Source organism: Mycobacterium sp. 23, from assembly GCF_048287075.1.
GTDB lineage: Bacteria > Actinomycetota > Actinomycetes > Mycobacteriales > Mycobacteriaceae > Mycobacterium > Mycobacterium gordonae_B.
This window is the reverse complement of sequence record NZ_JBLVUX010000005.1, coordinates 3812909-3869663: the sequence shown is the minus strand read 5'-3', so window position 1 is coordinate 3869663 and position 56755 is coordinate 3812909. Positions and strand designations below refer to the sequence as shown.

The 56755-nt window shown below is 66.8% G+C and carries 53 protein-coding genes, 1 tRNA gene and 1 pseudogene (2 of these 55 cut by a window edge); 25 read left to right on the top strand and 30 right to left on the bottom strand.

The genetic code is table 11. The features are described from left to right. On the top strand, positions 1-160 hold the 3' portion of the coding sequence (locus ACNQS7_RS19120) for a DUF427 domain-containing protein (RefSeq protein ID WP_418013771.1). The gene continues 1109 nt to the left of window position 1, outside the view; only the last 160 of its 1269 coding nucleotides appear in the window; the start codon falls outside the window, past its left edge; its stop codon occupies positions 158-160. Positions 161-163: 3 nt separating this feature from the next. Here ACNQS7_RS19120 and ACNQS7_RS19115 read toward each other — a convergent pair whose 3' ends face one another. Together ACNQS7_RS19115 and ACNQS7_RS19110 are read right to left on the bottom strand one after the other, a co-directional pair. After that, the gene (locus ACNQS7_RS19115) at positions 164-775 is read right to left on the bottom strand and encodes a TetR/AcrR family transcriptional regulator (protein ID WP_418013770.1); all 612 of its coding nucleotides are present in this window, start codon (positions 773-775) and stop codon (positions 164-166) included. A gap of 70 nt (positions 776-845) precedes the next feature. Further along, entirely contained in the window at positions 846-2336 is a 1491-nt protein-coding gene (locus tag ACNQS7_RS19110; RefSeq protein WP_418013769.1) for an aldehyde dehydrogenase family protein, read from the bottom strand. A gap of 99 nt (positions 2337-2435) precedes the next feature. Here ACNQS7_RS19110 and ACNQS7_RS19105 point away from each other — a divergent pair, with 99 nt between their 5' ends. The 3 genes from ACNQS7_RS19105 to ACNQS7_RS19095 all read left to right on the top strand — a co-directional run bounded on the left by ACNQS7_RS19105 (position 2436) and on the right by ACNQS7_RS19095 (position 4797). Continuing rightward, on the top strand, positions 2436-3209 hold the full coding sequence (locus tag ACNQS7_RS19105; protein ID WP_418013768.1) for an SDR family NAD(P)-dependent oxidoreductase: 774 nt from the start codon (positions 2436-2438) through the stop codon (positions 3207-3209). A gap of 119 nt (positions 3210-3328) precedes the next feature. Further along, the gene (locus ACNQS7_RS19100) at positions 3329-3622 is read left to right on the top strand and encodes a Zn-ribbon domain-containing OB-fold protein (RefSeq protein WP_418013767.1); all 294 of its coding nucleotides are present in this window, start codon (positions 3329-3331) and stop codon (positions 3620-3622) included. Positions 3623-3633: 11 nt separating this feature from the next. Beyond that, a complete protein-coding gene (locus ACNQS7_RS19095) occupies positions 3634-4797 on the top strand; it encodes a thiolase family protein (protein ID WP_418013766.1) in 1164 nt (387 codons plus the stop codon). Positions 4798-4819: 22 nt separating this feature from the next. Here the strand turns inward: ACNQS7_RS19095 and ACNQS7_RS19090 are convergent, their stop codons facing one another. Then, the gene (locus ACNQS7_RS19090; RefSeq protein ID WP_418013765.1) at positions 4820-5605 is read right to left on the bottom strand and encodes an SDR family NAD(P)-dependent oxidoreductase; all 786 of its coding nucleotides are present in this window, start codon (positions 5603-5605) and stop codon (positions 4820-4822) included. A gap of 85 nt (positions 5606-5690) precedes the next feature. On the opposite strand from ACNQS7_RS19090, the gene fdh reads away from it, so the two are divergent. Genes fdh through nrfD form a run of 3 tightly spaced genes read left to right on the top strand, consistent with a single transcriptional unit; the run spans position 5691 to position 11004 of the window. Further along, positions 5691-8981, top strand: a complete 3291-nt coding sequence (gene fdh / locus ACNQS7_RS19085; RefSeq protein WP_418013764.1) for a formate dehydrogenase — start codon at positions 5691-5693, stop codon at positions 8979-8981. Continuing rightward, positions 8981-9943, top strand: a complete 963-nt coding sequence (locus ACNQS7_RS19080) for a 4Fe-4S dicluster domain-containing protein (protein WP_055575923.1) — start codon at positions 8981-8983, stop codon at positions 9941-9943. The genes fdh and ACNQS7_RS19080 overlap by 1 nt, the downstream gene beginning before the upstream one ends. Further along, positions 9940-11004 (top strand): NrfD/PsrC family molybdoenzyme membrane anchor subunit, encoded by a 1065-nt coding sequence (gene nrfD / locus ACNQS7_RS19075; protein ID WP_418013763.1) that lies wholly within the window; start codon positions 9940-9942, stop codon positions 11002-11004. Before ACNQS7_RS19080 ends, nrfD begins: the two co-directional genes overlap by 4 nt. A 7-nt stretch (positions 11005-11011) precedes the next feature. Here nrfD and selD read toward each other — a convergent pair whose 3' ends face one another. Further along, positions 11012-11983, bottom strand: a complete 972-nt coding sequence (selD, locus tag ACNQS7_RS19070) for a selenide, water dikinase SelD (protein WP_418013762.1) — start codon at positions 11981-11983, stop codon at positions 11012-11014. A 583-nt stretch (positions 11984-12566) separates the two neighbouring features. Between selD and ACNQS7_RS19065 the strand changes: the two genes are divergently transcribed. The 3 genes from ACNQS7_RS19065 to selB all read left to right on the top strand — a co-directional run bounded on the left by ACNQS7_RS19065 (position 12567) and on the right by selB (position 15793). Then, a tRNA-Sec gene (locus ACNQS7_RS19065) sits at positions 12567-12660 on the top strand. Between the two features lie 38 nt (positions 12661-12698). After that, entirely contained in the window at positions 12699-14006 is a 1308-nt protein-coding gene (gene selA, locus ACNQS7_RS19060; RefSeq protein WP_418013761.1) for an L-seryl-tRNA(Sec) selenium transferase, read from the top strand. An 11-nt stretch (positions 14007-14017) separates the two neighbouring features. Beyond that, on the top strand, positions 14018-15793 hold the full coding sequence (selB, locus tag ACNQS7_RS19055; protein WP_418013760.1) for a selenocysteine-specific translation elongation factor: 1776 nt from the start codon (positions 14018-14020) through the stop codon (positions 15791-15793). Here selB and ACNQS7_RS19050 read toward each other — a convergent pair. Genes ACNQS7_RS19050 through ACNQS7_RS19040 form a run of 3 tightly spaced genes read right to left on the bottom strand, consistent with a single transcriptional unit; the run spans position 15772 to position 17480 of the window. Continuing rightward, positions 15772-16545, bottom strand: a complete 774-nt coding sequence (locus tag ACNQS7_RS19050) for an SDR family NAD(P)-dependent oxidoreductase (RefSeq protein ID WP_418013759.1) — start codon at positions 16543-16545, stop codon at positions 15772-15774. The genes selB and ACNQS7_RS19050 overlap by 22 nt on opposite strands. Then, positions 16512-16637, bottom strand: a complete 126-nt coding sequence (locus ACNQS7_RS19045; protein WP_418013758.1) for a hypothetical protein — start codon at positions 16635-16637, stop codon at positions 16512-16514. Before ACNQS7_RS19045 ends, ACNQS7_RS19050 begins: the two co-directional genes overlap by 34 nt. Positions 16638-16655: 18 nt before the next feature. After that, positions 16656-17480, bottom strand: a complete 825-nt coding sequence (locus tag ACNQS7_RS19040) for an SDR family NAD(P)-dependent oxidoreductase (protein ID WP_418013757.1) — start codon at positions 17478-17480, stop codon at positions 16656-16658. 47 nt (positions 17481-17527) lie between these two features. On the opposite strand from ACNQS7_RS19040, the gene ACNQS7_RS19035 reads away from it, so the two are divergent. Together ACNQS7_RS19035 and ACNQS7_RS19030 are read left to right on the top strand one after the other, a co-directional pair. Beyond that, the gene (locus ACNQS7_RS19035) at positions 17528-18106 is read left to right on the top strand and encodes a TetR family transcriptional regulator (RefSeq protein ID WP_418013756.1); all 579 of its coding nucleotides are present in this window, start codon (positions 17528-17530) and stop codon (positions 18104-18106) included. Positions 18107-18155: 49 nt separating this feature from the next. Next, positions 18156-19412 carry an adenylate/guanylate cyclase domain-containing protein gene (locus ACNQS7_RS19030; RefSeq protein WP_418013755.1) on the top strand — a complete coding sequence of 419 codons (1257 nt, stop codon included), beginning with the start codon at positions 18156-18158 and terminating at the stop codon, positions 19410-19412. On the opposite strand, the gene ACNQS7_RS19025 is transcribed toward ACNQS7_RS19030, so the two are convergent. Then, on the bottom strand, positions 19409-20434 hold the full coding sequence (locus ACNQS7_RS19025) for a phosphotransferase family protein (RefSeq protein WP_418013754.1): 1026 nt from the start codon (positions 20432-20434) through the stop codon (positions 19409-19411). The genes ACNQS7_RS19030 and ACNQS7_RS19025 overlap by 4 nt on opposite strands. Then, positions 20431-21645 carry an acyl-CoA dehydrogenase family protein gene (locus tag ACNQS7_RS19020; protein WP_418013753.1) on the bottom strand — a complete coding sequence of 405 codons (1215 nt, stop codon included), beginning with the start codon at positions 21643-21645 and terminating at the stop codon, positions 20431-20433. The genes ACNQS7_RS19025 and ACNQS7_RS19020 overlap by 4 nt, the downstream gene beginning before the upstream one ends. A gap of 79 nt (positions 21646-21724) precedes the next feature. Here ACNQS7_RS19020 and ACNQS7_RS19015 point away from each other — a divergent pair, with 79 nt between their 5' ends. Further along, on the top strand, positions 21725-22831 hold the full coding sequence (locus ACNQS7_RS19015; protein ID WP_418013751.1) for an NDMA-dependent alcohol dehydrogenase: 1107 nt from the start codon (positions 21725-21727) through the stop codon (positions 22829-22831). Here the strand turns inward: ACNQS7_RS19015 and dmpG are convergent. The 3 genes from dmpG to ACNQS7_RS19000 are packed head-to-tail and all read right to left on the bottom strand — an operon-like array spanning position 22825 to position 25540. Beyond that, on the bottom strand, positions 22825-23838 hold the full coding sequence (dmpG, locus tag ACNQS7_RS19010) for a 4-hydroxy-2-oxovalerate aldolase (RefSeq protein WP_418013750.1): 1014 nt from the start codon (positions 23836-23838) through the stop codon (positions 22825-22827). The two genes, ACNQS7_RS19015 and dmpG, sit on opposite strands and share 7 nt — an antisense overlap. Then, the gene (locus ACNQS7_RS19005; RefSeq protein WP_418016059.1) at positions 23835-24758 is read right to left on the bottom strand and encodes an acetaldehyde dehydrogenase (acetylating); all 924 of its coding nucleotides are present in this window, start codon (positions 24756-24758) and stop codon (positions 23835-23837) included. The genes dmpG and ACNQS7_RS19005 overlap by 4 nt, the downstream gene beginning before the upstream one ends. A gap of 32 nt (positions 24759-24790) precedes the next feature. Continuing rightward, positions 24791-25540 (bottom strand): 2-keto-4-pentenoate hydratase, encoded by a 750-nt coding sequence (locus tag ACNQS7_RS19000; protein WP_418013749.1) that lies wholly within the window; start codon positions 25538-25540, stop codon positions 24791-24793. Positions 25541-25640: 100 nt separating this feature from the next. Between ACNQS7_RS19000 and ACNQS7_RS18995 the strand changes: the two genes are divergently transcribed. Genes ACNQS7_RS18995 through ACNQS7_RS18985 form a run of 3 tightly spaced genes read left to right on the top strand, consistent with a single transcriptional unit; the run spans position 25641 to position 29054 of the window. Next, positions 25641-27212 (top strand): bifunctional 3-(3-hydroxy-phenyl)propionate/3-hydroxycinnamic acid hydroxylase, encoded by a 1572-nt coding sequence (locus ACNQS7_RS18995; RefSeq protein ID WP_418013748.1) that lies wholly within the window; start codon positions 25641-25643, stop codon positions 27210-27212. Continuing rightward, complete coding sequence (locus ACNQS7_RS18990) at positions 27209-28075, top strand: alpha/beta fold hydrolase (protein WP_418013747.1); 867 nt, start codon at positions 27209-27211, stop codon at positions 28073-28075. Before ACNQS7_RS18995 ends, ACNQS7_RS18990 begins: the two co-directional genes overlap by 4 nt. Then, positions 28068-29054, top strand: a complete 987-nt coding sequence (locus ACNQS7_RS18985) for a VOC family protein (protein ID WP_418013746.1) — start codon at positions 28068-28070, stop codon at positions 29052-29054. The genes ACNQS7_RS18990 and ACNQS7_RS18985 overlap by 8 nt, the downstream gene beginning before the upstream one ends. A 2-nt stretch (positions 29055-29056) precedes the next feature. On the opposite strand, the gene ACNQS7_RS18980 is transcribed toward ACNQS7_RS18985, so the two are convergent. From ACNQS7_RS18980 to ACNQS7_RS18970, 3 genes are all read right to left on the bottom strand, one after another. Beyond that, the gene (locus ACNQS7_RS18980; RefSeq protein WP_418013745.1) at positions 29057-31294 is read right to left on the bottom strand and encodes an NADP-dependent isocitrate dehydrogenase; all 2238 of its coding nucleotides are present in this window, start codon (positions 31292-31294) and stop codon (positions 29057-29059) included. 85 nt (positions 31295-31379) lie between these two features. After that, complete coding sequence (locus ACNQS7_RS18975; RefSeq protein ID WP_418013744.1) at positions 31380-32399, bottom strand: NAD(P)H-dependent flavin oxidoreductase; 1020 nt, start codon at positions 32397-32399, stop codon at positions 31380-31382. A 5-nt stretch (positions 32400-32404) separates the two neighbouring features. Then, entirely contained in the window at positions 32405-32968 is a 564-nt protein-coding gene (locus tag ACNQS7_RS18970) for a TetR/AcrR family transcriptional regulator (RefSeq protein ID WP_418013743.1), read from the bottom strand. A 181-nt stretch (positions 32969-33149) separates the two neighbouring features. Between ACNQS7_RS18970 and ACNQS7_RS18965 the strand changes: the two genes are divergently transcribed. After that, positions 33150-34049, top strand: a complete 900-nt coding sequence (locus tag ACNQS7_RS18965; RefSeq protein ID WP_418013742.1) for an SDR family NAD(P)-dependent oxidoreductase — start codon at positions 33150-33152, stop codon at positions 34047-34049. A gap of 146 nt (positions 34050-34195) precedes the next feature. After that, on the top strand, positions 34196-35008 hold the full coding sequence (locus tag ACNQS7_RS18960) for an alpha/beta fold hydrolase (protein WP_418013741.1): 813 nt from the start codon (positions 34196-34198) through the stop codon (positions 35006-35008). A 34-nt stretch (positions 35009-35042) separates the two neighbouring features. Here ACNQS7_RS18960 and ACNQS7_RS18955 read toward each other — a convergent pair whose 3' ends face one another. From ACNQS7_RS18955 to ACNQS7_RS18920, 8 genes are all read right to left on the bottom strand, one after another. Then, the gene (locus tag ACNQS7_RS18955) at positions 35043-35825 is read right to left on the bottom strand and encodes a DivIVA domain-containing protein (RefSeq protein ID WP_418013740.1); all 783 of its coding nucleotides are present in this window, start codon (positions 35823-35825) and stop codon (positions 35043-35045) included. Continuing rightward, positions 35822-36622 carry a hypothetical protein gene (locus ACNQS7_RS18950; protein WP_418013739.1) on the bottom strand — a complete coding sequence of 267 codons (801 nt, stop codon included), beginning with the start codon at positions 36620-36622 and terminating at the stop codon, positions 35822-35824. The genes ACNQS7_RS18955 and ACNQS7_RS18950 overlap by 4 nt, the downstream gene beginning before the upstream one ends. Positions 36623-37217: 595 nt before the next feature. After that, entirely contained in the window at positions 37218-38816 is a 1599-nt protein-coding gene (locus ACNQS7_RS18945; protein ID WP_418013738.1) for an FAD-binding protein, read from the bottom strand. Then, positions 38809-39585, bottom strand: a complete 777-nt coding sequence (locus ACNQS7_RS18940; RefSeq protein WP_418013737.1) for a PP2C family protein-serine/threonine phosphatase — start codon at positions 39583-39585, stop codon at positions 38809-38811. The genes ACNQS7_RS18945 and ACNQS7_RS18940 overlap by 8 nt, the downstream gene beginning before the upstream one ends. After that, on the bottom strand, positions 39582-40937 hold the full coding sequence (locus ACNQS7_RS18935; protein ID WP_418013736.1) for an aromatic ring-hydroxylating oxygenase subunit alpha: 1356 nt from the start codon (positions 40935-40937) through the stop codon (positions 39582-39584). The genes ACNQS7_RS18940 and ACNQS7_RS18935 overlap by 4 nt, the downstream gene beginning before the upstream one ends. A gap of 9 nt (positions 40938-40946) precedes the next feature. Continuing rightward, positions 40947-42707: an N-acyl-D-amino-acid deacylase family protein gene (locus ACNQS7_RS18930; RefSeq protein WP_418013735.1), complete on the bottom strand. Its 1761-nt coding sequence runs from the start codon at positions 42705-42707 to the stop codon at positions 40947-40949. Positions 42708-42823: 116 nt separating this feature from the next. After that, the gene (locus tag ACNQS7_RS18925) at positions 42824-43255 is read right to left on the bottom strand and encodes an ATP-binding protein (protein WP_418013734.1); all 432 of its coding nucleotides are present in this window, start codon (positions 43253-43255) and stop codon (positions 42824-42826) included. A gap of 48 nt (positions 43256-43303) precedes the next feature. Continuing rightward, complete coding sequence (locus ACNQS7_RS18920; protein ID WP_418013733.1) at positions 43304-43681, bottom strand: STAS domain-containing protein; 378 nt, start codon at positions 43679-43681, stop codon at positions 43304-43306. Between the two features lie 292 nt (positions 43682-43973). Here ACNQS7_RS18920 and ACNQS7_RS18915 point away from each other — a divergent pair, with 292 nt between their 5' ends. The 4 genes from ACNQS7_RS18915 (at position 43974) to ACNQS7_RS18900 (ending at position 47774) form a co-directional block, all read left to right on the top strand. Next, on the top strand, positions 43974-45023 hold the full coding sequence (locus tag ACNQS7_RS18915; protein WP_418013732.1) for an ABC transporter permease: 1050 nt from the start codon (positions 43974-43976) through the stop codon (positions 45021-45023). A 3-nt stretch (positions 45024-45026) separates the two neighbouring features. Next, positions 45027-46019 carry an ATP-binding cassette domain-containing protein gene (locus tag ACNQS7_RS18910; protein WP_418013731.1) on the top strand — a complete coding sequence of 331 codons (993 nt, stop codon included), beginning with the start codon at positions 45027-45029 and terminating at the stop codon, positions 46017-46019. A gap of 94 nt (positions 46020-46113) precedes the next feature. After that, positions 46114-47196, top strand: a complete 1083-nt coding sequence (locus tag ACNQS7_RS18905) for a catalase family peroxidase (protein ID WP_418013730.1) — start codon at positions 46114-46116, stop codon at positions 47194-47196. After that, positions 47196-47774, top strand: a complete 579-nt coding sequence (locus tag ACNQS7_RS18900; RefSeq protein ID WP_418013729.1) for a cytochrome b — start codon at positions 47196-47198, stop codon at positions 47772-47774. Before ACNQS7_RS18905 ends, ACNQS7_RS18900 begins: the two co-directional genes overlap by 1 nt. On the opposite strand, the gene ACNQS7_RS18895 is transcribed toward ACNQS7_RS18900, so the two are convergent. Next, complete coding sequence (locus ACNQS7_RS18895; protein ID WP_418013728.1) at positions 47755-48696, bottom strand: alpha/beta hydrolase family esterase; 942 nt, start codon at positions 48694-48696, stop codon at positions 47755-47757. The genes ACNQS7_RS18900 and ACNQS7_RS18895 overlap by 20 nt on opposite strands. Before the next feature lie 76 nt (positions 48697-48772). On the opposite strand from ACNQS7_RS18895, the gene ACNQS7_RS18890 reads away from it, so the two are divergent. Beyond that, positions 48773-49228 (top strand): MarR family winged helix-turn-helix transcriptional regulator, encoded by a 456-nt coding sequence (locus ACNQS7_RS18890; protein WP_418016058.1) that lies wholly within the window; start codon positions 48773-48775, stop codon positions 49226-49228. Here the strand turns inward: ACNQS7_RS18890 and ACNQS7_RS18885 are convergent. From ACNQS7_RS18885 to ACNQS7_RS18865, 5 genes and pseudogenes are all read right to left on the bottom strand, one after another. Then, a complete protein-coding gene (locus ACNQS7_RS18885; RefSeq protein ID WP_418013727.1) occupies positions 49110-50525 on the bottom strand; it encodes an acyltransferase family protein in 1416 nt (471 codons plus the stop codon). The two genes, ACNQS7_RS18890 and ACNQS7_RS18885, sit on opposite strands and share 119 nt — an antisense overlap. A 78-nt stretch (positions 50526-50603) precedes the next feature. Further along, positions 50604-51671 (bottom strand): annotated as a pseudogene (locus ACNQS7_RS18880) (PE family protein); the annotation flags it as partial. A 16-nt stretch (positions 51672-51687) separates the two neighbouring features. Continuing rightward, positions 51688-52068: a hypothetical protein gene (locus ACNQS7_RS18875; RefSeq protein WP_418013726.1), complete on the bottom strand. Its 381-nt coding sequence runs from the start codon at positions 52066-52068 to the stop codon at positions 51688-51690. 97 nt (positions 52069-52165) lie between these two features. Beyond that, positions 52166-53338, bottom strand: coding sequence for a sulfotransferase family protein (locus ACNQS7_RS18870; protein WP_418013725.1), 1173 nt, complete (start codon positions 53336-53338; stop codon positions 52166-52168). Next, positions 53335-54408 (bottom strand): DUF1214 domain-containing protein, encoded by a 1074-nt coding sequence (locus ACNQS7_RS18865; protein WP_418013724.1) that lies wholly within the window; start codon positions 54406-54408, stop codon positions 53335-53337. The genes ACNQS7_RS18870 and ACNQS7_RS18865 overlap by 4 nt, the downstream gene beginning before the upstream one ends. A 17-nt stretch (positions 54409-54425) precedes the next feature. Between ACNQS7_RS18865 and ACNQS7_RS18860 the strand changes: the two genes are divergently transcribed. Continuing rightward, positions 54426-55028, top strand: coding sequence for a TetR family transcriptional regulator (locus ACNQS7_RS18860; protein ID WP_418013723.1), 603 nt, complete (start codon positions 54426-54428; stop codon positions 55026-55028). Here the strand turns inward: ACNQS7_RS18860 and ACNQS7_RS18855 are convergent. Then, positions 55015-55587, bottom strand: coding sequence for a TetR/AcrR family transcriptional regulator (locus tag ACNQS7_RS18855; RefSeq protein WP_418013722.1), 573 nt, complete (start codon positions 55585-55587; stop codon positions 55015-55017). The genes ACNQS7_RS18860 and ACNQS7_RS18855 overlap by 14 nt on opposite strands. 148 nt (positions 55588-55735) lie before the next feature. Between ACNQS7_RS18855 and ACNQS7_RS18850 the strand changes: the two genes are divergently transcribed. Next, positions 55736-56755, top strand: partial view of an acyl-CoA dehydrogenase gene (locus ACNQS7_RS18850; RefSeq protein ID WP_418013721.1) — the beginning only. Its footprint extends 1200 nt past the window's final position; the window shows 1020 of its 2220 coding nt (coding positions 1-1020); its start codon is at positions 55736-55738; its stop codon lies beyond the right edge, outside the window.

The following is a 56755-nucleotide window of genomic DNA, read 5'->3' as shown; positions in this document are numbered from 1 at the left end:
GAATCGCGCTATCTGGTCAGGTCGGGGCCAGGTGCAAGGCGACGGCCGCGTCTTCAGCCGTGATGGCCGGCTCGCGGCGTCCTACACAATCCAGGCAATGGTGCGGGAGTTCGCTGCGGAACCGGCGGCTATGGGTCATGACAGCCGGACAGCTATGTGAGGCTCAACGAAGCCCGTTGATGGCGAATTTCTCCACGTACTTTCGGACGGTCTCGGGTTTGGTCATGTCAAAACTGAGGCCCTGGTTGACGGTTGAGAACGAGTACACGATGCGGGCCAGCCATTCGCTGGCAGCCGTCACGTCGACCCCGGCGCCCACCTCACCACGCTTTTGCGCGTCGCGCACATAGGGCTCGAGAAACTTCGTGGACCGCCGGACCGCGGTGTCGCCGTCAGAGATCATGTGGCGCATCAGTTCAGCATCGTCAGCCATCAGCCGGTTGCGGGTGCGGTGGTCGAGCAAGATGTTCGCGTGCGTTTCGGCCATCGCACCGAGCTGTTCGGCCAGGGTGGGCTTGCCGGCCATCGCGGCGGCGACCGCCCGATAGAACCGTTGCGCCCCATGCTCGATCGCGGCCTCGATGAGCACATCGCGATCGACGAAGTACCGATACACCGTGCCCCGCGACACCTTGGCCATCCGCGCTACGTCCTGGACGCTGGTGCGCTGAATGCCCAACTGTGTGAAGCACTCATTGGCGGCGTCGAGAATCTGTTCACGCCGGTCGAATTCGTCTGCGCTCTCCACCTCACCAGCGACTCGCTCAGTCGACATTCCACTCCTCCGCGCGATAGTCCCGGCTAATTATGCTACGTGACAGTTTCTGTCGCGCTGTTGCAGCGACTCAGCCGAGGAACGTTGTCTTCGTGTCCAGATACTCCAAGATGCCCGCCCGGCCGTTCTCACGGCCGATGCCGGACTGCTTCACCCCGCCGAACGGAATATGTGGTTGCAAGGTCCAGCAGTTGACCCCCACGTTGCCGGCCCGAAGGGCCCGGCTGAGCCGAATCGCCCGCCCCACATCTTTGGTGTAGACGGCCGCTGCCAGGCCGTATGGGTTGTCGTTGGCCAGTCGAACCGCTTCGTCCTCGTCGTCGAATGGTATGACGCACAGAACAGGCCCGAAAATCTCTTCGCGCGCCACTGTCGCTGAGTTGTCGACGTCGACCAGAAGCGTAGGCGCAATGAAATTGCCCGTCGCGGGTCCCCCTTCGGGCCGGCCGCCGCCAACGGCGAGTCGCGCTCCCTCACGGAGCGCGGCTTCGATGCGGTCCAGCACCCGATCCCTGTGCTGCGGGCTGATCATCGGGGCGGCCGTCACGCCCGGGTCGAACGGGTCGCCGAACGTTGCGGCGGCAGCGAACCCCGTTATGGAGTTCACAACCTCCTCGTAGACGTCCCGGTGCGCGAGGATGCGCGACTGACATACACATACCTGCCCGGACAAACCCAGAAATGCGTTCCCGGCGGCGATTCCGACGGCCATCCCGACATCGGCGTCCGGGAAGATCAGTGCCGGGCTCTTGCCGCCCAACTCGAGTGACACCCGGCCGATGCGGGCACCAACAGCCGACGCGATGCCGGCGCCCACGGTCCTGCTGCCGGTGAACGACACCTTGTCTACCCGCGCGTCCCCGACCAGCGCGGTACCCACCGGGTCACCGGGCCCGGTCACGAGGTTGAACGTCCCGGGGGGTATGTCCGCCTCGGCGATCAACTCCGCAAGCCGCAGGCTGACCAGCGGGGACAGCTCGGAAGGCTTGGCCACCACCGTGCAGCCCGCCGCCAGGGCGGGCGCCACCTTCTGGGCGAACAGGCTCATCGGCGCGTTCCACGGCGTGATCACCGCCGCCACGCCCACGGGTTCGTAGGTGCTGTAGCTGACTGGCTGGCTCGGGTCCCACTGCGGATAGGTCTCACCGGTGACCTTGTCGACCCAGCCAGCGTATGAATCGAAGACGTCAGCCGGATACTCGGCACCCATCTGATAGAAGCCGACGAATGAGCTCGGCGTCGAATTATCCAGCGACAAGAGCGTATTCAGATTGTCGGCATCATCGCGGATGAGCTCGGCGATGCGCCGCACGATGCGGGCCCGTTCCCGGCCCGGCATTCGCGGCCACGGTCCGTCATCGAACGCAGCACGAGCGGCGGTCACCGCCTCGTCGACCGTGGATGCGTCGGCGACGGGGGTGTTGAAGACGCGTTCGCCGGTCGCCGGGTGGATGTGCGGAATCGGCTCGGCGGCCCCGTCGAACCAGGAACCGTTGACGAAGAGCCGGGCCGGCGGCAGGGTCGCCGTCGCCAGTTTGCTCGAGACCGAAATCGCCGCCACGCACTAAACAGTAGTACGTAATATGTCATACTGTTACACCAACTAGGTCATCGGCAACGTGGGGGAGTATTGGTGTCCCGCTTAGACGGCAGATACGCATTGATCACCGGTGGTGCGCAGGGGCTGGGCGGTGCGATCGCGCAGTCGCTGGCCAAGCTGGGCGCCCACGTCACGATCGTCGACCTGAATGAGGAAAAAGGCCGGGACCGTGCCGAGCAGATCAGCGGCGCAGGCGGACAGGCCGCGTTTGTGAAGGCGAACGTGGCTGACCGCGCGGCCATTGAGGCTGCCGTGCAGCAGGTCGCGCAGACGGCCGGCGGGCGCATCGATGTCATGGTCAATGCGGCACAGTTCTTTGCGATGCCGAAGGCACTGGAACTCGTCACGGAAAAGGATTGGGAGCTGTCGGAGGCCACCGGTCCCAAGGCGACCTTCCGCTTCATGCAGGTCGGCTTTCCCTTTTTGAAGGCCGCAGGACGGGCCTCGGTCATCAACTTCGTGTCGGGATCCGCGCTTGCCGGCATCGCTTACACAGCGCCCTATTCGGCGGCAAAGGGAGCGATCGCCGCACTCACGAAAGTCGCAGCCAACGAGTGGGCGCGCCACGGCATTCGCGTCAACGCCGTGTGCCCGTTTGCGTTGACCGACGTTCAGCGCAAGATGATCGGCACGGAATGGGACAACTACACCCGGACGGCGACGGCCTCGCCGATGAAACGCGGCGCCGACCCCGAGACCGAAATCGCGCCTGCGGTAGCGTTTTTGGCAAGTGATGAGGCGGCATTCGTCACCGGTACAGTGCTGCATATCGACGGTGGCATGACCGAGCTGTCAACCGTCGACTATTCGCAATCGCCGGGGGTCTTCGGTTGAGCCGGTTACCGGTCCCGGCCCTGACCGAGCTCAGTCGGCCATTCTGGACTTCCGGTGCGCAGGGCGTACTGCGTATGCAGCGCTGTAGCCGCTGTCAAAGGCTGTGTCACCCAACTGGATTGCGCTGCCCCCGGGACCACGGGATCCTGGAGTATGCCACGCTCAGTGGCCGGGCACGAGTGGAATCCTGGACCGTCAACCGCCACCAGTTCTTTCCCGGCTTCACGCCGCCGTATCTGATCGCTTTTGTCAACCCGGTCGAGGACGAAAGCGCCCGCCTGCTGACCAATCTGGTGAACATCGCTCCCGAGGATGTCGCAGCCGGATTGCCGGTGCGCGTCGTCTTCGAGCGGCGAACCGCGGACGACGGCGCCGATGAGGTCTTCGTCCCGCTTTTCGAGCCGGACCGCTGATGAGTGGTGCGTTGACTGACCGGGTCATTATCAGCGGCGTCGGACAATCCGCGATCGGCCGAAGGCTGGGCCGCGACGGGTTGGACCTCACCGTCGAAGCATGCCTGGCGGCAGTAGCCGATGCCGGCCTGACGCTTGCCGAGATCGATGGTTTGACGACATATCCGGGTGCATCCCAGCCCGGTGTCGGGTTCTCCGGCGCGTCCCTGCGGGACATCCATGACGCTCTGGGTATCAAGCCGAACTGGGTCGCGGGTGGCGTGGAGTCGCCGGGCCAGCTCGGGGCGGTGGTGGACGCCATGTTGGCGGTGGCCGGTGGGTTGGCCGATCATGTGCTGTGTTGGCGCAGCATCTGGGAAGGCACCGCGCAGGGGTCTGGGCGGCGCAAGGGTTATGGCTCGGGGATGGGCCGGCCGAGCGGCCTGCTGGGCTGGCAGTTGCCTTTTGGCGCAACCGCGGCGAACCTTGCCGGACTTCAGATCCGTGCGCGGATGTTGCGTTACGGGCTGACCCGTGAGCAATTGGCATCCGTCGCGATTGCCCAACGCGCGCACGCCGCTTTCAACCCCGCGGCCATCTACTCCGAACCGCTGGATCTGGAGACATATCTCGAGGCGCGAATGGTGTCCGATCCGTTGTGCATGCTCGACTGCGATATCGCCTGTGACGGAGCGACCGCGTTTGTCGTGTCGCGATCCGAACATGCCGCGCAGGTGGACCATCCGGCGGTGACCGTCGAGGCTCTCGACTGCGCGCATCACGATCGATTCACGTGGGAGGGCGGCGACGACATCACCCGGATCAGCTCACGGTGGTCCACCATTTGGGAGCGCACCGATTTCACCGCGGCGGACGTCGATGTGGCTTCGCTCTACGACGGGTTCAGCGTGTTCGTCTTGTGCTGGCTGGAGGACTTCGGTTTTTGCCCGGTTGGCGAATCGGGTTCGTGGATAGCCGATCCGGCGCGGATATCGCTGGGGGGTGAACTGCCGATCAACACCGCGGGAGGGCAGCTGTCCGGCGGCCGGCTGCACGGTTTCGGGCATCTCCATGAAGCGTGTCTGCAGATCCGTGGGGATGCCGGTGCGCGCCAGGTCGACGGAGCCGGGCTGGCCGCCGTCGGTGTGGGGGCAGCTAACAGCGGTACGACCGCGATGTTGCTGCGGCGGGCCTGAGCAGATCGACCGGCCTGGATCGTCAGCCCTGCATATAACCCCCGGCGTCAACGGGGATGGACTGGCCGGTGATGGTCCGGCTCTCGTCGCCGGCCAGGAACAACGCCAGATTTGCGACGTCGTCAGTGGACGAAATAGTCTTCAATGCAACGCTTCTCAGAGATCGCTCGCGGATCACGGCGCTATCCACCCCTTCCTCGCGTGCGATCCGTGCCACCCAGTTGCGGTACAGATCGGTGTCGATGCTGCCGGGCACGATGCAATTGCACCGGATGCCGTGTGGCCCGACCTCGAGTGCCACCGCCTTGGTGAAGGCGCGCAACGATGCCTTGGCGGTGACGTAGTGAGTCTTGCGGGCCATGCCCGCATAGGACGCCGTGGAGGAGAAATTGAGGATGACGCCAGACCGGCGCTGCAGCATCGACTGCAGCAGCACGTGTTTCGTGCACAGCATCGCGGCCGTGACGTCGATGGCGATGGTGGAGTTCCAGTTGTCGAGCGTCTGTTCCCACACCCACTTGTCCTGGCCCGGCGCGGCGGCGTTGTTGCACAGGACGTCAACGTGTCCGAATGTCTCCACCGCGCGGGACACCAGTGCTATCACGTCGTCTTCACTGGTGACGTCGGCGCGGACGGCGATGGCGTTCGGACCGGCTTCCGCTGCAGCCTCGCGCACCAGTTCCTCGCGCCGGGCCGCAAGCACGACCTTGGCTCCTTCCCTGGTGAAGATGGCGCCCATGGTTCGACCCAGACCGGCACTGGCACCGGTGATGATCGCCACCTTGCCCGCCAGGCGTCCTTCTATCACCGCTGCCCCTCACTGAACGCGGCCACCGTAGCCGGGCTCATCTGGCAGTCTCGCAGGCCCTGAGTTGACGCACTAGTCTTCGAGTATGGGACTCACCCGACTCTTCCTGGAATGGCCCGTCGTCCGGCAATTGCGGACCGGGGACGGACTTGGCCGCGGTCCGGCGGTGACCTCCAAGCACACCCGCGCCATCGCCCCGCGCACCACCACTGCTGACCGGGTGGTGCAGAGCGTCTGCCCCTATTGCGCGGTGGGCTGCGGGCAGAAGGTCTACGTCAAGGACGAGAAAGTCGTGCAGATCGAGGGTGACCCCGATTCGCCGATCTCCCGTGGCAGGCTGTGCCCGAAAGGGTCGGCGAGCGAGCAACTCGTCAACTCCCCGGGCCGGCAGCTGAAGGTGCTCTACCGCGCGCCCGGCGCCACCGAGTGGGAACCGCTGGAGCTCGACCGGGCGATCGACATGGTCGCCGACCGGTTCGTCGAAGCCCGCCGGCACGCCTGGCAGGACATCGACAAGCACGGCCACCCCCTGCGGCGCACCATGAAGATCGCCGCACTGGGCGGTGCGACGCTGGACAACGAAGAGAACTACATCATCAAGAAACTCTTCACCGCCGCGGGCGCCATCCAGATCGAGAACCAAGCCCGTATTTGACACTCCGCCACGGTTCCCGGTCTGGGAACCTCCTTTGGGCGCGGCGGCGCCACCCAATCACTGCAAGACATGGCCAATGCGGACTGCATCGTCATCCAGGGCTCCAACATGGCCGAGTGCCATCCAGTTGGATTCCAGTGGGTGGAAGAGGCTAAAGCCCGCGGCGCCAAGCTGATTCACGTCGACCCGCGCTTCACCCGCACCTCGGCCGTGTCGGACAAGCACATCCCGATCCGGGCCGGCTCCGATGTCGTACTACTCGGCGCGTTGATCAATTACGTGATCGCCCGGGACCTCTGGTTCAAGGAGTACGTACTGGCCTACACGAACGCGGCCACGCTGATCAACGAAAACTACCGCGACAGTGAGGATCTGGGCGGGCTGTTCTCCGGCTTCGACCCCGAGACCGGCCAGTACGACACCTCCACCTGGGCGTACGCGGGACAGGAGGACGAGCCCGACCCCGAACACGGGGCCAGCGCTTCGGCCCGCGCCGCCGGCGATGCGCACGGCAGCGGCGGCCCGCCCTTGCCGCATGCCCGCGTCCAGCGCGACGAGACCCTGCAGCACCCGCGGTCGGTGTTCCAGATCCTCAAGCGGCACTACGCGCGCTACACGCCGGAGCTGGTGCGCGACGTTTGCGGCATCAGCATCGAGGACTTCGACTACCTCGCCCGCGCCGTCACCGAGAATTCCGGGCGCGAGCGCACCACCTGTTTCGCGTACGCGGTGGGCTGGACCCAGCACACACTCGGAGCCCAATTCATCCGCACCGCAACGATTCTGCAGCTGTTGCTGGGCAACGTCGGACGCCCCGGCAGCGGCATCATGGCGCTGCGGGGCCACGCCACCATCCAGGGCTCCACCGACATCCCGACACTGTTCAACCTGTTGCCCGGCTATCTGTCGATGCCCAAGGCCGGCGTCCACGACACCTATCGGCAGTACATCGAGGCGGTCGGCCCGAAGAACCAGAAGGGTTTCTGGGCCGACGCCGACACCTATATGGTCAGCCTGCTCAAGGCCTGGTGGGGCGACGCCGCCCGGGAGGACAACGACTGGGCCTACGACTACCTGCCGCGGCTTTCCGGCCCACACGGCACCTATCAGACGGTCATGTCGATGCTCGAGGACGAGGTCGACGGGTACTTCCTGCTCGGCCAGAACCCGGCCGTCGGATCGGCGCACGGCCGCATGCAACGCATGGGCATGTCGCACCTGAAGTGGCTGGTGGTGCGTGACCTCAACATGATCGAGTCGGCCACGTTCTGGAAGGACGGGCCCGAGATCGCCTCCGGCGAGCTGAGGACGGAAGACATCCAGACCGAGGTGTTCTTCTTCCCGGCGGCCACCCATGTCGAGAAGTCCGGCTCCTTCACGCAGACCCAACGGCTGGTGCAGTGGCGGCATCAGGCGGTCCAGCCGCCCGGTGACTGCCAGAGCGAACTGCAGTTCTTCATCGAGCTCGGCAAGCGCATCCGGCAACGCCTGGCGGGGTCCACCGATGAGCGCGACCGCCCGTTGCTTGACCTGACCTGGGACTATCCCACCGACGAACACGGCGAACCGGACCCCACCGCGGTGCTGGCCGAGATCAGCGGGCGCTATCTGACCGGGCCGAAGGCGGACCAGCCGGTACCGGGTTACACCGAACTGGCCGCCGACGGATCGACGGCGTGCGGCTGCTGGATCTACTCGGGGGTGTACGCCGACGGCGTCAACCAGGCCGCCCGCCGGGCACCGCTCGGCGGCCCGAGTCCGAGCCAGTCGGAATGGGGCTGGGCCTGGCCAGCCGACCGGCGCATCCTCTACAACCGCGCCTCGGCCGATCCGGACGGCAAACCGTGGAGCGAGCGCAAGCGCTACATCTGGTGGGACCCTCAGCGGCGGCGCTGGGTCGGAGACGACGTACCCGACTTCCCGGTCGACCGCGCCCCGGACATTCGTCCCGATCCCGACGTCGGCGGGCCGGACGGGCTGGCCGGTGACGACCCGTTCATCATGCAGGCCGACGGCAAGGCCTGGCTGTTCGCGCCCAAGGGCCTCGTGGACGGGCCGCTGCCCACGCACTACGAACCGCAGGAATCGCCGGTGGCCAACGCGCTGTACCCGCAGCAGCAGAACCCGTCGCGAATCATGTTCCCGCGCAAGGACAATCTGTGGGCCCCCAGTGCCGGAGACCCGGGCAGCGACGTCTACCCGTACGTGTTCACCACCTATCGGCTCACCGAGCACCACACCGCGGGCGGCATGAGCCGCTGGCTGCCGTACCTCGCCGAGCTGCAGCCGGAGATGTTCTGCGAGGTCTCACCGGAGCTGGCCGCCGAACGCGGTCTCGAGCCGTACGGCTGGGCGACGATCGTCTCCCCGCGGGCGGCCATCGAGGCCAAGGTGCTCGTCACCGAGCGGATGAGGCCCCTGGTCATCGGCGGCCACACCATCCACCAGATCGGGCTGCCGTACCACTGGGGCGTGGGCAGTGACGCGGTGGTGAGCGGAGACGCTGCCAACGACCTGCTCGGGGTGGCGCTGGACCCGAATGTGCAGATCCAGGAGTCCAAGGCCGGTTCGTGTGACATCCGCCCGGGGCGGCGGCCGCAGGGTGAGGCGCTGCTGCGGCTCATCGAGGAGTACCAGTCGCGTGCGGGGGTAACCGTGGAGACGGACAATATCCGATTAACGACGACGTCCGAATTACCGATGCCGCAGCGGGAGGCTTGATGGCGCAGCTGGTCGAATCGACCGACCCCACTGACGACGCGGGTTGGCCGGATCGCAAGCCGCGTAAGGGCTTCTTCACCGACACCTCCATCTGCATCGGCTGCAAGGCGTGCGAGGTGGCCTGCAAGGAGTGGAACCGCAACCCACGCGACGGTGACCTGGAGATCCTCGGTTCGTCCTACGACAACACCGGCAGCCTGGGTGCCAGCACCTGGCGGCACGTCGCGTTCATCGAGCAGGGCCGTGACCGCATCGAGGAGGCCCGCGAATCAGGGCGTGCCCTGGTGAGCCTGGGCATGCCGTCCGTGGCCAGTGCCCCCGACACCACTCCGCCAGACACTCCGGAGTTCCGCTGGCTGATGGCCTCGGACGTGTGCAAGCACTGCACCCACGCCGGGTGCCTCGACGTCTGCCCGACGGGTGCGTTGTTCCGGACCGAATTCGGCACCGTCGTGGTGCAGGACGACGTCTGCAACGGGTGCGGCACCTGCGTGGCCGGGTGCCCGTTCGGAGTCGTCGAGCGGCGCAGCGACGGAACCTACGCCACGCCGGCCAAGCGGTCGGAGCGCCCGGAACACGGGTTCGTCACCGGCGTGGCGCAGAAATGCACGCTCTGTTACGACCGGCTCCTGGAAGACCAGACGCCGGCCTGCGCCCAGACCTGCCCGACCACGTCGATCAAGTTCGGCGACCACGACGATCTCGTCGCAGCCGCGCGTGAGCGGGTTGCCGCGTTGCATGCCCGCGGCATGACCGAGGCGCGCCTGTACGGCGCCAACGAGCACGACGGTGTCGGCGGCACCGGGTCGGTCTTCCTGCTCCTGGATGAGCCCGAGGTGTACGGGCTGCCGCCGGATCCGCGGGTCTGCACGGCGGATCTGATGACCATGTTCAAGCGGGCCGGGGTGGCCGCCGCCGGTATGTTCGCCGCGGGTGCACTGGCCTTTCTGCGGGCGCGATGAGCACCTCGGAGTACGACAGCCTGCGGCCGCCGTCGGGTGGGAAACGTCGTCGTCGTGGCGACGGGAAGCGCCGCCGCGATGAGTCATTGATGGTGCCGGACGCCGAATTCTCCTCCTATTACGGACGTCCGGTGGTCAAGCCGGCGCCGTGGGGTCACGAGGTCGGCGCCTATCTGTTCCTCGGTGGAGTGGCCGGCGGGTCCGGCTTGCTGGCAGCGGGCGCCCAGCTGACCGGGCGAAAGGTGTTGCGCCGCAACACCAGGCTGGCCGCTCTGGGCGCCGTGATGCTGGGGGCGGTGGCACTGGTCAAGGATCTGGGGCGACCCGAGCGCTTCGTCAACATGCTGCGCACCTTTAAGTTGACCTCGCCGATGAGCGTCGGCTCGTGGATCCTGAGCTTCTTCAGCGCAGGGATCGGGGTGGCCGCGGCGTCCGAGGTCGACCGGCTGACCGGCGAGCGGCTGCCGCTCGGTCCACTGCGGCCGGTGCTGCGCGCGATGGAGGGCCCGGCCGGCTTGGAGGCCGCGCTGTTCGCGCCGCCGCTGGCGGTGTACACCGCGGTGTTGTTGTCCGACACCGCAACCCCGACGTGGAACGCGGCGTATAAAGACCTGCCGTTCGTCTTCGTCAGCTCGGCGAGCCTGGCCGCATCGGGATTGGCGATGATCACCACGCCGGTCGCCGAAGCCGTGCCCGCCCGCAGGCTGGCGGTCATCGGCGCCGTGGGTGATCTGATCTCCGCCAGGATCACCGAATACCGGATGGACCCGGTGACCAGGGAGCCGCTCCACCACGGCACCCCCGGCCGGTTGCTGCAGGCGAGTGAAATACTGGCTGCCGCGGGAGGTTTGGGTGCTCTGCTGGGTGGGGGTCGCCGCGACGTCGCCGTCTTGTCCGGCCTGTCATTGCTGACGGCGTCAGCGATGCTGCGGTTCGGGTTTTTTGAAGCGGGTAAGGAATCCGCGCGCGATCCCCGCTACACGATCGAGCCGCAGAAGCGCAGGCTGGCCGCGCGCCGGGCGGCCGGGATCACCGACGACTCGATCACTAGTGCCGGTTGAAGCCGGGCTAACGAATTTCGATGCCGCTGCCCGCTACGGTGTGGCCGACAACGGGATAGCCGGGCAGCTCACCGACCACGAGCAGTCCGCCGGAGGTTTGGGCGTCGGCCAGCAACAGCAAATCGTCTTCGGTTACCCCGCTTGTGATTTCGAGGTGGGGCCGTACCCAGTCGAGGTTGCGGCGGCTGCCGCCGGAGACGAACCCTTCCTGCAGCGCGGTCCGGGCGGCCTCGAGCACTGGCACCGCGGCGCGGTCGACGACGGCGCCGACGCCGGAGGCCCGGCACAGTTTGTGCAGATGCCCGAGCAGCCCGAACCCGGTCACGTCGGTGGCCGCTTGGACACCCGCCTCGAGTGCCGCCTCGGACGCGTCGCGGTTGAGCCGCGTCATGAGGTCGATGGCTTCCTGGCACACCTCACCGGTCTGCTTGTGCCGGTTGTTGAGCACGCCGACGCCGAGTGGTTTGGTCAGGGTCAGCGGCAGCCCCGGGCGGGCAGCGTCATTGCGCAGCAATCGCGCGGGGTCGGCGACGCCGGTGACGGCCATTCCGTACTTGGGTTCCGGGTCGTCGATCGAATGCCCACCGATCACCGGGCAGGCCGCCTCGGACGCCACCGCGAGGCCGCCGCGCAGCACTTCGGTCATCAACTCCAGCGGCAACACGTCGCGCGGCCAGCCGACGAGATTGATGGCAACGACCGGGCGCCCGCCCATCGCGTAGATGTCGGACAGCGCGTTGGCGGCGGCGATGCGTCCCCAGTCGTAGGCGTCGTCGACGACCGGGGTGAAGAAGTCCGCGGTGGACAGCACCGCCAGATCGCCGACCCGGACAGCGGCGGCGTCGTCACCGTCGTCGAGTCCCACCAGCACATCGGGGCCGGCCTGACCGGTGAGCCCGCGCACCGCCTCTTCCAGCTCGCCGGGTGGGATTTTGCAGGCACAGCCCCCGCCGTGCGCGTAGCCGGTGAGCCGCGTCATGGGTCCGAGCGTACGTGGGCGGGCCCGCACCGGTTCTTGTCGCGGCGCGGTGGGCAGATCGCGATGCGGCGCAAGAATCCCGCAAGAATTACGCGAACCTCCGGCAAGTGACCGCCCGTAGAACTAACCACATGTTGCGATTAACTCTTGTGGGTCTGACCGCGGTCGGCTCTCTGCTCATCGGTCCGGAACTGGCCGCAGGTACCGCTCACGCTAATCCCGCACCGATGGTTTGCCAGGATGGAAGCACGTTAGCCACCCCAACGAACAGCTGCACCTACCAATGGTGCCCAGGCTCACCGATCATGAAGCACATGCCCAATTGGGACATGACCGTCTGCCACCCTTGGTATTTCGATCAGAACAGCCCGGTGACCGACTCGGTCATCATCGAAGGATTTCCGCCGCCGTATCCGCCAGGGCCGCCGTGCATACCCCTGATCACAAGACTCATTTGCGAGTGACTGAAGGGGCAGTCGCCGGCAGGGAAAGGCCGGCCCGAGCAATCTCCGGCCGCCCCGCCGCGCGAGCTGCCCACCTCACCGCGACCACGGCTCACCGCCCGGCCTGTACGTTTACCCGTGGAGGCGTTTGGGTTCCTGGTGGTCCCCCCGGTCTTCAAAACCGGTGAGATCGAGCATCTCGGTCTGGCGGGTTCGATTCCCGTCCGCCTCCGCTTTTGCTTCAAGAGTGAAAGCCCACCGAGAGAGGTCACGTGACGCAGCTCGACCCGCGCCGACTGATCCCGCGCACGGATCAGTTGCTGGCCCTACCGGCTGTGCAAGAGCAGCGAGAAAGGCTGGGCGACAAGGCTATCCGCGTGACGATACGCGAAATCCAGGAGCGGGCACGGCACGGCGCCCTGGGCCCCGACCAGGTGCCTGAGGCACTTGAACACGCACTGGCCGCACAGGCCACCACCTCGTTGCGGCCGGTGCTCAACGCCACTGGTGTCGTCGTCCACACCAACCTCGGCCGCGCACCGCTGGGCGCGGGCGCGGTCGCCGCCTTGGTCGCTGCGAGCGGCTACGTCGACGTCGAACTCGACCTCACCACCGGCACCCGCTCCAAACGTGGCGTCGCAGTGCGTGAAGCGCTGCGGACCGCCTGCCCGGCGGCCGAGGACGCCCTCGTCGTCAACAACGGTGCCGCCGCCCTGGTGCTGGCGACCACCGCGCTGGCCGCCGGCAAAGACGTGATCATCAGCCGCGGGGAGCTCATTGAGATCGGAGCGGGCTTCCGACTGCCCGACCTGATCGCCTCGACCGGCGCGCGACTGCGCGAAGTCGGCACCACCAACCGCACCCATCTCAAGGACTACGAGGCGGTGCTGGGTCCGGAAACCGGCTGCGTGCTCAAGGTGCACCAGAGCAACTTCCGGGTGGAAGGGTTCACCGCCGCCGCATCGCTGACAGACCTGCACACCCTGAGCGCGTCGCGGCGCATTCCGCTGATCGCCGACCTGGGCAGCGGGCTACTCCAGCCGGACCCGGTGCTGCCCGACGAGCCCGATGCCGCCACCGCCCTGGCCGAGGGCGCCGACATCGTCATCGCGAGCGGCGACAAACTGCTCGGCGGACCACAGGCGGGGATCATCCTGGGCCGTGCCGAGGTGATCACCAGGCTGGCGCGGCATCCACTGGCCCGCGCGGTCCGCGCCGACAAGCTGACCTTGGCCGCCCTAGAGGCGACGGTCCGTGCCGGCGGCTCCCCGGTGACCGCGGCTCTGCACGCCGACAACGACCGGTTGCGTGTCCGCGCGCAGCGATTGGCCGACGCGGTCGGCGCGACCCTCGTCGCGCATGACGGCCGCGTCGGAGGCGGCGGTGCGCCCGGCGTGCCGCTACCCGGGTGGGCGGTCCGCCTGCCGGAGTCGACCGCGGCGCCGCTGCGGGCTGGACAACCTGCGGTACTGCCCCGGGTGCACGACGGCGCCTGTCTGCTGGATCTGCGTTGCATTCCCGAGGCCGACGACGACCGCCTGCTGGCTGCGGTGCGCGCGGCACTGGACGGAAAGTCCTGAGCACTCATGTCGTGGCCACCGCGGGCCACGTCGACCACGGCAAGAGCACGCTCATTCACGCGCTCACCGGCATGGAGCCCGACCGCTGGGAGGAGGAGCGCCGCCGCGGCCTGACCATCGACTTCGGCTTCGCTTGGACCACGCTGCCATCCGGCCGCAAGGTCGCCTTCGTCGACGTGCCGGGCCACCAGCGCTTCCTGGGCAACACGCTGGCCGGTCTCGGTCCCGCGCCGGTGGTGTGCTTCGTCGTCGCCGCCGACGAGGGCTGGCGCGCACAATCCGACGACCACCGCGACGCCGTTGCGGCACTGGGCATTCAGTACGGCCTCATCGTGATCACCCGCGCCGACCGGGCCCCGCAGCGTGGCGCCGAGGTGCTCGCCCAGGCCCGCGCCGAGTTGGCCGAAACCGGCCTGCGCGGCGCCCCGGGCGTCATCGTGTCGGCCGTCGAGGGCAGCGGGCTCGCCGAGTTGCGTGCGGCCCTGGACGGCGTACTGACGCAAGTGCCGGCACCCGAGACCAGCGCCCGGGTGCGGCTGTGGGTGGACCGTTCCTTCACCATCACCGGCGCCGGCACGGTGGTGACCGGCACGTTGCCCGCCGGGACACTCACCGTCGGCGACCGGCTGGACCTGTTCGGTGCGTCGCGCATCCGGTCGGCGACGATCCGCGGATTACAGAGTTGTGGGCAGCCGTTCCCCTTGCTGGGACCTGTTTCACGGGTGGCGCTGAACCTTCGCGGTGTGCCCCGCGAAGCCGTGCGCCGCGGCGACGCGCTGATCACCCCGGGCGCATGGCCGGACACCCGACTACTCGACGTGCGGCGCACCTCCGGCGGTGCGTGGAGTGAGGCCCCGACGCATCTGGTCGCTCATGTCGGCACGGCGGCCGTGCCGGTGCGGTTGCGCCCTTTCGATGACGACCATGCCCGGCTCACCCTGGACCGGAGCCTGCCGTTGGTGTTCGGCGACCGGCTGGTGTTGCGCGACCCGGGCAGCGTCCGGATTCTCGGCGGTGCCGAGGTGCTCGATGCCGAACCTCCGGCGCTGCGCCGGCGCGGCGACAGCGGGCGCCGCGCAGCGATGTTGGCGCGCGCGGAACCCGGCGGTGACGTCGAGGCCGAGGTCGCGCGCCGGGGAGCCGTGCCGGAAACTCACCTGCGCCGGTTGGGATTGCTGCCGCACACCGTGCCTCCGCAGGTCCTCGTTGTCGACGGGTGGTGGGTGTACCGCCCGACGCACGAGGCGTGGCAGCACCGGCTGCGGGCCGCGGCCGAAGAGCTGCGCGCGCGAGATCCGTTGGCTAGCGGCTTGTCTCGGGGCGCGGCTCGCGACCTGCTGGTGCTGCCCGACGAAGCGCTGCTGGACGGGGTTGCCCGCGCCGCCGGGCTCGAGCAGGACGGCGGCACCATCCGGCTACCCGGCACCCGTAACGAACTCGGTGATGCCGAAGCGTCGATCATGGAGCTGGAGAAGAAGTTATCCGCGGAGCCGTTCGGTGCGCCGGAAGCCTACGAATTGCAGGCGCTGAAACTGGGCACCCGCGAACTGGCCGCCGCCGAGCGCGCCGGGCGTGTGTTGCGGTTGCGCGACGGCGTGGTGCTGTTGCCGAACGCACCCGCGCTGGCCATGCGCGCCCTGGCCACGCTCGATCAGCCCTTCACCACAAGCCAAGCGCGCCAAGCGCTTAACACCACGCGGCGGGTCGCGATTCCCCTCCTCGAACACCTCGACGCCCGCGGGTGGACCCGCCGACTGGATGCCGGTCACCGCGAAGTGGTGCGCTGATCCGCTGCCGGGAAGTCTGCCCTTTCGCTGAATGCCGCCCACCGCCGAGCTTCGGCGTTGCGCTCGTCGCCGCTCGCGAGCGCCTGCTGAACAGCATTGCGCCCCAGAAGGAGTCGTCTAGGCGGTTCCGGCTGACCGACTACGTCGATGATCACCTCGGCGGCGCGGACAGGGTCTCCCGCTTGACTTCCGTTGGTGGCTTGCCGCATGTCATGCATACGTCCGACGGTGTCGCGGTAGTCAGGCCCCGGTTCGTGCATCGTCATCGACGACCCTTGCCAGTCGGTGCGGAACGCGCCCGGTTCGACGATGATCACCTTGACTCCGAACGGGCTAATCTCGCTGGCGAGCACCTCGGAGAACCCTTCGACGGCGAACTTTGCCGTCTGGTAAGCGCCCATGCCGGGTGTCCCGCCGACACGACCGCCGACTGAGGAGAACTGAACGAACACCCCTGACCTCTGCCGGCGCAGCACGGGTAGCGCCGCACGCGTCACATTCACCAAACCGAACAGATTGGCTTCGATCTGTGCGCGAAACTCGTCCATGCTGACCTCTTCGATCGCGGCGCTGTCGGCGTACCCTGCGTTGTTCACCACAACGTCGATGCGCCCGAACTCGGCGATGGCGAAATTTACTGCCTTGGAGCAGTTTTCCACGTCTGTGACATCGAGGGGATACGCCCGGACGTGCTCTGGATAGCTCGCAACGAGGTGTGTCAGCGCTTCGGGTCGGCGTGCGGTGGCCACCACGCGGTCACCGTGGGCCAGCAAGCGTCGACCAGTGCCGCACCGAAGCCGCGTGAGCTACCGGTGACGAACCAGACTTTCGAGGTGCCCGGCATGCTGTTCCTTCCAGTCGGTCAGGCGACGTTGCGAATCGCGCCGCCGTCGACGCGTAAGACGGCTCCGCTGACGTACCCGGCGTGCGTGCTGGCCAAGAATGCGACCGCGGCGGCGACTTCGGCAGGACGCCCGAAGCGTTCAATATCGTTGGGAGCCCACGCGTTCGTTGCGGCGGCTTCGATGTCCTCCCATCTCGGACCCCAGCCGAGTTGGGCGGCGGCCTGTGTCGCCATGTCTAGAACCGATTCGGTGAGAATGGCTCCTGGCGCAACGGTATTGGCGGTGACGCCGGTGCCTGCGAGTTCTCGGGCCAAAGAAACGGTCAGATTGTGCCGCGCGGCCAGGGTAGCGTTGTAGTGCGGTTGACCGGCACCGGGCTGAATCGCCAGTCCTCCGCCGATCTCGATGACTCGCCCCCAACCTCGCCGGCACATCCCGGGGACCAGCCGCTCGATCATGCGCACACCGGAGATGACGTTGGACTGATAGATGTGCGCCCATTTGTCGGTGCTGACGTCCCGCCAACCCAGTCCGTCGTAGTAGCCGGCGTTGTTGACCAGGATGTCGATGTCGCCGGTGGCGGCGGCCACCCGCTCGGCCCCGGCATCGGTACTCAGGTCCCCCATCACCGCGAGTGCTTCACCGCCCCCTGCCCGGATCTTTTCGGCGGTGGCTTCGGTGCACACGACATCCCGGCCATGGACGATAACCGAGACATTCTCTGCCGCAAGCGTTTCCGCGATAGCGCGGCCCAGACCCCGGCTTGAACCCGTCACGAGCGCCCGCTTGCCGGACAAACCCAGATCCACCAGCGCCCCCTTGTCTACGGCTGTATACTTCACTACATGTATACAACCGTAGACCTGTTGCTGTCCAGTCAGTCGACGTCGTGACGTCGCCGGAACCGCGTGCACGCAATGCCGCAAGTACCCGCCAGGCAATTCTTCGCTCGGCTATCCGGCACTTCGCCCGTGCCGGATATGACGGCGTCGGCGTGCGCGACATCGCCGCGGATGCGGGGGTTACCGCGATGATGGTCAACCGATATTTCGGATCCAAGGAGCAATTGTTCGCCGAGGCGGTCGAGGCGTCCTTCGCGCCGCCGGCAATTGTCGGAGAGAGTTCGCAATCAATCCCGCACGAGATCGCCGCCGCACTCGTTGCGAGGACGAATCCGAACGCGGAACCGTTGGAGCCGTTCCTGATCATGTTGCGCTCGGTGTCGAATCCTCGCGCTGCGGCGATCATCCGCGCCGCGATCGAGCGTCACGTGGGACATCGCCTGGCCAGACAACTGCCGAGAGCCGGGCGTGCGATTCGAAGTGAGGTGGTCATGGCGGTCATCTCCGGCATTCTGCTGATGCGGAGGGTCGTTGACACCAGGGCATTTGGCGAGGCTGACTCCGACGAGCTAACCTCCATTTTGGAGGCGGTCTTTGCTGCGATCATCGAGACGCCACTGCCATAGTGCGGCAAATGGATCCGAATGACCGCTGCCGCCGGGCTATTCTGCAGGCATGGCGCTCGAAGCGCATCAAGCGGCGGCGGTGCCGGTCACGAGTCGACGTCGCCGTCTGCCACCGCGCAACGTCAGCTATCCCAAAAGCGATACCCGCCAGAGGCGTGTTCTGGTCAGAGCCACCAGGATAGGCGCCGTCGTCAGCGCCTTCTACACCTTGCTCGGGATATTCATCGGGCGCGATGCGCTGGCGATCACGATCCTCAGCGCCTTCAGCACCGTCGTCTATCTCGCGATCCCGCTGCTGTACCGCTTCGGCGAACTGATCGCGCCGATGGTCTTCATCGTCGCGGCATACATGCTGATCACCGTCCTGTGCTTAAGCATCGGCACCGGAACCGGAATCCAGTTCTATTACCTGGTGGGCGCAACGATCGTCTTGCTGGTCCTCGGCATCGATCACATCGTCCTGGCCTCGGTGATGGCCGCGGTAGGTGCCGTGCTGACGGTCGTGTTGCAGATGACGGTGCCTGAAAAGACGGGTGTGCAACCGGATTGGGCCTATGACTTCAGTTATATCGTCTCAGTGACCACATCCTGGCTCATGGTGATGGCGATCGTATGGTCGGCGTTGCGCGAAATCACTCGTGCCGAACGGGTGATCGAAGCGGAATACCTCCGGTCGGAGTCGTTGCTCGTCAACATTCTGCCGGCGAAAATCGCTGAGCGGTTGAAGGATCCGTCACGGACCGTCATCGCTGACAGGTATGACGATGCCTCGGTGTTATTCGCCGATATCGCCGGTTTCACCAGTAGAGCCAGTGATACCCCGCCCACTGACCTGGTCCGGTTCCTGGATCAGCTCTACATCAAGCTGGATGCCCTGGTCGACCGGCACGGGCTGGAGAAGATCAAGACCAGCGGCGATTCGTACATGGTCGTCAGCGGAGTGCCGGATCCACGCCCAGACCACCTCGAAGCGCTGGCTCAGCTCGCACTCGACATGGCGCAGGCCGTTGCCGGTCTGAAAGATCCACGGGGGCGGGCTGTTCCGTTACGGATCGGCTTGGCGGTCGGTCCCGTGGTCGCTGGTGTGGTCGGAGCGCGCAAGTTCTTCTACGACGTGTGGGGCGATGCCGTCAACGTCGCGGCGCGGATGGAGACCACCGACGTCGAGGGCCGCATCCAGGTGCCCCAGGACGTGTATGACCGGCTCAATGACCGATTCGTGTTCGAGGAACGCGGCGACATCGACGTCAAAGGCAAGGGCGTGATGCACACCTGGTATCTCGCCGGCAGAGCTCCCGGGCGTTAAATCCCCGCCGCGTCGGCGATTTCGCGTGCCTTCTGCACCCTGGCGTCGATCCACGCGACGACGGGTGTTCCGGCCGAGGCCTTGTTCTGCGGTTCGTCCATCGCCCGGCGCATCACCCCTTCGGCGATGATGGCCAGCTTCCACAGCCCCAGCGCATGCCAGTACTGCAACGCGGCGGTGTCGCGTCCCGTCTCGTCCAGGTACAACCGGGTCATCTCCGCCCGGTCCGGAAAACCTTCCAGTGTCGAGGGCGCGTAGTCACCGCTGAGCGCTTCACCCGGCTCGGCCCAGTAGGTGAGCAGACTGCCCATGTCGGCCAGCGGATCGCCCAGTGTGGACAGTTCCCAGTCCAGCGTCGCCACGATCTCACCGGTCTCCGGTGACGTGATCAGGTTGCGTAGGTGAAAGTCGCCGTGCACCAGGCTGACCTCGCGCTGCTCGGGCGCGGCTGCAGCCAGCCGGCGGGTGAGGTCGTCCAGGTCCGGTAGTTCGCGCGTCTTGGAGAGCTCCCACTGGCCCGCCCAGCGTTTGAGCTGACGCTGGGCGTACGGCTTGTGGCTGGCGAGGTCGCCCAGGCCCACCTCGTCGAGGTCGACCGCGTGAATCTTGGCCAGGGTGCGCGGTAGGTCGACGGCGATCTGATGCCGTTGCCGCGGCGTAAGCGCTTCGGCCACCCCCATGGTGTCGACCACCAGTCCATCCACGAACTCCATCAACACCAGCGGCACGTCGCAGAAATCGGAATCCGTTGTCGTCGCGATGATCTGCGGTACCGGCACCGGGGTGTCCGCCAGCGCCGCGATGATGCGCGCTTCCCTCAGCACATCGTGCGCCGAGGCCAGCAGATGGCCCAGGGGCGGCCGGCGCAACACCCAGGCGCGGCCCCCCGCATCGCTGACCCGGTACGTGAGATTGGACTGGCCGAGGCCGATCCGCCGAAACTGCAACGGTGCTTCGAACTCGATCCCGAGCGTGGTGAGCCAGCGTGCCACCGCGTCAGGGTCGAGGCCGACGACCGTCACTTAGGCGTCCGGTACTTGCGCAGCTCCTGACTGGCGATGGACCGCTTGTGCACCTCGTCCGGGCCGTCGGCCAACCGCAAGGTGCGCAGATGCGCCCACGCCATGGCCAGCGGGAAGTCGTCGGTGACACCGCCGCCGCCGTGGACCTGAATGGCGCGGTCGACGATCTTGAGCGCGATGTTCGGTGCGGCGACCTTGATGGCCGCGATCTCGGTCCTGGCTTCCTTGTTGCCGACCGTGTCCATCAGGTACGCGGCCTTCATGGTGAGCAGCCGGATCATCTCGATGTCGATGCGGGACTCGGCGATCCAGTCACGGATGTTGGCGTTGGCACTGATCGGCTTGCCGAAGGTGACCCGCGACTCCGCTCGCCGGCACAGCAGTTCCAGCGCACGCTCGGCCATCCCGATTGCCCGCATGCAATGGTGGATCCGGCCCGGGCCCAACCGGGCCTGGCTGATCGCGAAGCCTTCCCCCTCGCCCTTCAGGACGTCCTTCGACGGCACCCGCACGTCCTCGAAGTCGATCTCCGCGTGTCCCTCGCGGTCCTGGTAGCCGAAGACCGACAGATTGCGCCGGACCGTGATGCCCGCGGCGTCGATCGGTACCACCATCATCGACTGCTGACGGTGCGGTGCGGCGTCCGGATCGGTCTTGCCCATCACGATCAGAACTTTGCAGTTGCGGTGCATTCCATTGGAGGCAAACCACTTTCGGCCATTCAGGACGTAGTCGTCACCATCGCGGACCATGGACATCTCCACGTTGGTGGCATCCGAGCTCGCGACCGCCGGCTCGGTCATCGCGAACGCCGAGCGGATCTTGCCATCCAGCAGAGGCTTGAGGTAGCGCTCCTTGTGCTCGTCGGTGCCGAACAGCGTCAACACCTCCATATTGCCCGTGTCCGGGGCGCTGCAGTTGCACGCCTCCGACGCCAGGTGGCTGCGGCCCATGATCTCGGCCAGCGGTGCGTACTCGAGGTTCGTCAGTCCCGGCCCCCACTCGGGATGTGGGTGAAACAGATTCCACAGGCCCCGCTTTCGCGCCTCGGCCTTGAGGTCCTCCAGGATCGGTGGGTGGAAGTGCGGGTCGCCCGCTTCCCGCATCTGCTCGTCGTAGACGACCTCCGACGGGTACACGTGCGAATCCATGAACTCGAGCAGGTCCGATTGGTACTGCTGGGCGCGCTCGGAGATATCAAACAGGGCCATACCAGTGGTCTACACCACCCGCGGGATAGGCCCCTTCGCGGCATCGCCAACCAGGCGGTTCGCACGTTACCTTCGACGGATGAAGACAACAGCCGCGGTCCTCGTCGAAGCGGGCCGGCCATTCGAACTGATGGAACTCGACCTGGATGGGCCGAGAGAGGGCGAAGTCCTGATCAATTACACCGCGGCCGGGTTGTGCCATTCCGACCTGCACCTGACCGACGGTGACCTGCCGCCTCGCTTCCCGATCGTCGGCGGCCACGAAGGAGCCGGGGTCATCGAGGACGTCGGCCCGGGCGTGACGAAGGTGAAACCCGGCGATCACGTCGTCTGTAGCTTCATCCCCAGCTGCGGACACTGCCGGTACTGTTCCACCGGCCGGCAGAGTCTCTGCGACCTGGGCGCGACGATCCTCGAAGGGTGCATGCCGGACGGATCCTTCCGATTTCACAGTGGCGGAACGGATTTCGGCGCTATGTGTATGCTCGGGACCTTCGCCAAGAAGGCCACCATCTCGCAGCATTCGGTGGTCAAGGTCGACGACTGGCTACCGTTGGACGTCGCGGTGCTGGTCGGCTGCGGCGTGCCGACGGGATGGGGCAGCGCCACCTACGCGGGCAATGTCCGCCCCGGCGACATCACCGTGATCTACGGCATCGGCGGAATCGGTATCAACGCCGTCCAGGGCGCGGTGCATGCCGGCGCCAAGTACATCGTGGTGGTCGACCCGATCGCGTTCAAACGCGACGCCGCGCTCAAGTTCGGTGCGACGCACGCCTTCGAAGACGCCGCGGCGGCCGCCGAGAAGATCGGTGAACTGTCCTGGGGCCAGGGCGCGGACCAGGCCATCGTGACCGTCGGCACGGTCGACGAAGACGTCATCTCGGCGGCGTTCGACGCCGTCGGCAAGGGCGGCACCGTCGTCGTCGTGGGCCTCGCCGATCCCGCGAAGGCGACCGTCCACGTCTCCGGGGGCATGCTCGTGCTGACCGAAAAGACGATCAGGGGGTCACTGTTCGGCTCGGCCAACCCGCAGTACGACATCGTCCGGCTGCTGCGCCTCTACGACGCGGGACAACTCAGGCTCGACGAACTCGTCACGACGAAGTACCGCCTCGAGGACGTCAACCAGGGTTATCAGGACCTGCGGGAGGGCAAGAACATTCGAGGCGTCATCGTTCACTGAGCGCCCGGGGCGGTGAGGTCCAGCGCGATATCGACCAGCATGTCCTCCTGCCCGCCGATCATGCCGCGGCGGCCCGCCTCTTCCAGCAGCGTCCTGGCGTCGATGCCGTAGCGAGCCGAAGCCTCTTCGGCGTGCCTTAGGAAGCTCGAATAGACACCGGCGTACCCAAGCGTCAACGTCTCGCGATCCACTCGTACGGGCCGGTCCTGCAGGGGACGGACCAGGTCGTCGGCGGCGTCCTGGAGTGCGTGCAGGTCGCAACCGTGCTGCCAACCGAGCTTGTCGGCGGCGGCGACGAAGACTTCCAGCGGTGCGTTGCCGGCGCCGGCGCCCATCCCGGTCAACGACGCATCGACCCGGGTTGCCCCGTGCTCCACGGCCGTGATCGAGTTGGCCACCCCCAGCGACAGGTTGTGGTGCGCGTGGATCCCGATCTCCGTTGTGGCCGAGAGCATTTGGCGCACCGCATCGACGCGTTCGGCGACGTCGCGCATGGTCATCGCACCACCGGAATCGACCACGTACACACATTCGGCGCCGTAGCCCTCCATCAGTCTGGCCTGTTCGGCCAGTGCGGTGGGCGTGGTCAGGTGGCTCATCATCAGGAACCCGGCGGTGTCCATGCCGAGTTCACGGGCGGCCGCGATGTGCCGGGCGGAAATGTCGGCCTCGGTGCAGTGTGTGGCGACGCGGACCACGCTGGCACCGGCGCGGTGCGCGTCTTTCAGGTTGCGAACGGTGCCGATGCCGGGCAGCACCAGCGTTGCGACCCGAGCGTGCCGCACGCTGGCTGCGACGGCCTCGATCCATTCCAGGTCGGTGTGTGCCCCGAAGCCGTAAACGCAACTGGATCCGGCCAATCCGTCTCCGTGCGCGACTTCGATGGAGTCCACGCCGGCGGCGTCGAGTGCCGTGGCGATCGCCACCGCTTGGCGCAGCGTGTACTGGTGCCGGACGGCGTGCATCCCATCACGGAGGGTGACGTCGCTGATATAGAGGCCAGTCATGATGCGGCCCGGGCGGTTTGGCGGGCGATGCGCTCGGCGGTGGCCTGCGCGGCGGCGGTCATGATGTCCAGGTTGCCGGCGTAGGCAGGCAGGTAGTCACCGGCCCCGGTGACTTCCAGCATCGCGGTGACCCGGGTGCCGGAGAACTTGCCGGTTTCAGGTATGTACAGGGGTTTGTCGGAGGTGAAGGTTTCGAACTGCACACCCTGGGTGAGCCGGTAACCGGGCACGTAGGCGTTGACGCGTGCCACCATGTCGGCGATCGATGCCCGGATCGCGCCGTGATCGGCGTCCCCATCGACCAGACAGTAGACGGTATTGCGCATGAACACCGGTGGGTCGGCCGGATTGAGGATCATGACGGTCTTGCTGCGTTGGGCACCTCCCACGGATATCAGTGCTGCCGAGGTTGTTTCGATGAACTCATCGATGCCGGCGCGGGTTCCGGGGCCCGCGGACTTAGACGAGATGCAGGAGACGACTTCGGCGTAGGAGACGACGCCGTGCTCGGCAATCGCGGCCACGATCGGCACCGTCGACTGGCCGCCGCAGGTCACCATGTTCAGGTTGGCCCGGTCGAGGTGGTCGTCGAGGTTGACCACCGGGACGCAGTATGGGCCGACGGCAGCCGGGGTGAGGTCGAGCACGCGTACCCCGGTCGGTTGCAGCCTCGCCCAGTTGGCCCGGTGGGCGTTGGCAGATGTCGCGTCGAATACCAGCTTGAGGTCGCCGAATTGTGGCATTGACAGCAAGCCCGCCACACCGTCTGCCGTGGTGGGGACGCCAAAGACGCGGGCGCGTGCCAAACCGTCTGAATCGGGGTCGATGCCGGCCATCGCGACCACTCGAAGCGGGCCGTCGCTACGCAGGATCTTGATCATCAGGTCGGTGCCGATGTTGCCCGAGCCGATGATCGCCACCGGCCAGTCATGTTGCGCCACTGCAGTTTCCTCTACGTGAAGGTGAGAGACACGGTGCCGAGTGTGTCGATGGCCGCGGTGGCGACGTCACCGCTTGTCACGAATGCAGCGGTGGTGAAGGACCCGGACATCACGAACTGGCCCGCGGGGAGTTCGGTGTCGAACTCGGCCAGCGCGTTGGCCAGCCAGGCGACCGCTGCCGCGGGGTCGCCCATCACCGCATCGCCGGTGCCGTTGAGCACCAGCGACGCGACGACCTGCGGCAGGCAGAGGTCGCCGGTACAGGGGAACCACTCGCCGATCGCTACCGCGCCCGAACTCGCATTGTCGGCGACGGTGTCGGCCAGGGTGAGCTGCCAGTCCGCGATGCGGCTATCGACGATCTCGAGGGCCGCGGCGACGGATTGCGTTGCGGCATAGACGTCCGCGACGGTCACGCCGGGGCCGCGCAGCGGATCCCGCAGCAGGAAAGCGATCTCGGGCTCCACACGTGGGCTGCAGAACCGCGACGCGTCGACACTTCCGCCGGCGATCACCATGTCGTCGAGGATGAAACCGAAATCCGGTTCGTCGACACCGAGCAGCTCCTGCATGGGCCCGGATGTCAGGCCGATCTTGCGGCCCACCAGCACCGCACCGGCAGCCAGACTGCGCCGCAGATTGATCTGTTGAATCGCGTAGGCGTCCGCGACTCGCAGCCCGGGCATGGACTCGGTTGGGGGCCGGATCGGGGCGCGTTCACGGGCGGCGATCCAGAGGGCGTCGGCGGTATCGGTGAGCACTCGTACTCCTGGGCATTGACTCCGTAGTGATCATTACATTACCGTAGGGATCACTACGGTACAAGTGTCGATGACGACACGCAGAGAATGAGAGTCAGAGATGAGCCAATCGGGATCACCGGCCTGTTCAACGCCGACCTACGACGTGGCGATCGTCGGGTATGGGCCGGTCGGCGCCACGGCTGCCAACCTGCTGGGCAGGCAAGGTCTGAAAGTCGTCGTCATCGAACGCGATCCCGATATCTACAGTCGGGCGCGGGCGATCTCGACGGATGAGGAAGTGATGCGCGTCTGGCAGTCGGTGGGGCTGGCCGACCGCTTGCAGCAGGACATGTTGCCCGATCGTCCGGTGGCCTTCGTAGACGCGGCCGGCGCTCCGTTCTACGAGACGACCATTACGGGGCACGGCTACGGCCATCCGCCTCAGCAGTTCATTTATCAGCCGGCCGTCGATCAGGTATTGCGCGAGGGGGTGGCCCGTTTCGGCAACGTCGAGTTGATGCTCGAGCACGAATGCCTGCGGGTGATCAACAAAGGCGACCACGTCGAGCTGATGCTGGCCGATCTTCGCTCGGACCTCTTCAAGCGGGTCCGCGCCTCATATGTGATCGCAGCCGACGGCGGCTCCTCACCGACGCGCGGGCAGTTGGGCGTCGGCTACTCGGGCAAGACCTACACCGAACGGTGGGTCGTCATCGACACCAAGGTTGTCAAGGAATGGGACGCCCACGACCGCTTGAGGTTTCACTGCAACCCCGCTCGTCCCACCGTCGACTGCCCGACACCGCTGGGCCACCACCGGTGGGAGTACCCGGCCCGCCCCGGCGACACCGACGAATACCTCGTCAGCGACCAAGCCGTGTGGAAGGTGCTCAACGAACAGGGCATCACCGACGAGCACGTCAAGGTACTGCGTGCCGTCATCTATCGCCATCACGTACGCACCGCCGACCGGTGGCGGGTGGGCCGCGTGTTCCTGGCCGGTGACGCCGCACACGCCATGCCGCCGTGGATCGGCCAGGGCATGGCCGCCGGCGTCCGCGACGTCGCCAATCTGTGCTGGAAGATGACCGCGGTGCTGCGAGGCAAAGCACCCGAGGCGCTGCTGGATTCGTATGAGAAAGAACGCAAACCGCATGTCATCGAGGTCACCAGACGGGCGGTGCTGATGGGCCGCGTCATCACCGAGCACAACGAGGTGCTCGCGGCCGTCCGCAACCACGTGCTGCGGGTGATCACCAAGGTGCCGGCGATCACTCGGCAGGGGCAGAAGCTCTACTGGGTTCCCGAGGCCCACTATCCCGACGGATTCTTCGCCGGGGCCGGTCACAGAGCAGAGGGCCGGCAGATCATCCAGCCCCGCGTCAGCGACGACACCGGTGCCACCGTGCGCCTCGACGACGTCCTGCAGGGCCGTTGGACGCTGCTGCACATCGGCGCTCCGCCGCCCGGCGCGCAGGCATGGTCACAGCGCGGTGTCATGGCCTTTCCGGTTCGCGACCGCATGCTGACGGCCTGGCTCACGAAGCACAAGGCCACCGCCGTGGTCGTACGCCCGGACGGATTCGTCTACGCAGCAGCCGATTTCGCGGCGTCGTTGCCGCCACCGCCGCCCGGTCTGGACTGCGCCGTCAGCACCCCGGCGGCGATCGCGAGCGGGGCTCTCGCATGACCAGCATCGACTTGGCCGAACGGACCGTCGTCGTCAACGGTCAGCCGATCTTCTACGCCGAAACCGGAAGCGGGGCGCCGGTGGTGCTACTGCACGGGGGCGGGCCCGGCGCCTCGGGCGTGACGAACTACTCCCGCAACATCGACGCCCTCGCGCGGCGGTTCCGGGTGATCGTCCCCGACATGCCGGGGTACGGCCGTTCCACCAAGACACTGGACCAGTCCGATCCGTTCGGTTCCCTCGCGGATTCGATCCGGGGTCTGCTCGACGAACTCGGCATAGCGACAGCACATCTGGTGGGCAACTCCTACGGCGGCGCCGCCGCGTTGCGGCTCGCGCTGGACACCCCCGACCGGGTCGACAGGCTGGTCCTGATGGGTCCCGGCGGAATCGGTACCACCCGGGCACTGCCCACCGCCGGCCTCAAGAGCCTGCTGTCTTATTACGGCGGCGACGGCCCGAGCCGCGACAAGCTGGCATCTTTCATTCGCACTTACCTTGTCTACGACGGTGATTCGGTGCCCGACGAGTTGATCGAGTTGCGTTATCACGCGTCGATAGATCCCGAAGTGGTGGCCGATCCGCCGCTGCGCCGTCCGTCGGGACTGCGCACGCTGTGGCGCATGGACCTGACCCGAGATGCGCGGTTGAGGCATCTGCAGACACCGACATTGGTGCTGTGGGGTCGTGACGACAAGGTCAACCGGCCAGCAGGTGGACCGATGCTGCTCAACATGATGCCGAACGCCGAACTGGTCATGACCTCCCATACCGGCCACTGGTTGCAGTGGGAACGGGCCGGGCTGTTCAACGAATTGGTATATGAGTTCCTGCAACCGGATTCGAGGTTGGCTCATGCGTGACGTATTCGGCCGGGTGCACCTCGGCTACCTCGTTATCGAGACGAACAAGTTCACCGAGTGGCGCAGATTCGGACGCGATGCTCTCGGTATGCACCTCGACGATGCCATGCCCGACGTCCAGCGATTTCGGCTGGACGACCACGAATGTCGCTTCCTGCTGCAGCGCGGGCCCGCCGAGGACGTCGCCGCGCTGGGCTGGGAGGTCGACGATCACGCTGCCTTCGACGACATCGTCTCCCGCGTCACCGGTCACGGCGTCCCCGTCACCAGCGGCACCGACGAGGAGGCCGCGTTGCGCGGTGTCGAGCGACTGGTGCGGTTCCCCGGCCCCAACGGCCTCACCCAGGAGATCTTCACCCGCGCCAGGACGAGTAGTGTCCCGCTCGCCGTCCGTGGCGGATTCGTCACCGGCGCCTCGGGATTGGGTCACGTCGCGCTCACCAGCAAAAAACCCGAGCAGGTCCGCGGTTACTACCAGACCGTGTTCGACGCCCGACTGACCGATTTCATCGACGAAACCATCAATGGGCTGAAGTTCAAGATCCGCTTCCTGCGGGTGAACGAGCGCCATCATTCGGTGGCGATCGCCGCCGTCAACCGGTTGCCGCTCAACCCGATTCGGACCCGGGTGCAGCACTGCAACATTCAGGTGGCCTCGCTGGACGACATGACGACGGCCTATCAGCGGGTCAAAGAACTCGGCTTCGAGATGGCGCTCGGCGTCGGCCAGCACACCAACGACCGGGAACTGTCCTTCTATGCCGTGACGCCGTCCGGCTTCGAATGGGAGGTCGGTTGGAACCCAGTCGTCGTCGACGAAACCACTTGGGAACCAACGACGCATCAGGGCATCAGCATCTGGGGCCATACCCCGGAAGGTCAGAGCATCATCGACAAGCTGAACCAGTTCAAGGTCGGAGCACAGTCGTTGTGGCACCGCGAAGACACCGTGCCCGCACTGGCGGGCACCACCGGGTGAAGCTAGTCGCGGGCTGCCTCCAGCGCGTCGTTGAACGTCTTGCTCGGCCGCATCACCGCCGCGGTCTTGTCCGGGTCCGGGTAGTAATAGCCGCCGATGTCGGCCTCCTCGCCCTGCACCGCATTCAGCTCGCGCACGATGGTGTCTTCGTTCTTGGCCAAAGCTTCGGCGAGCGCGGCGAAGTGCTTCTTCAGCTCCTCGTCGTCGTCCTGCGCCGCGAGCTCCTGCGCCCAGTACAGGGCGAGGTAGAACTGGCTGCCCCGGTTGTCGAGCTCGCCGGTCTTGCGGGACGGGCTCTTGTCGTTCTCCAGCAGCTTGCCGATCGCGGCGTCCAGCGTCTTGCCGAGAATCTTGGCGCGCTCGTTGCCGGTCTTGATGCCGATGTCCTCGAAACACGCACCCAGCGCCAGGAATTCGCCGAGGGAGTCCCAGCGCAGGTGGTTCTCCTCGACCAGCTGGTGGACGTGCTTGGGCGCAGAACCACCCGCACCGGTTTCGTACATCCCACCGCCGGCCATCAGCGGCACGATCGAGAGCATCTTGGCGCTGGTACCCAACTCCAGGATCGGGAACAGGTCGGTCAGGTAGTCGCGCAGGATATTGCCGGTGGCGGCGATGGTGTCCAGCCCGCGGACCAGGCGCTCGAGCGTGTACCGCATGGAACGCACCTGGGACATGATCTGAATATCGAGTCCCTCGGTGTCGTGTTCCTGCAGGTACATCTTTACCTTCGTGATCAGTTCGTTCTCGTGCGGCCGGTAGGGGTCGAGCCAGAACAGCACCGGCATCCCGGAGTTGCGTGCCCGGTTGACGGCCAGCTTGACCCAGTCGCGGATCGGCTCGTCCCGCACGATCGGCATACGCCAGATGTCGCCTTCTTCCACGTTCTGGCTGAGCAGCACCTCGCCGGTTTCGGCGTCCACGATGTTGGCGACCCCGGCCTCGGGTATCTCGAACGTCTTGTCGTGGGAGCCGTACTCTTCGGCCTGCTGCGCCATCAGGCCGACATTGGGGACGGTGCCCATCGTCGTCGGGTCGAACTGGCCGTTGGTCTTACAGAAGTTGATGATCTCCTGGTAGATGCGGGAGAAGGTGGACTCCGGGTTGACGGCCTTGGTGTCTTTCGGCCGCCCGTCGGCGCCCCACATCTTGCCGCCGGCCCGGATCATCGCAGGCATGGACGCGTCGACGATCACGTCGCTGGGCGAGTGGAAGTTGGAGATGCCCTTGGCCGAGTCGACCATCGCCAGTTCGGGGCGGTGCTCATGGCAGGCGTGCAAGTCGCGGATGATCTCGTCGTGTTGTGACGCGGGCAGCGACTCGATCTTGTTGTACAGATCGACCAACCCGTTGTTGACGTTGACGCCCAGCTCGTCGAACAAATCCTGGTGCTTCTCGAAGGCGTCCTTGTAGAAGATGCGCACCGCATGCCCGAACACGATCGGGTGGCTGACCTTCATCATGGTCGCCTTGACGTGCAGTGAGAACATCACGCCCGTCTTGTGTGCGTCTTCCATCTGCTCTTCGTAGAAGTCGCATAGGGCCTTCTTGCTCATGAACATGCTGTCGATGATGTCGCCATCCAGCAGCGACACCTTCGGCTTGAGCACGATGGCCTCGCCGCTCTGGGTGACCAGCTCCATCCGCACGTCGCGGGCGCCGTCCACCGTCATCGATTTCTCGCCGTGGTAGAAGTCGCCGTGCTTCATGGTCGCGACGTGGGTGCGCGAGGCCATCGACCACGGGCTCATGCTGTGCGGGTGCTTGCGGGCGTATTCTTTGACCGCCGTGGGCGCTCGCCGGTCGGAGTTTCCTTCGCGCAGAACGGGGTTCACCGCGCTACCTAGGCAGTTGCCGTAGCGCTTCCGGAGCTCCTTTTCCTCGTCCGTCTTGGGGTTCTCCGGGAAGTCCGGAATCTTGTAGCCCTTGCCCTGCAGTTCCTTGATGGCCGAGACCAGCTGCGGCACCGAGGCGCTGATGTTGGGCAGCTTGATGATGTTGGTGTCCGGGTCCTGGGTCAGCTTCCCCAGCTCGCCGAGGTTGTCCGGGACGCGCTGGTCTTCGTTCAGCTGGTCGGGGAACTGGGCCAGAATCCTGGCCGCCACCGAGATGTCACTGGTCTTGATCTTGATGCCCGCCGGCTCGGCGAAGGCCCGGACTATCGGCAGAAATGCGTAGGTCGCCAGCAGTGGCGCCTCGTCGGTCAGCGTGTAGATGATGGTCGGCTGCTCGGCGCTCATGCGTGTTCTCCCGGCGTCAGTGTCGGTCCGTTGGTGAGGGGCTCAGTTCATCGCCAGCCACACCAGCGACCCTAACGTAACGCCGTCACAAACCACCCGCGAGTCTTCCCAAGATCTCCGCGGTGGGTTCGTCGGTCGCGTGCCGGTAGCCCGTGCCTGCCCAGAGATGGACGAAGTCCGGTTGACCCGCCGCGGCCGCGGCCTTGCGCAGCGGGCTGGTCAGGTGGTGGATGGCGGGATAGCCCCATGGCGCGTCCGCCTCATGCGCGTCGATGAAGGCGTTGCGCAGGCCGCGGGCGGGCCGGCCGGTGAACGCGCGGGTGATGACGGTCTCGGTTCGGGCCGGGTCGACCAGGGCGGCCCGGTGGGTGGCCGATGCGCCACTTTCGGTCGCGCGCAGCAGCACGGTGCCGACGACGGCCGCCGCGGCGCCGGCGTGGATCACTTGGGCGACCGCCTGCGGGGTGGCCAGTCCGCCTCCGGCGATGACCGGGAGGCCGACCGCCCGGGTGATGTCCGCGACGAGCGTGGTGATCGGAGTCGGGACCAGCGGCTCGGTCGGGGTGAGGGTGCCGGAATGCCCTCCGGCGGTGTGGGCCTGGACCGCCAACGCGTCGACGCCGGCGTCCCGGGCGGCAACCGCCTCAGCCCGGTTGGTGACGGTCTGCACGACGATGGTGCCGGCCGCCTTGAGCGCCTGGATCACCCGCTGCGGCGGGATGCCGAACGTGAAGCTGACCAGTGGGACGGGGTCGTCCAGGAGTAACTGGATCTTCTCGTCGAAGCTGTCGGTGTCCTCGACGGGCTCGGCGGGCAGGGTGAGGCCGAACCGCACGGCGTCGCGCTGGATCTCAGCGGCGTACCAGCGGTAGAGCTCAGGGTCTACCGGCAGCGGGTTGGGTGCAAAGATGTTGACGCCGAACGGGATTGATTCGGCACGGACTTGCCGGATCTGTTCCTCGACGGCTTGTGCCGTCTTGTACCCGGCCGCGACCATGCCTAGACTGCCGGCGCGGCCGGCCGCGATGACCATCGCAGGGGAGGTGGGGCCGCCGGCCATCGGCGCGGCCAGCACGGGCAGGGTGATTCCGAGTTGCGACAACATGGTGATCAGCTCCGTCGAAGACCGTCCAGGGCGACGTCGGTCACCCGCTCGGCGAGGTCGGCGTTGTATCCCTGCATCGCCTGACATCCCACCAGCAGTGTTTTCACTTCTGGCACACCGACATCCGGCCGGGCGGTACCGGCTTGTTGAGCGGCGTGCAGCAACTCGGCCAGCATGCCCAGGAATTCCTCCTCGGCCTGGGGGACCGCCTTGTTGACGTCTATCCCGATACCGGCCAGAGCTTCCACCAGGCCCCGGTCGGCGGCACCCCACTGCAACACCATCGACCTCAGGAACGTGAACAACGCCTGGCCGGGGTCTCCGGACTCCAGCAGGGCGCGGCCCTCGTCGATCAGGTGGTGCATCCGATCGGCGATCACTGCCTGAAACAGCGCGTCTTTGGTCGGGAAATGGCGATAGACGGTGCCCGCGCCCACGCCCGCGCGCCGCGCGATTTCGTCGACAGGCACCGACAGGCCCTCGGCCGCGAAGGTCTGATAAGCGATGTCCAGCACCCGCGCCCGGTTGCGGGCGGCGTCGGCCCGTACCGGCCGCTCGGTGGTGGCCACTGCCTACCTCCCTGACACCAACGGTTGACAAAACGGGGCGTGCGTTCCGTATAGTAGTGAAAAGCGGAGCGCTCGCCCCGTTTACTGAATACCTTACGCGATGATCCTGCGCAGAGGGTTGTGCTAACCCGCACTTTGCCGCCCTCACCGCAGAGTCAACTGCTCTAGCTAGGAGTTCCCCGTGACGAAATGGACCGCTGACGACATTCCTGACCAGACCGGCCGAACGGCGGTGGTCACCGGCGCTAACACCGGCCTCGGCTTGGAAACTGCTGCCGCGCTCGCCGCCCACGGCGCACGCGTGGTCCTTGCGGTCCGCAACCTGGAAAAGGGCAAGCAGGCCGTCGACCGGATCACGGCCGCGACGCCGAGTGCCGACGTCCAGCTTCAAGAGCTCGACCTCGGCTCACTGGCGTCCGTGCGCGAGGCCGCGGCGCAACTGCGTGCCACCCACGACGGTATCGACCTGCTGATCAACAACGCCGGCGTCATGTACCCGCCCAAGTCGACTACGGCAGACGGTTTCGAAATGCAGTTCGGCACAAATCATCTGGGCCACTTCGCGTTGACCGGGCTGCTGCTCGACCGGCTGCTGCCGGTCCCGGAGTCGCGTGTGGTGACGGTCAGCAGCGTCGGGCACCGCATCCGCGCCGCGATCCATTTCGACGACCTGCAGTGGGAGCGCAGCTATAGCCGGGTCGGCGCGTACGGACAGTCCAAGCTCGCGAACCTGCTCTTCACGTACGAACTGCAGCGCCGCCTGGCCCCGCACGGCACCACCATCGCAGCGGCGGCGCATCCGGGCGTCTCCGACACCGAGTTGACCCGGCACCTGCCCACGTTGATCGCACGGCTGGGCAAGCCGTTGTTCCAGCCCGCCGAGCTCGGCGCGCTGCCGACGCTGCGAGCCGCCACCGACCCTGCCGTCCAGGGCGGCCAGTACTACGGACCCGACGGGTTCCAGGAAGTCCGCGGTTACCCGAAACTCGTTGCCTCCAGCGCACAGTCGCACGATGTGGAACTGCAGCGCCGGCTGTGGGCGGTGTCGGAGGAGCTCACCGGGGTCAACTACGACGTCTAGACCCGACAGAATGGGTCGATGCAGGCGTTGCGGAACATCATCCTGTTGACGTCCATCGCCGCGGCGGCGCTGGTCGGCTGCGGCACGGTGGCGCCCGGCGGCCGGCCCGCGCCGGGGCAGCCTCCAGCGGCGAATTCGCCGGGCCGGTGGACATCGGCAATGGCCGGCATCTGTACCTGCAATGCCGTGGCCGCGGCGCTCCGACCGTCATTCTGGAATCCGGCTACCACAATTCGTCGGACCCGTGGAGTCAATCCGACGCCGGCGAGCCTGCCAGGGGACCCGCGGTGTTGCCCGCGCTGGCCGGCTCTCACCGGGTTTGCGCCTACGACCGGCCCGGGACTTTGCGCAACAACTCCGACCCGCCCACCCTCTCCGATCGCAGCTCAGCGGTACCGATGCCGCGCACGGCGAGCGACGTGGTCAGCGATTTGCATTCGCTGCTGGAGGCCGCGCACCTGCCGGGCCCCTACGTGCTGGTCGGTCACTCGCTGGGCGGGCTGTTCATTCGGCTGTATGCGCAGACCTACCCCGAGCAGGTGCGCGGATTGGTCTTCGTCGACGCGTTCGCGGCCGAGATCCCGGACTTGCTGGGATCCGATTGGCCGGCCTACCGGCGGGCGCTGGACGGACCACTGCCGCAGTTCACTCATTCGCCGTCCTTCGAAATCGTCGACATCGATCGCAGTGTCGCGCAGGTCCTCGCGGCACCGGCGCTGCCACCAGTTCCGGCTGCCGTGCTGACCAGGACGGAGCCCTTCATCATTCCGCCCGACCTCCCCGTTGAGGAGGGCGAGAAATTGGAGCAAGCCTGGCGCGACGGCGCCGCCGACCTGGCCGCGTTGCGCCCGCAGACCCCGCGGATCTCGGCGACCGGCAGCGACCACTTCATCCAGGTTCACCAACCTGATTTGGTCGCTGCCAGTGTGGGTTTGGTGATTCAGCGATCCGTCCGTTGATCGGCGGGACCGCACTGGCGGCGGGGCCAGCGACTCAGAGATGCGATTCTGCGTTGCCCGGGCGCGAGGAGCGTGTTGCCGGAGTCCCCGATTCATCTGAAAAAAACTGCCGTGCAGCACCATTCGGACGGCGCTCAGGAACGGGTCCGCCGTCGTCATCCGGGCTCGCGTTGTTTGGTTTGTCGGGCGGCGCCTGGGCAACGCTTCGTCGCCGGTATGCCGACTCGAGAACCGCCGGAACGTTAGCGAGGTTGCGGTGTACCGCTGCGAGCTGCTGAAGGGTGGAAATGTGTTGACCCGTAACCATTGCGGCCTCGCGCTCGGCGTCGAGAAGAAGCTGCGACGCGGAAGCGCCGGCTTCAGCCAGTAGCCTGTCAGCCTCGGCGCGGGCCGCGACGACGATGTTCGCCGCGTCGGCATGGGCTTCGCTGAGCAGTGCCTCGGCAGCGGCTTGCGCGTTGTTCACCAGTGCGGCCGCCTCGTCAGCGGCAGCGCTTTGCATTTTCGCTACTTCGTCGACCGTCGTGAGCAGCAATTTCGAGATCCGTTGGGCCACTGCCTGTGGAGACGTCGACACGTCGTACAAGGTGGCGACTTCCGTCTTGAGTGCAACGATCTCCTTGTGTGCTTCGGACAACTGATCGCGCAGTAGCTGGTTGTCGTTGAGTAGCGACTGCTTCGAATGGGCCTCTAACCAGAGGAACTCATCCACCGCAGTCTGCTCGTAACCGTTACGGACGCGGGGAAACTTCGGACCGCCGTGAGTCGTCACTGGTGTGCCTGCCTTGATCGCGAGGGACATGATTTGCGTCGTCATTGACCGCGAGGACCCGGGCCGCCGGCGCCGCCGACCACACTGCCTTCACCGGTGGGTTCTCCGGCAGCGCCTCCTGCCGCGACAGCGCCTCCGGCTGCGGCAGGACCTCCGGCTGCGGCAGCGCCTCCGGCTGCGGCAGCACCTCCGGCTGCGGCAGCACCCCCGGCAACCGCGCACGCTGCGGCTGCGGCGCCGCCGGCCCCTACCGCACCTGGTAGTGGAACCGCCAGCGGTACGGCGGCCGGCACTGCCAATGGCACCACCGCGGGCACCGGACCGGGTAGGACTACCGGGTCGGCGACCGCGGCACCTATGGGTGGCACCGGCCCACCCTTGCCGGTGGGGGCCGGGCCCCCGCCGGGTGCCGGATCCGCCGTACCGACTTGCCCCACCGTCGTTGCCGCACCGCCACCCGCCGCGATTCCGCCACCGGGTGAGCCTGCGGCCGCCCCTGCGGCCGTGCCTCCGCCAACCGCGCCACCCGCACCAGCAGGACCCACAGCACCGCCGCCGCCAGCTGCAGCCCCGGCTCCGCCCGCACCAGCCGCGCCGCCAGCGGCAGCTGCGGCTCCGCCCGCACCAGCCGCGCCGACGACAGGCACTACCAGAGGAACTGCCCCGGCGATCGGAACAGGCACCGCACCGGCCACCACTGGCCCGGGCAGCACGACGGGCGCAGCGACCGGGGCCGGCTGCTCAACACAGGCCGGACCGCCGGCGATAAATGGGAGGGCCCGGACACTGGGACTGGTGGCGAGTGTGGTTGCGCAAAGGGCGGCGCCCGCCACGACCGACATTTGAATTAGTCGAACCACTTTCACGGAAGTATCTCCCTTTTTTGGGCTGCAGTGTGCTCACCGCCAGACGGTTGTTCCGAACCGTATGCCGCACGGTGAATAATTCCTAGGGTCCGAATAACTTTGTTTATGAAACTGTTGTTATCGGAGCCGCAATGGGTTCATTTCGGCTGACGGATAACATGCGATACCGCTAATTGCATCGGTGTTATTAAGCAGCTGTGTATCGCGAACGCGTTTCGCGCAGTCGCGTCGTGGTACTCACCGCGTCGCTCTGCTGGCGCAGTCCGGTCCTTTGGCCTGCAAATACCGTCCGAGCATGGCGCTCTGCCGTTAGAGCCGAGAGGCCACTGAATAGATTTAAGAAAACGTATCTGTCTCACGTGGGACTTGCATGTCTTGATCCGGATTAAATTGTTCCGCTCCGCACATTTTTGATTTTTGCACTACAAATTCGTCCACTGGATATCGCAGAGTCATGCGGGCAGGCAATCAATATCCCGGCTGCGCGGCATTGTTCCGCCGAAATTTGACTATGAATACATCACGCCGAACACATATCTGCGTAGCGTGTGCCTCGGAAAGATTCTGTCCTTTAAACCTGAACGGTAGCGGCATGCTTGCCGGCACGCCGACCGGCGTACACGCAGTCGGCCAGCGAGAGCCCGCTGACGTAGGAGTTGGAGCAGATGCCCGACGCGGTGCGTCCCGCGCTGTACAGGCCGGGAATCGGCGAACCGGCTTCGTCGAGAACGGCGCCGGTGCCTTCGTCGACGCGGATGCCGCCCAAGGTCAGCATCGGTGTCGGGTTGAGCAGGTTTGGCCGGATCGAGATGTTCAGCAGCGTGAAGGGCGGCTTGCTGATCCGGCGGACGAAGTCCGCCGGCTTGCCGACCGGGTCCGCGGCACCGCTGTCGATGGCACTGTTGTGCGCCTGCACGGTGGCGACCAGACCATCGGCGTCAATGCCGGCCCGCCGTGCGACCTCCCGCAGGGAGGCGCCCTTGACCGAGTCGAAGAACATCAGCGCCGCCGACTGGGCGCGCTGAAACCACAACGGCTGCTTGATCATTTGCTGACGCGCCTCTTTCATCAGCGACGCGTCGGCAACGAGCCAGCCCTTGCCTTGGTGGTGCCGCACCAACTGGTAGCCGACTGCCGCGCCGTAGCGACTCTCGTCGATCACGCGCTGACCCTGCTCGTCGACGATTATTGCACTGATGAAAGCACTTGGGGGCGTGATGAATCGCCATGCCGACACGTTGTCCATCCGCTCGGTGACAGCGCCGGCGCGCTGCGCCATCGCGATACCGCTGCCATCGTCACCGCTGGTGCCGAGCTGAAGTCCGCCTAAGTATTGGGGCGCAAAGCGTTTGACCCATTCTGTGTTGGCCATGTAACCGCCGGCGCAGATGATCACCCCGCGCCGCGCCTGAATCCGCACCGGTCGGGCGTAGCGCCGCTCGAGATTGCGCAACTGCCGTTCCATCTGCGCGCGCAACGGCGGGTAGTAGATGCCCGGCTTGGTCGACAGTCCGGCCAGTCTCGAATAGCGCTTCTGGATGCGCGGCGGCGCGTGGCGCATCGTCGTGGCCTGCACCCCGATCACCCGGCCGGCGGGGTCCTGGATAAGCCGGTCGACCTGGGTGTGCGGCTGGAACCGAACCCCGAGGCCCAGGGCCGATTTGGCCAGCGGCTCATACATCTTCTTGCCCGAGGTGCCCTTGCCCTTCACACGGTGTCCGCGTTGCACGGGTGGCGTAACGGCGCGGAACGCACCGGCGTTCTCACTGCCAGAGTGGTACAGATAGTAGTGATTGTTGGGGTACGACGTCTTGTACGGGCACACCGTGGAATCGAACGGCACGCCGTAATCGCTGAGCCAACGGATCATTTCGGGGCTACCCGCCACGAATGACTCCAGGGTTTGCGGGCTTACGGCGTCGCCGACTTCGAGGCGGAGATACGTCAGCATCTGCTCGTAGCTGTCGCTCACACCCGCCTGCTCCTGCACCCAGGTGCCGCCACCGGCGTAGACGATGCCGCCGGATACGGCGGTCGACCCGCCACCGTTGGCGCGATCCAGCGCCAGCACGTCGGCCCCGTTCTCACGGGCGGCGATGGCCGCGCAGGTACCCGCCGCGCCGAAACCCACCACCAGCACGTCGGCTGATTCGTCGAAGCGCTCAGGCATCGGCGGGCGCCCCTTCGTCTGCGTCATCGATATCGACGACGACCGCGGTGACGTTGTCCGGGCCGCCCGCCTGCAGGGCCGCTTCGATCAGTGCCTTGCATGCGTCGGCCGGCTCCGGATGAGAATCCAGGATCTGCGCCAGCGAAGCGTCGTCGATGACGCCGTGCAGCCCGTCGCTGGACAGCAGCAGCCGGTCACCCGGGCGCACATCCACCGCCGCCGCGTCCGGTAGGGCTTGCGGGAACATCGCCACATGCCGGGTGAGAATCGCCCGCGCGGGGTGGCGCTCGGCTTCCTCGATCGAGACCTCGCCGGCGTCGATCATGTCCTGAATCACGCTGTGGTCCCGCGTGATCTGCTGCAATTCTTGTTCGCGGAAGAGATATGCCCGGCTGTCACCCAGGTGGCCGACCAGTGCCCGCCTGTCCGCGACCAGGATGGCCACCACCGTGGTGTTCGCGCCGGCGGCGCGGTCGTCGGTGGCCGCGAAAGCCCGGAAATCGTCACAGTATTCGACGATGGCGCGGCCCAACAGGTCGGCGGCGGCTCCGCCGTCGAGGTCATCGGGTTTGAGATGCCGGCTCACATACGTCGGCAGCAACTCCACCACCAACGCGGCCGCCAGGGCGCCGTCGGTGCTGCACGCCACGCCGTCGGCCACGATGAACAGTGACTGCTCCGGATAGGCGCCCCAGCTGTCCTGATTGGTGGCGCGGATCCGGCCGATGTCGGACAGGCCGGCGAATTTGCGCACCCGGGCGGCCGTCATCGCAGGCGGCCGGTGTCGCCGCCGGTCATCCGCTCGGATTCGGGCAGATCGAGATAGCGCTCCAGGTTGCGGTGCATGTTGATCACCCGGCGCTCTTCGTTGGACAGCACCAGGTGGGTGAAGCCGGGCTGGTGCAGGCCGCGCTGCAGGCCCGGAAGCACCCGGATGTCCTGGGTGAGCACGATGCCGGGTTCGGCGTCCGCGGCTGAGATCCGGACGTCGGTCGGCTTGTTGCGGCCGGCTCCCGGCGCCATCCGCGTCATCAGGAACATGGTCAGCTCACCGTGATCGGGGTCGGCCCCGGGCCGGGACGTCATGATGGTCAGGTGGTCGGCGTTGACCAGAAACGTCATGTTGGGGAACACGTTGTACTGGTGCAGGCGGGTGACACGGTCGGTGTCGGCCCAGTCCAGATTGACCCCGCGCCCGGCGGCAAACGCCCGGGTGCGGGCCGCGATCAGGTCGGCGACGGTCTGTCCGGGCTCGCGCTCGGCGGCGGGAAACGGTGTGCCCTCAGCCGCGCCCATCAGGGCGCCCTGAGTGTAAACGTAAGCGTCCCAGACTTCTTCATCGCTCAGCGCACCGTCGAAGCGGGGGCTCTGCACTCCGTACGGCTGATCGGACTTACCCGCATGTCGCCAGATCTGTTGTGGCGCATGAACATCGTCTACACAGCGCAACAGTTCGGGGTGCAGGGTCTGGATGTGGTACGTCTCGCTGTAACCGTCCGCGATCGTCTTCCAGTTCGCCTCGACCTCCACGGTCAGCGTTGCGTAGCAGCGGAAATCGTCGATTCGGCACCAGGCGATGTCCCGTGGAATCTCATCCAGGTATTCGACGAGCGGCATCGCCTCGAGATCGAGGTTGACGAAGACCATGCCTCCAAAGACGTCCACTCGGGCCGGGATCAAGGGGAAATCGGACATCCGCAGCGCGCCGAACCCTTTACGGCCGGGCACCCGCTTGAGCGTGCCGGCCAGATCCCAGGTCCAGCCGTGGTAGCCGCACTTGAGTTCGCGCAGCTCCGAACCCGAACCCACGCACAGCGAGTTGCCGCGATGGCGACAGGCGTTCTGAAACGCGCGCAGCTCGCCGTCGTCGCCGCGGACGATCAACACACCGTATGGGCCGCAACGGTATTCGAAGTAGTCACCAGGTTCGGCCACGTGGTCGAGCATGCAGGCCACCTGCCACACCTTTGGCCACATCCGTTCGACCTCCAGCGCGGCGAACGCGGGGGAGTAATACCGCTCGGCCGGCACCCGGGTGGGCGAGGGCGGCGGGGTGCCGATCGCGTCCTCTCCGGCACGGGCGGGGGCCTTCGCGCCGGCGTGGACAAGGCGTGTTTTCACGAAGGCAGCTTAACGCGCCCCGCGTACCAGGCGGCCCGGACGGGCGCCGGTGTCGACGTCCTTGCGGCGAGTCACCGTGCCACTGACGATCGTGGCCGCATATCCGCTGGCGCCCTGCAAGATTCGGCGCCCACCGGCCGGCAGGTCATAGGCCATGGCCGCGGGGTGCAGGGTCAGGGCGTCCAGATCGATGACATTGAGGTCGGCCTTCTTGCCCGGCTCGATGGTGCCGCGATCGGTGAGACCGAACAGATGGGCGGTATCACGCGACTGCTTGCGGATCACGTACTCCAGCGAGAGCTTCTCGCCGCGGCTGCGGTCCCGGGCCCAGTGCGTCAACAGGAAGGTGGGATATGAAGCGTCGCAGATCATCCCGCAGTGGGCACCCCCGTCGGAAAGACCCAGCACTCCGGCGGGATGCAGCATCATCTCGCGGATCGCGTCGTGATTGCCTTCGGCGTAGTTGAACAGCGGCAACATCAGCATCGCCGTCGCGTCGCCTTCGAGCATCAGGTCGTACAGCGTGGACAGCGGATCCTCGCCGCGCGCGGAAGCGATGGCGGCGACCGTGCGGTCGGGGGTGGGCTCGTAGTCCGGCGGGTTGCCGAGCGCATACAGTCGTCCGAGCGAGTGCTGCACCATCGCGAACATGCCGTCGAACAACACGCTCGGGTCCAGCGGTAGGTCGTCTTCGGACAGGATCGCGGCCTTCACCGCGGGATCGGCCAGCCGCTGAGCAAGCTCTTCGCGGCTGCATTCGGCTTTGAGCCTGCGGTATGTCGGCCGGTGGGTGAAGCCGTGGTGGCCCTGGAACCCGATCATCATCCCGAACGGTCGCGCCGCGATCTGCGGGTGTAACCGACTGCCTTCAGCGTGCGCGGCCGCCGAGACGTCCAACTGCTCGCGCCAGAGGTTCGGGTCGGCGTCGACCTGGATCAAAGCGAAGGACACCGGCCGGTCGATCTCCCGGCTCAGCCGGCGCATCCAGGCCAGTTCCTTCTTGGGCCCGACGATGTCCTCACCCGCCGCCCCTTGCGGCGCCAGCTCGAACACCGCCTGGCCTCCGGCGGCCATCGCGCGGCCCAGTCCGAACAGCTCCTCTTCGGCGGCGAAGGTGCCGGGCACGGGTTCGCCGTCCATCGCCACATGCGCGAGCGTGCGCGACGTCGAGAACCCGAGCGCGCCGGCCTCCACCGCCTCCCGGACCAGCCTGCCCATCGCCTCGATGTCTTCAGGGGTGGCCGGCTCGTTGCGGGCGCCCCGCTCGCCCATCGCATAGGCGCGGACGGCGCCGTGGGCGACCTGGCTGCCGACGTCGACGGCGAACCGCTGCTTGCCGATCGTCTCGAGGTACTCGGGGTAGGTCTCCCAGCCCCAGGTGATGCCCTCGGTGAGCGCGGTGCCGGGGATATCTTCGACACCCTCCATCAGCCTGATCAGCCAGTCCTCGGTGCCGGGCCGGACGGGGGCGAAGCCGACCCCGCAGTTGCCGGTGACCACCGTTGTGACACCGTGCCCGCTCGACGGCTCCAGCAGGCTGTCCCAGCTGACCTGGCCGTCGTAGTGGGTGTGGATGTCGACGAAGCCGGGCGCGACAACGTGCCCCGTCGCATCGATGGTTTCCGCGGCCGCACCGGCGAGCCCGGGACCGTCGGCGTCGCGGCGCTCAACTTCGACGATCTTGCCGTCCTTGATGCCGATGTCGGCGCGATAGCGCTGCGCACCGGTGCCGTCCACGACGGTGCCACCGGTGATTTTCAGATCGAACATGGGGGCCTCCGAGGCGGGAACCAAAGATTGCTCATTACGCTACGACGCGTAGCGTATATAGCGACGTTAGGCGTCGCACCCGCCTCAGTCAATGAATCCGGACCAAATCTCGAGTGTCAGCGAGCGGGCGCGGTCAGGCGCTTCCACGTCAGCGTGACCTGAGTGCCGTGCGGCGTGCCGTGAATGTCCGCTTCGTCGGCCAGGACGCGCATCAGTGGGATCCCGCGGCCCCGGGTCAGGTCTCGTGTCCCCGCGCGCTGGCGCCACCGGCCCCGATCCTGGACCGTGACGGCCAGGGTGTCCGATTTGGCGTCATAAGCCGCGCTGACGTCCATCGTCCCGGCATCCGGGGTGTCCCGATACGCGAATTCGGCGGCGTTTGCCAGGGCCTCGCTGACCGCCAGCACCAGGTCGCTGAACCGCTCGGCGCCCAGCGTGAAGTGCCGGTCGAGCCAGTTGCGGAACTCGACTCGGATCCGGTGAGCGTTGAGCGCATCCGCAACCACCCGCATACGGACAAAGCGGGACCGGTCGTCGAGAGGCGTCATGAGAGGGCCGACGGTCAGCGTGTCCTGCCCTCCCGGGTACAGGCAGGTTCAAGCACCGGCGATCCAGCTCAGCGCGTTATCCAGGGTGCGGTGTAACGACAGCAGGCTGTCGATACCCATCAGTTTGATCGGACGGCTGGTGGCCGGGCCGTCGGCCACCACCGCGAAGCGCGTCGGCGGCGCCACCTCGGCCTGCCCGTTGACCAGGACGCTCAGCCCCGCAGAGGCCAGGAACTCGACCTTGGTGAGGTCGACGATCAACGCCGCCGGGTTGGGAGCCAGTGCCGTGTGTATCGCCTCGGCCAGCGCCGGAGCGCTGAGCATGTCCACTTCGCCCGAGACGGCGAGCACCACGGCACCGTCCGTCTCGTACTGTTCGACTTCGAATGGGGCTCGATTCACTGAATCGCCGGGTTGATCGACCATGCTGTATCTCAAATCCATCCTTGCGGGAAAACGCTACTTTTCAGACAACCACGCAAAACCGGGGCTGTTGCTTCAACCCGCCGAACACCGCCGGATCCTGCGCCGGCAAAAGCGGCACGACGGCAGTTAACCGCTGTCAATTCTAGGTCACGCGGCAAAAAGGCCCGAATCGCGCCGCGGGCCGGCCGCGCCCGGACGGCCATCGGCACTGGTGGGCCGGTCCATGACGCCACCCACCCGTTGTATGACGAACCCCGCTCCCGGGGCTTGTGCACGTTGGTAGCGTCTGGGGATGCTCTTTGCTGCCCTGCGCGATATGCAATGGCGGAAGCGACGCCTCGTTATCGCCATTGTCAGCACCGGACTGATCTTCGGGATGACGCTCGTGATGAGCGGGCTGGCGAATGGTTTCACCGTGGAGGCCCGTAACACCGTCGATTCGCTGGGGGTCGATGCTTTCGTGGTGAAGGACGGCTCGGCCGGACCTTTCCTGGGGTCGACCCCGTTCCCCGACGTCGATCTGGCCAGGGTGAGAGGCGAGGCCGGAGTTTCGGCGGCGGCGCCGCTGGGTTGCGTCGGGACGATCATGAGAGAGGGCTCGTCGACCCGGAACGTCACGGCCTTCGGGGCGCCCGAGCACGGACCCGGTATGCCACAGGTTTCGGAAGGCCGGGCGCCGTCCCGGCCCGACGAGGTCGCCGCCTCCAGCGTCTTGGGCCGCCACCTCGGCGACACCATTCAGGTGGGTGCGCACACCTTGAAGATCGTCGGCATCGTGCCCAACTCGACGGCGCTGGCGAAAATCCCCAATATCTTCCTGACCACCGAGGGCCTGCAGCAGGTCGCCTACAACGGACAGCCCATGGTCACCTCGATCGGCGTCGACGGCACCCCGCGGGCACTCCCGGACGGCTACCGCACTTTCGACCGCGACGGCGCCGTCAAGGACCTGATCCGGCCGTTGAAGGTGGCGGTGAACTCGATCACGATCGTGGCGATCCTGCTGTGGATCGTGGCGGTGCTGATCGTCGGATCGGTGGTGTACCTGTCCGCGCTCGAGCGGGTGCGCGACTTCGCGGTGTTCAAGGCGATCGGCACACCGACGCGGTCGATCCTGGCCGGGCTGGCGCTACAGGCGCTGATCGTCTCACTACTGGCCGCGGGGGTAGGCGTTATCCTTTCCAAGCTGTTGGCGCCGTTGTTCCCGATGGTCGTCGCAGTGCCGTCACTCGCCTACCTGCTACTTCCGGTCGTCGCGATCGTCATCGGCCTGCTGGCCAGCCTCGCCGGGCTGAGACGGGTGGTGGCCATTGATCCCGCTCTCGCGTTCGGAGGTCCCTGACCGGTGGGTGATCTGAGCATTCAGAACCTGGTCGTCGAGTACTACAGCGGCGGCTATGCCCTGCGACCGATCAACGGGTTGAACCTCGATGTGGCGTCCGGGTCGCTGGTGATCCTGCTCGGACCGAGCGGGTGCGGGAAGACGACACTCCTGTCCTGCCTGGGCGGCATTCTGCGGCCCAAGTCCGGGGCGATCAAGTTCGACGATCTGGACATCACGACCCTCGACGGCGCGGCGCTGGCGAAGTACCGGCGGGACAAGGTCGGCATCGTCTTTCAAGCGTTCAACCTGGTACCGAGCCTCACCGCACTGGAGAACGTGATGGTGCCGATGCGCGCGGCCGGGATGTCCCGGGCCGCTTCGCGCAAGCGTGCCGTGGAGTTGCTGGAGCGCGTCAACCTCGGTGACCGGATGAAGCACCGCCCCGGTGACCTCAGTGGCGGGCAGCAGCAACGCGTCGCCGTCGCCCGCGCGATCGCCCTGGATCCGCCTTTGATCCTGGCGGACGAACCCACCGCTCACCTCGATTTCATTCAGGTCGAGGAGGTGCTCCGGCTGATCCGCGAACTTGCCGACGGTGACCGGGTAGTGGTGGTGGCAACCCACGACAGCCGAATGCTTCCACTGGCCGACCGCGTCGTCGAGCTGACGCCCGACTTCGCCGAGTCCGACCGGGAACCGGAAACGGTAGAGCTGGCGGCCGGCGAGGTGTTGTTCGAACAGAGCACGATGGGCGAGCTGATCTACGTGGTGAGTGAGGGCGAGATCGAGATCGTGCACGAAATGGCCGACGGCGGCGAGGAACTGTTCAAGGTGGTCGGACCCGGAGACTACTTCGGTGAGATCGGGGTGCTGTTCCACCTGCCGCGCTCGGCCACCGCGCGTGCCCGCACCGCGGCGACCGTCGTGGGCTACACGGCGCCGGCGTTTCGGGAGCGGCTGGGAACCGGCGGGCTGCGGGACCTGATCGAACACCGCGCGCTGGGCAGCGACTGAATTACCGGTTGAACGGATCGCGGCGGCGCTTCGTGGTGCGGTGTGAGCACCGATCCCTGAGACTGTGTCGGGACAGCTCAGAGAGGACGGCGGAATGGAACCGCGCGACGACGACGAGTCCCGGGGGCGCTCCGCGCTGAGCCGGCGAGGGGCGCTGCTGGGGATGGGCGCGGTGGCCGGGTTCGCCGCGGTGGACGTCGGCACGTTCGCCTACGCCGGTGGCTGGCTGCGGCTCGACACGCTGACCCCTGGACGGTTGACCGATCGTTTCGAGGATATTTACGGCCACCACAACGGCTTTCGCCGTAACCACGCCAAAGGGCTCAGTGCCACCGGCACTTTCGAGAGCAACGGGTCGGGTGTGAGCATCTGCCGGGCGACGGTGTTCAGGCGCGGCACGGTACCGGTGATCGGCCGGTTCTCGCTGGGCGGCGGGCTACCCGATCAGCCCGACAAAGCCGATACCGTCCGTGGTCTGGGCCTGTTGTTGCAGACTTCGGACGGCCAGCAGTGGCGCACCGCCATGATCAACCTCCCCGTCTTCACCGACAGCACGCCGCAGGGGTTCTACGAGCGGCTGCTGGCCGGCAAACCGCAACCCGACACCGGGAAACCGGACCCGCAGCTCATGGCCGCGTTTCTGCAGCGCCATCCGGAAACCGCGGCGGCGATGAAGATCATCAGGCAGTCACCGCCCAGCGCAGGTTTTGCCGACAGTACGTTCAACGGGCTCAATGCTTTTCGCTTCACCAGCGAGTCGGGTGCAACCGTTGCGGTGCGGTGGTCCGTGATTCCGCTCGACAACGGCGGCCCGGCCGCCACGCCCCCGCCGACCGACAAGGACTACCTGTTCGACGAACTCATCCGCACGGTGGCGCAGCGACCGGTGCGCTGGCGCCTGGTCCTGACCGTCGGTGAGCCCGGCGATCCCACCGACGACGCGACCAGGCCCTGGCCCGCGACGCGCCGCACCATCGATGCCGGCACCATCACCATCACCGCGGTACAGACCGAAGCGCCCGGCAACGCCAGGGATATCAACTTCGACCCGACCGTACTGCCGGACGGCATGGCTCTGTCGGATGATCCGATTCCCAAGGCCCGGGCCGGCGTGTACGCGCGCTCCTTCACCCGGCGCGCCGGAGAACCGAAGTCGCCCAGCGAAGTTCGCGTCTGATGGCCGAGAAGAAAGCCGCGGCACCACGTTTCGCTCTCCCGTCACGGATTCTGCACTGGCTGATGGCGCCCATGGTGATCGCCCAACTGCTCATCGGGGTGACGATGGTCGCGTCGCTGAGCCTCTACCCGTTGCTGCTGGCCATCCACCGCCCGCTGGGTGTGCTGATCCTGATCTTCGCGGTGATCCGCCTGATCAACCGGTGGACCCACACCCTGCCGCCGTTCCTGGCCACCATGGGCCCCGCCGAACGCCGCATCGCCTCGTATTCGGAGTATCTGTTGTACGGGTTGCTGTTCGTTCAGCCGCTGACCGGGTGGGCGATGCTGTCGGCGGCACGCAACCCGATTGTGTCGCTGGGCCCGTTTCACCTGCCCGGCATCGCGCCACCCGACATCGACGTCTACGCGGTGCTGCGCCAGGCGCACGGAGTCTTCGCCCTGCTGCTCTTTCTGGCCTTCACCGCACATGTCAGCGCGGTTCTCTTCCACACCTTTGTCTTGCGCGACCGGATCATCGACCGAATGGCACTGTGGCCGGCCAAACGTCGCGAACCGCTTAGCGGTGGTGCTGACTGAAGAACTGCCAGATGGTGTCGGTGGCGTCCAGCGCGGTGGACGGTTGCGGAAGCCCCAACCGTTCCAAGATGGGCCCGCGGACTCCGCCGGGCCACTGGTGGCCGGCGTCAGCCACCGAGATCAACTCGACGGTGCGTCCCTCGGGGCACGCGGCCGTCTCGGTGGTGACCGCGCCGCTGGTGGTCGAGGTCGGTGCCGCGCAGCTGTCGATCGTGCGCCAGGCAGCAGTCACAGTCGGCACCGGTGGTCCGTCGACCCGCGGAGTCCCGTTGGCTTTCAACGCCTTTCCAGGACCGCCTTGATAGGGGACACTCGCATCGGCGGTGCCGTGGATCTGTAGTACCGAGGTGGGGTGCGCCCGCGAGCAATCGGTGACCAGGGTGCCTGCCACCGGTGCGATCGCCGCGAACAGGTCGGTCTGGCACGCCATCCGCAGTGCCATCATGGCGCCGTTCGACATTCCGGTGGCGTAGACGCGCGCCGCGTCCACGGACGTCTGGCGCTCGATAGTGGTGACCACAGCGCTGATGAATCCGACGTCGTCGAGATTCGTTTCGGACGGATTGCCGCAGCACGAACCGGCGTTCCAGGCGCGGCCCTGGCCATCCGGGTAGGCCACCAGGAAATGACCTTTGTCGGCCTCGGCGTCCCAGTGGTACGAACCTTCGGCCTGGGCGCCATTACCGAAACCACCGTGCAGCATCACCACCAACGGCGCGGCACCCGTCAACCCTTGCGGCCGGTACACGTTGAACGTTCGGGAGGCGCCGGCCCACTCGATGCTCTGCGAGGACTTGCCCACCGGGATGGCCGGGTGCTCCGGCGATCCGACGGCGTGGCCACCGCCGAAACAACCACCCAGCAGGACGGCCAGGGTCGCGATGAGGACAACGATGCCGGCGCGGGCGGATCGAGATGCCATCAGCCCATCGTGACAGCCTGAATCGAGATTGACAAGAAGCTTGTCAAAATTCAATCTGATGGCAGACTCTGCAGTCATGCGACGTCAGGACGCAAAGTGGGAACCCACGGTGCCCGCCCTGGTGCAACGGTTGGCGGCTGCCGGCGGCCCACGGCTCAAGCACGCATTCGCGGTCGCCGGGCTCGACGGGATTCGGCCGGCGCAGGCAGTCGCGCTGGTGCCGTTGGCGACCGGCGGACTGCACGCCTCGGATCTGGCCGAGCGGCTGGGGGTGAGTCGCCAGGCGGTCGCCCAGGCCGTCACGGCACTGGAGCGCCACGGCTATGTGACCCGTGGGCCGAACCCCCACGACGCGCGCACCAGAATCATCGAGCTCACTCCGCGCGGTCGTCAGACGCTTCGCGTGATGCGTTCTACCGCATCCGAATTAGAGGCGAGCTGGGAGCAGAAACTTGGGCAGCGCCGGCTCGGCGAATTGCGCGCGACGCTGCAGCTGCTGCTGGACGCCCCGGCTTCCGAAGGCGACCGGTGATGCCGACCACCGGCAGTTGGACGGTCAGCAGCCGGGCGGCCAGCAACGCGGCGAGCATCACCGCGACGCAGATCAGGCCGTCGTCCTTGAGTCCCCACTTAACCGCGGCGAGCAGCGCCGCGCCTGCCACGCACAGCAGTGCACCGCCGGCGCTGCTGCGCCGGACCGACGGGGCCGCGGGGGCGCCGTCCCAACCGGGCAGCGGGTTGTTCTCCAGCGGGCGCAGCGCCACGAACAGCACTGCCACCACCCCGATCATGATGAAGAGCTGCTCGAACGTGACGGCGAGAAAGTCGGGCCGGCCCGGGTAGCGCGGGTGCCCGAAGCTGTCGAAGAGCACGTGCACGGCCAGCAGTGCCGGCATGTGCCACAGGTACAGGGTCATCGCGCCGGAGTTGCCGATCGCCGTGAACCACCACACCCGCGGCCGCCGCGCCCACCGGTTGATCGCCGGTGCCGCGGCGATGGCCAACGCGCTCAACACAATCGCGTGCCCGGAGAGCAACAGTGACGGGGGGCTCATGTTGGGCAGGCGCATGCCCTCGATGCCGACCAGGCTCAGCTCGTAGGGTCCCCAGGTCAGCAGCGCGATATTGACCGCCAGCATCGCCGCGGCCGTGGCCAGTGCCGCACGTCCGGTGAGCAGCCCCCGGCGGTAGGCCACACCGAACATGCCGGGAATCAGCCAGACCGCCATATTGAGGTAGCCGAGTGGCGCCACCGCCCAGCGCAATCGGGCGGCGTCAATGACGGCAGCCAGGGTGTAGACCCCGATGACCCCGGCCGCCAGCCGGGCCGGTGTGGTGATCCGCGCCAACACCGGCATCGCGGCCAACACCAGCACGTAAACGCCCAGGAACCAGAGCAATTGGATGCTGATCCCGGCGACCGGCTCGTAAACATGTTGGGGCAGAACGGGATAGAGCGCCATCAGGGTGACTGCCCAGAATGCCAAGTAGTAGAACACCGGCCGGAACAGCCTCGTGCAGCGCTTCATCAACCAGGCGCCCCAGCTACTACCGGGCTGCCAGGACGTCACGCATGCGGCGGTGCCGGCGAAGAAGAACAGCGGCATGATCTGGAAGATCCAGGTCAGTGCCTGGAACACCACCGACGTGGTGAGCAGGTTGTCCCAGATCAGCACACCTCCTCGGATGATGCTGACGGCCATCACGGTATGGCCGGTCACCACGCCGATCAGGGCGGTGATACGGATGACGTCGATAGCGCGATCACGGTCGGAGGGGGTGCGCGCATCCAGTTCGGTGGGGCTGGGAAAGCCCATCAAAATGGTCATTCAAGCAGCTTCGCCGCTCGGCGCGGGGCGGCGCCTGCGTAGTTCTACCCGTCTCGGCGGGTAGCTCTACGGGCCGAGTCCGTCCGCGCCCTGCGCTCCGGCGCGGCCGAGATATTGGCCGCCGCTGCCGCCCGCGCCGCCGTGCGCGGGGTCGAAACCGGTGCCGCCGGCGCCGCCGTCGCCACCGTCGCCGACGAACTGCGCGCTGCCGCCGCTGCCGCCGGCTCCGCCCGACCCGTTGGCGACGGAGGCTTCCCCGCCCTGGCCACCCCGGCCACCGTTGCCGAACTGCCCGCCATCACCGCCGTCACCGCCGACCCCGCCGCGCAAGGACGTGCTGGATCCGAAACCGTCGCCGCCGGCTCCACCGCTGCCGAAGAACTGGCCGCCGTTGCCGCCGTTGCCGCCGTCACCACCGCCCGCGGGACCGAAGGCGCCGGCGCCGCCGGCTCCGCCGTTGCCGAACCACCCGGCGCTGCCGCCCTGGCCGCCCCAGCCGCCGGTCATGTTGGCAGCGCCCAGTCCGCCTTGTCCGCCGGCCCCGCCGTTACCGAACAACCATCCGCCGGATCCGCCGTTGCCACCGGGCGGCGCGATCTTGTTGATTGCGGTGCTGGCGCCGCCCTGACCGCCGTTGCCGCCATTGCCGATGAATCCCGCGGAACCACCGCGACCGCCGAACTGGCCGGGTCCGCCAGAGCCGCCGTTGCCGCCGTTGCCGAACAACAGCCCGCCCGCCCCACCGGCCTGACCGGTTCCTGGGGCGCCGTCGGCTCCGTTCCCGATCAGTGGTCGGCCGGTGGCCGCCTGGGCGGGCGCATTGACAGCGTCGAGCAGGGCTTGTGGCGCGCCCTGCAGCAACGCGGCGATGTTCGTCGACTCCGCGGCGGCGTAACTGCCTCCTGCGGCATTGAGTGTCTGCACGAACTGTTCGTGAAAGACGGACAGCTGGGCGCTGGCCAATCGATACGCCTGAGCGTTGCGGCTGAACGCCGCCGCCACCGCGGCAGACACCTCGTCGGCACCGGCTGCCAGCACGTGAGCCGCCGGCCCTGCCGCGTTCGCGGCGTCCAGCGCCGTGCCGATGCGGGCCATATTCGTTGCCGCGGCGGCCAGCAACTCCGGCACGGCCGTCAGATAAGACAATTCGCCGCCCCCGGCCTCACATCGGCGCGGCGTGCAGAGTCAGGGTGAAGAAGAGATAGGCGATGCAGAACAGGAAGTTGAGGGCCACGAGTATCAGGCCGGCGCAGATGACCGCGTGCCGGCACCGGCGCTGTAGGTGCGTCGTTCTGGCGGCCTTCTTCTCCCGGAGGTACTGAGTAGCGATCAGGGCGAAGTTGACGTCGGTCAACTCCCGGTCAGCCACGGTTGTTCCGGTCACCAACTGTTGCAGGCGCTTCGGCGGGACGTGCACGCCGACTTGCGCGAAGCTTCGGCTGAGCCGTCGCGCCTGCCTGCGGCCGAGATACTGACCTCGCATCTGTAGCTGGTGCGAGAGTCTCCGTCGTTCGTCGCCCGAAGGGTTCGACGGGGTCGTCACAAGCGGGAAGTCTATGTCCTAGATCACATTCTGCGGAACATAACGAATTCATTTCTTCGATTGATTTTGGTCTTCGATTGATTGTGGCCGGCGCCGCTCACCGCAACTCCTCGGTGGGCACCGCGTAGCGCTCCTGGTACGCGCTCACCCGCTCCCGAACCTCGCCGGCGATCAGGCCGGTGTCCGACCAGGTGTAGCGACGGCGCCCGCCATCGCCGGGATGGGCTGCCAGGAAATCGCGCATCCGTTGCTCGGCGCTCGGGGTCAGTTCGCGGCCCAGCTTCCGATAGATGCCGCGGATCGTGGTCCAGGGATCGCGGATGAAGTCCGCGTAATGGATGTCGATCACCTGGTCCGTGGGGAGCTTGCCGCTGTCGCGCAGTGCCATCTCGCGGTCGAGCCCGACGGCGATCTCTTCATAGGACTGGGCCGCGCACTCGGTGATGTCGGGTGCTTCGCTGGCCATCCGGCGCAGGTGGTGGGTCAGGGCGGCAATCGACGAGATGACGTTGAGCGGATCCCGATGCGTCTGAACGATCAACGCGTCCGGGTACTCGGCGAACAAGGTGTCAAGCTGCCACAGGTGTGCCGGCGATTTCAATAGCCACTGGCCGGGCACTCCGGATTGCAGGTGCTGCAGGAAGATTCGGTGGAAGCGGTAGGCGCCTGCGTGGTCTGCCTCATAGAGCAACCAGCGGTAGTAGCTCGGCAGCCGGTACTGGACCGAGAAGATCATGCTGGTGAACTCGCAGGCGGTGATGCGAACACACTCCTGGCCCACCAATGCGCCCATCGGATGGAACGCCATGAACCCCGGGATGATCTGCTCGGACATCTCAATGGCGGCCTGGGCGGCCGCGATCCGCGGGTCATCGTGGTAGGTCTCGGGTCGGGGCACCGGGCAGGGCGCGTCGACCTCCCAGGTCAGCGGCGCCCGCAGGTCTGGGTCCTGGGCGAGCAGGTCGTAGAGAATGGTGGTCCCGGTTCGGGGCTGGCCGACGATGACGATCGGAGCATCGATCCCTTTAGTCGCGACCTCCGGATGTTGCTTGCGCCAGTCGATCACGTCGAGGCGGTTCTTCAGGGCACGCATCAGGTCGAGATAGGCGACCTCCACGCCGATGGGCGACAGCCGCGCCTCTTTGACGAGCCCGTCGGCGACCAGCTCGAGTCCGTGCTGCCAGCCGTCAGCACCGAAGTCGTCATGCCCCGTTTCCTCGCACGCGGTCGCGATGAGCCGTTCCGGCGCGAACCGCTCGTGCAGGGTCACGGTTGCTCTCCGCGATTGCGCACCGACACCGAGACGTCCGGTGGTGACGGATTGTCCAGCCAGCGCAGGACGATGAAGCCGCGATGACGGCCGCCGGTGTCCAGCCAGTGGCCGAAACCGAAGTCCTGAGCCGAGATTGCAACGCGCACCCGCCCGTCGGCGTCGGGTTGGACACCGCGGTTGGTCACCGAGCTGTGCCGCCGGCGCGGCTCGAGGCATTCGTGCCAGATGCTCTCCAGCGTGACGTTCCAGTACCGGGTGTCGGGCGGGCCGATGTCGAGTATGAGGGCCTGGTCCGGGTCGAGACGGAACGTGCCGATCATGTAGAGGTTGTCCGGGGTGGTGTCGGCCGATCCCAGGTCGGCCGCCTCGGCGGTCACCAGCGTATTGGGCTGATCAAGGAGTTCCGGCTTGATCGTGCGATGCAGTGTCACCAGCTTCATCAGGGTCCAGGCCATTGCGGTGAACTGATCGGCCAGCTCGCTCTGGGTCAGCGGCACCACCGGGTCCGCGTCCAGGGCTTCGATGTGCAGGGTGGCCAGCCGCTCGGCGGCGCGGTCGCCGATGTACTCCCGGACGACGAGGGACGACGCGTCCGCGGGGATCTGCAGCCAGTGCGCGCCCGCCCTGGCGGCAGGCTGGTCGGCGGACAGGATGATCTCGAATTCGTCTGACCCCAGCCCGGTATCGCTCAGGTACGCCGCCATGCGCCTGGGCGTCAGCCCGGTGCCGGCGAGTATCTGGAAACCGAGATAGGCGCTGGTGCCCCGGGTACCGGTGATCCGGTAGCGCCGATCGCCACGGATCATCGCGAGGTAGTAGTTGCCGTCGGGGTTGGGACCGCCGATCATCCGGTTGGGCGTGGACATGTCGAAGAACGACGGCTGCGCGGTGTCCGCTTCGACGGACAGCTGCGAGCACAGCGATGACACCCGCGCGATCACGCGCAACCCCTCGAGCAGTTCACGCTCGGATGCGGCGTCCTCGGTCACGACGTTGGTCGCGTTGACGAGCATCTGCTGGAAGAACTGCCACGCGGCGAGCGCCTCCGGCGCCTCGACTTGAGTCATAGTCTCATAATTAGACTATGACTCAGGAGTTGGCCAGTAGTTCGCGCGAATCGCTGTCCGCACGGCGGCGCGCCGCTACGCGTCAGCGCATCGCGACAGCCGCGGCACAGTTGGTTGCCGAGGTGGGGCTGGCGGGGGCCACGGCGGAGCGCATCGCGGACGCGGCCGACATCGGGCGTGCCACCTTCTTCCGCTACTTCAATTCCAAGGAAGACGCCGTCGCGGAAGGTGTGAACGTCGACTGGCTGCAGCGGATCACCACCGCACTGGCCGGCCAGCCGGGCGAGCTGTCCGCCATCGAGGCTGTGGTCGGCGCGTTCAGCGACCTCGCCGACGGTTTTCCCGAGATCGAGAACCAGGTGCGCGAACTGGCCATGCTCACCCGTTCTTCGGAGACGTTGGACGCCTGGACCCTGCACATCTATGTGCGGTACGAGGCGGTGATCGCCGACCTGATCGCGCCGCGATTGCCGGAGTTGGCTCCGCAGGATCCGCGGCCCCGTCTCATTGGCGCGTTGGCGATGGCCACCGTCCGGCTCGCCCTGGACGACTGGCTGGTGCACGGCGGGTCGCTGCCCGACCGGGTGCGTCAGGGCCTAAGGGCGATCACGATCGGATGAGTGACGCGACGATCAGGCGGGTCGTGTGTTCAGCGCGTTGCGGCGAATAGCGTTGCGCGTCAGAGAGAATCGGATAGACCACGCCGCCGACTATCGCGTCCGCGGCCGACTCGGCGGTGGCCTCGTCGATGTCGTCGGCCAGCAGGCGGGTCCGGACGCTGTCGTGCAGCGGCGTGCTGAACCCGGCGCGAAGTTTGACGGCGGTGTCCTCGTGCTCCATCCCCGCAGCGGTCAGAATCCGTAACATCGCCGCACCGCGGTCGGTGGTCAGCGTGGTGGCGAGCTTGCCCACCCACTCCACGAGATCGGCGGCCAGGTCGTCGGTGTGATTCATCGAGGCGAGGATCCGGTCGGCGTCTTCGAGCATGACGTCGGCGACGAGGGCGGGACGGCTGCGCCACCAGCGGTAGATGGTCTGTTTGCCCACTCCGGCCCGGGCGGCGACCGCTTCGATGCTCAGGCCGTCGAAGCCGCGCTCGAGTAGCAGCTCACGTGTGGCGGCCACGATCGCCGTGCGCGACTTCTCGCTGCGGCGCCGAGGCGTGAGATCGGTGGGCATCGCTCGCCTTTACAGAACAGGACCCGGCAACGTAATCTTCGACAAGACGAGACGGTTCGTCTTGTAAGGGGAGAGGATAGCAGTCTGTGCGGCCGAAGCCGAGCCCTTGCACTCCGGGCACCACCGACCGGCCGACCGGGTCGGCGTCGTGACCCTCGGACTGACCGCGGAGCAGCTGCAGCTCAGCGATGCCGTCGGGCAGTTCGCGGCACGCCATGCCCCGATCGCCGCGACCCGGGACAACTTCGAGGCGCTCGCCGCAGGCAAGCTGCCGCAGTGGTGGGAAGCCCTCGTCGACAACGGTTTTCATGCGGTTCACCTGCCGGAGCAGCTGGGTGGCCAGGGTGGGCGATTGATCGACTGCGCCTGCGTACTGGAAGCTGCGGCCAAGGCGCTGTTGCCCGGCCCGCTGCTGCCGACCGTGACCGCGGGTGCCGTGGCCTCGCTGGCCGACCCGACACCGGCAGCGGAGTCACTGGTGCGCCGCCTTGCCGCGGGGGCGCCGGCCGCGGTCATCCTGCCCGGCAATGGGGATTTCCGCGCGTGTCCGGATGGTGAGGGCTGGGTGGTCTCGGGCGCATCCGACGTCACCGCCGGTGTGTGCTCGGCACAGGTCGTTCTGGTGGCGGCCAGTACCCCGGACAACGACGTCGTGTGGGTCGTCACCGATTCTGAAAATAGTTCGGCTGCGGCCGAACCCGAGAACGGCACCGACATCGTCACCGACGTCGGACGGTTACGCCTGACCGAATACGGCGCCGCCGGGGTTCTCACCGGGATCGACCCGGACCGGGCGGAGTGCGTGGTGGCGGCGCTGGTGGCCAGCACGACGGCCGGCCTCACGCAGTGGTGCGTGGAGGCGGTCACCGCACATCTGCGTATTCGCGAACAGTTCGGCAAGGTGATCGGCACCTTTCAGGCCCTGCAGCACAGCGCGGCGATGTTGTTGATCAACAGCGAACTTGCGACGGCGGCGGCGTGGGACGCGGTGCGGGCCAGCGGCGAATCGCTCGACCAGCACCGAATCGCCGCCGCCGGTGCCGCGGTGATCGCGATCTCGCCGGCCCCGGATCTGGTGCTGGACGCGCTGACGATGTTCGGTGCCATCGGCTTCACGTGGGAGCACGACGTGCACCTGTACTGGCGCCGCGCCATCAGCCTGGCGGCG

Bases quoted from the DNA above. Each gene is read 5' to 3' on its own strand.
- ACNQS7_RS19115 (WP_418013770.1), bottom strand. From the start codon at position 775: ATGTCGACTGAGCGAGTCGCTGGTGAGGTGGAGAGCGCAGACGAATTC.
- ACNQS7_RS19080 (WP_055575923.1), top strand. From the start codon at position 8,981: ATGGCGCAGCTGGTCGAATCGACCGACCCCACTGACGACGCGGGTTGG.
- nrfD (WP_418013763.1), top strand. From the start codon at position 9,940: ATGAGCACCTCGGAGTACGACAGCCTGCGGCCGCCGTCGGGTGGGAAA.
- selD (WP_418013762.1), bottom strand. From the start codon at position 11,983: ATGACGCGGCTCACCGGCTACGCGCACGGCGGGGGCTGTGCCTGCAAA.
- ACNQS7_RS19045 (WP_418013758.1), bottom strand. From the start codon at position 16,637: ATGCCGGGCACCTCGAAAGTCTGGTTCGTCACCGGTAGCTCACGCGGC.
- ACNQS7_RS19030 (WP_418013755.1), top strand. From the start codon at position 18,156: ATGGCGCTCGAAGCGCATCAAGCGGCGGCGGTGCCGGTCACGAGTCGA.
- ACNQS7_RS19020 (WP_418013753.1), bottom strand. From the start codon at position 21,645: ATGGCCCTGTTTGATATCTCCGAGCGCGCCCAGCAGTACCAATCGGAC.
- ACNQS7_RS19015 (WP_418013751.1), top strand. From the start codon at position 21,725: ATGAAGACAACAGCCGCGGTCCTCGTCGAAGCGGGCCGGCCATTCGAA.
- dmpG (WP_418013750.1), bottom strand. From the start codon at position 23,838: ATGACTGGCCTCTATATCAGCGACGTCACCCTCCGTGATGGGATGCAC.
- ACNQS7_RS18995 (WP_418013748.1), top strand. From the start codon at position 25,641: ATGAGCCAATCGGGATCACCGGCCTGTTCAACGCCGACCTACGACGTG.
- ACNQS7_RS18990 (WP_418013747.1), top strand. From the start codon at position 27,209: ATGACCAGCATCGACTTGGCCGAACGGACCGTCGTCGTCAACGGTCAG.
- ACNQS7_RS18985 (WP_418013746.1), top strand. From the start codon at position 28,068: ATGCGTGACGTATTCGGCCGGGTGCACCTCGGCTACCTCGTTATCGAG.
- ACNQS7_RS18980 (WP_418013745.1), bottom strand. From the start codon at position 31,294: ATGAGCGCCGAGCAGCCGACCATCATCTACACGCTGACCGACGAGGCG.
- ACNQS7_RS18975 (WP_418013744.1), bottom strand. From the start codon at position 32,399: ATGTTGTCGCAACTCGGAATCACCCTGCCCGTGCTGGCCGCGCCGATG.
- ACNQS7_RS18955 (WP_418013740.1), bottom strand. From the start codon at position 35,825: ATGACGACGCAAATCATGTCCCTCGCGATCAAGGCAGGCACACCAGTG.
- ACNQS7_RS18950 (WP_418013739.1), bottom strand. From the start codon at position 36,622: ATGTCGGTCGTGGCGGGCGCCGCCCTTTGCGCAACCACACTCGCCACC.
- ACNQS7_RS18945 (WP_418013738.1), bottom strand. From the start codon at position 38,816: ATGCCTGAGCGCTTCGACGAATCAGCCGACGTGCTGGTGGTGGGTTTC.
- ACNQS7_RS18940 (WP_418013737.1), bottom strand. From the start codon at position 39,585: ATGACGGCCGCCCGGGTGCGCAAATTCGCCGGCCTGTCCGACATCGGC.
- ACNQS7_RS18930 (WP_418013735.1), bottom strand. From the start codon at position 42,707: ATGTTCGATCTGAAAATCACCGGTGGCACCGTCGTGGACGGCACCGGT.
- ACNQS7_RS18925 (WP_418013734.1), bottom strand. From the start codon at position 43,255: ATGACGCCTCTCGACGACCGGTCCCGCTTTGTCCGTATGCGGGTGGTT.
- ACNQS7_RS18920 (WP_418013733.1), bottom strand. From the start codon at position 43,681: ATGGTCGATCAACCCGGCGATTCAGTGAATCGAGCCCCATTCGAAGTC.
- ACNQS7_RS18915 (WP_418013732.1), top strand. From the start codon at position 43,974: ATGCTCTTTGCTGCCCTGCGCGATATGCAATGGCGGAAGCGACGCCTC.
- ACNQS7_RS18905 (WP_418013730.1), top strand. From the start codon at position 46,114: ATGGAACCGCGCGACGACGACGAGTCCCGGGGGCGCTCCGCGCTGAGC.
- ACNQS7_RS18900 (WP_418013729.1), top strand. From the start codon at position 47,196: ATGGCCGAGAAGAAAGCCGCGGCACCACGTTTCGCTCTCCCGTCACGG.
- ACNQS7_RS18895 (WP_418013728.1), bottom strand. From the start codon at position 48,696: ATGGCATCTCGATCCGCCCGCGCCGGCATCGTTGTCCTCATCGCGACC.
- ACNQS7_RS18890 (WP_418016058.1), top strand. From the start codon at position 48,773: ATGCGACGTCAGGACGCAAAGTGGGAACCCACGGTGCCCGCCCTGGTG.
- ACNQS7_RS18885 (WP_418013727.1), bottom strand. From the start codon at position 50,525: ATGACCATTTTGATGGGCTTTCCCAGCCCCACCGAACTGGATGCGCGC.
- ACNQS7_RS18865 (WP_418013724.1), bottom strand. From the start codon at position 54,408: ATGACTCAAGTCGAGGCGCCGGAGGCGCTCGCCGCGTGGCAGTTCTTC.
- ACNQS7_RS18860 (WP_418013723.1), top strand. From the start codon at position 54,426: ATGACTCAGGAGTTGGCCAGTAGTTCGCGCGAATCGCTGTCCGCACGG.
- ACNQS7_RS18855 (WP_418013722.1), bottom strand. From the start codon at position 55,587: ATGCCCACCGATCTCACGCCTCGGCGCCGCAGCGAGAAGTCGCGCACG.